Annotated in this window: 51 protein-coding genes; 5 read left to right on the forward strand and 46 right to left on the reverse strand. The window is 37.7% G+C overall.

From position 1 onward, the window contains the following. Window positions 1-452 precede the first annotated feature (452 nt). The 24 genes from recN to V179_RS27855 form a co-directional block, all read right to left on the reverse strand. Window positions 453-2,174: a DNA repair protein RecN gene (recN, locus tag V179_RS0112335; RefSeq protein WP_028391725.1), complete on the reverse strand. Its 1,722-nt coding sequence runs from the start codon at window positions 2,172-2,174 to the stop codon at window positions 453-455. A gap of 24 nt (window positions 2,175-2,198) precedes the next feature. Next, window positions 2,199-2,648 (reverse strand): transcriptional regulator AhrC/ArgR, encoded by a 450-nt coding sequence (gene ahrC, locus V179_RS0112340; protein WP_028391726.1) that lies wholly within the window; start codon window positions 2,646-2,648, stop codon window positions 2,199-2,201. A 693-nt stretch (window positions 2,649-3,341) separates the two neighbouring features. Then, entirely contained in the window at window positions 3,342-4,181 is an 840-nt protein-coding gene (locus tag V179_RS0112345) for a TlyA family RNA methyltransferase (RefSeq protein WP_028391727.1), read from the reverse strand. 4 nt (window positions 4,182-4,185) lie between these two features. After that, window positions 4,186-6,078, reverse strand: coding sequence for a 1-deoxy-D-xylulose-5-phosphate synthase (dxs, locus tag V179_RS0112350; protein ID WP_028391728.1), 1,893 nt, complete (start codon window positions 6,076-6,078; stop codon window positions 4,186-4,188). Between the two features lie 246 nt (window positions 6,079-6,324). Beyond that, window positions 6,325-7,218: a polyprenyl synthetase family protein gene (locus V179_RS0112355; protein WP_028391729.1), complete on the reverse strand. Its 894-nt coding sequence runs from the start codon at window positions 7,216-7,218 to the stop codon at window positions 6,325-6,327. A 2-nt stretch (window positions 7,219-7,220) separates the two neighbouring features. Beyond that, window positions 7,221-7,451: an exodeoxyribonuclease VII small subunit gene (locus tag V179_RS0112360; RefSeq protein ID WP_028391730.1), complete on the reverse strand. Its 231-nt coding sequence runs from the start codon at window positions 7,449-7,451 to the stop codon at window positions 7,221-7,223. Next, window positions 7,444-8,799 (reverse strand): exodeoxyribonuclease VII large subunit, encoded by a 1,356-nt coding sequence (xseA, locus tag V179_RS0112365; RefSeq protein ID WP_028391731.1) that lies wholly within the window; start codon window positions 8,797-8,799, stop codon window positions 7,444-7,446. The genes V179_RS0112360 and xseA overlap by 8 nt, the downstream gene beginning before the upstream one ends. Before the next feature lie 516 nt (window positions 8,800-9,315). Beyond that, window positions 9,316-10,179, reverse strand: coding sequence for a bifunctional methylenetetrahydrofolate dehydrogenase/methenyltetrahydrofolate cyclohydrolase FolD (gene folD / locus V179_RS0112370; RefSeq protein WP_028391732.1), 864 nt, complete (start codon window positions 10,177-10,179; stop codon window positions 9,316-9,318). A gap of 113 nt (window positions 10,180-10,292) precedes the next feature. Further along, window positions 10,293-10,685 carry a transcription antitermination factor NusB gene (nusB, locus tag V179_RS0112375; RefSeq protein WP_028391733.1) on the reverse strand — a complete coding sequence of 131 codons (393 nt, stop codon included), beginning with the start codon at window positions 10,683-10,685 and terminating at the stop codon, window positions 10,293-10,295. Window positions 10,686-12,186: 1,501 nt separating this feature from the next. Further along, entirely contained in the window at window positions 12,187-12,597 is a 411-nt protein-coding gene (locus tag V179_RS0112380) for an Asp23/Gls24 family envelope stress response protein (RefSeq protein WP_028391734.1), read from the reverse strand. Window positions 12,598-12,622: 25 nt separating this feature from the next. Continuing rightward, window positions 12,623-13,975: an acetyl-CoA carboxylase biotin carboxylase subunit gene (gene accC / locus V179_RS0112385; RefSeq protein ID WP_028391735.1), complete on the reverse strand. Its 1,353-nt coding sequence runs from the start codon at window positions 13,973-13,975 to the stop codon at window positions 12,623-12,625. A gap of 13 nt (window positions 13,976-13,988) precedes the next feature. Continuing rightward, window positions 13,989-14,480, reverse strand: a complete 492-nt coding sequence (gene accB, locus V179_RS0112390; RefSeq protein WP_028391736.1) for an acetyl-CoA carboxylase biotin carboxyl carrier protein — start codon at window positions 14,478-14,480, stop codon at window positions 13,989-13,991. A gap of 369 nt (window positions 14,481-14,849) precedes the next feature. Further along, complete coding sequence (locus V179_RS0112395; RefSeq protein WP_028391737.1) at window positions 14,850-15,425, reverse strand: SpoIIIAH-like family protein; 576 nt, start codon at window positions 15,423-15,425, stop codon at window positions 14,850-14,852. A gap of 14 nt (window positions 15,426-15,439) precedes the next feature. Further along, window positions 15,440-16,099, reverse strand: coding sequence for a stage III sporulation protein AG (gene spoIIIAG / locus V179_RS0112400; RefSeq protein WP_028391738.1), 660 nt, complete (start codon window positions 16,097-16,099; stop codon window positions 15,440-15,442). A gap of 4 nt (window positions 16,100-16,103) precedes the next feature. After that, window positions 16,104-16,715, reverse strand: a complete 612-nt coding sequence (gene spoIIIAF / locus V179_RS0112405) for a stage III sporulation protein AF (protein ID WP_028391739.1) — start codon at window positions 16,713-16,715, stop codon at window positions 16,104-16,106. Window positions 16,716-16,727: 12 nt separating this feature from the next. Then, entirely contained in the window at window positions 16,728-17,921 is a 1,194-nt protein-coding gene (spoIIIAE, locus tag V179_RS0112410) for a stage III sporulation protein AE (protein ID WP_028391740.1), read from the reverse strand. A 35-nt stretch (window positions 17,922-17,956) separates the two neighbouring features. Beyond that, complete coding sequence (spoIIIAD, locus tag V179_RS0112415) at window positions 17,957-18,346, reverse strand: stage III sporulation protein AD (RefSeq protein ID WP_152534727.1); 390 nt, start codon at window positions 18,344-18,346, stop codon at window positions 17,957-17,959. A 12-nt stretch (window positions 18,347-18,358) separates the two neighbouring features. Then, a complete protein-coding gene (spoIIIAC, locus tag V179_RS0112420; protein ID WP_028391742.1) occupies window positions 18,359-18,562 on the reverse strand; it encodes a stage III sporulation protein AC in 204 nt (67 codons plus the stop codon). 19 nt (window positions 18,563-18,581) lie between these two features. Then, window positions 18,582-19,097, reverse strand: coding sequence for a stage III sporulation protein SpoIIIAB (gene spoIIIAB, locus V179_RS0112425; RefSeq protein ID WP_028391743.1), 516 nt, complete (start codon window positions 19,095-19,097; stop codon window positions 18,582-18,584). Beyond that, window positions 19,090-20,019, reverse strand: coding sequence for a stage III sporulation protein AA (spoIIIAA, locus tag V179_RS0112430; RefSeq protein WP_028391744.1), 930 nt, complete (start codon window positions 20,017-20,019; stop codon window positions 19,090-19,092). Before spoIIIAA ends, spoIIIAB begins: the two co-directional genes overlap by 8 nt. 295 nt (window positions 20,020-20,314) lie before the next feature. Continuing rightward, window positions 20,315-20,872, reverse strand: a complete 558-nt coding sequence (gene efp, locus V179_RS0112435) for an elongation factor P (RefSeq protein ID WP_028391745.1) — start codon at window positions 20,870-20,872, stop codon at window positions 20,315-20,317. An 18-nt stretch (window positions 20,873-20,890) separates the two neighbouring features. Then, entirely contained in the window at window positions 20,891-21,952 is a 1,062-nt protein-coding gene (locus tag V179_RS0112440) for a M24 family metallopeptidase (protein WP_028391746.1), read from the reverse strand. A gap of 149 nt (window positions 21,953-22,101) precedes the next feature. Next, window positions 22,102-22,539, reverse strand: coding sequence for a type II 3-dehydroquinate dehydratase (aroQ, locus tag V179_RS0112445; protein ID WP_028391747.1), 438 nt, complete (start codon window positions 22,537-22,539; stop codon window positions 22,102-22,104). Between the two features lie 109 nt (window positions 22,540-22,648). Then, a complete protein-coding gene (locus V179_RS27855) occupies window positions 22,649-23,164 on the reverse strand; it encodes a YqhR family membrane protein (RefSeq protein WP_034301105.1) in 516 nt (171 codons plus the stop codon). Window positions 23,165-23,600: 436 nt separating this feature from the next. On the opposite strand from V179_RS27855, the gene V179_RS0112455 reads away from it, so the two are divergent. Continuing rightward, window positions 23,601-24,551 carry a DUF1385 domain-containing protein gene (locus V179_RS0112455; RefSeq protein ID WP_028391748.1) on the forward strand — a complete coding sequence of 317 codons (951 nt, stop codon included), beginning with the start codon at window positions 23,601-23,603 and terminating at the stop codon, window positions 24,549-24,551. A 97-nt stretch (window positions 24,552-24,648) separates the two neighbouring features. Further along, window positions 24,649-25,014, forward strand: coding sequence for an SA1362 family protein (locus V179_RS0112460; protein ID WP_051404942.1), 366 nt, complete (start codon window positions 24,649-24,651; stop codon window positions 25,012-25,014). 194 nt (window positions 25,015-25,208) lie between these two features. Here the strand turns inward: V179_RS0112460 and V179_RS0112465 are convergent, their stop codons facing one another. Next, on the reverse strand, window positions 25,209-26,090 hold the full coding sequence (locus V179_RS0112465) for a patatin-like phospholipase family protein (RefSeq protein ID WP_028391750.1): 882 nt from the start codon (window positions 26,088-26,090) through the stop codon (window positions 25,209-25,211). A 157-nt stretch (window positions 26,091-26,247) separates the two neighbouring features. Further along, on the reverse strand, window positions 26,248-27,474 hold the full coding sequence (locus tag V179_RS0112470; RefSeq protein WP_028391751.1) for an MFS transporter: 1,227 nt from the start codon (window positions 27,472-27,474) through the stop codon (window positions 26,248-26,250). A gap of 265 nt (window positions 27,475-27,739) precedes the next feature. Between V179_RS0112470 and V179_RS0112475 the strand changes: the two genes are divergently transcribed. Further along, window positions 27,740-29,428, forward strand: a complete 1,689-nt coding sequence (locus V179_RS0112475) for a glycosyltransferase family 2 protein (RefSeq protein ID WP_051404943.1) — start codon at window positions 27,740-27,742, stop codon at window positions 29,426-29,428. A 331-nt stretch (window positions 29,429-29,759) separates the two neighbouring features. Here V179_RS0112475 and V179_RS0112480 read toward each other — a convergent pair whose 3' ends face one another. The 13 genes from V179_RS0112480 to V179_RS0112540 all read right to left on the reverse strand — a co-directional run bounded on the left by V179_RS0112480 (window position 29,760) and on the right by V179_RS0112540 (window position 45,343). After that, window positions 29,760-31,013: an enolase C-terminal domain-like protein gene (locus V179_RS0112480; RefSeq protein ID WP_028391753.1), complete on the reverse strand. Its 1,254-nt coding sequence runs from the start codon at window positions 31,011-31,013 to the stop codon at window positions 29,760-29,762. A gap of 140 nt (window positions 31,014-31,153) precedes the next feature. Next, the gene (locus tag V179_RS0112485) at window positions 31,154-31,858 is read right to left on the reverse strand and encodes a FadR/GntR family transcriptional regulator (protein WP_028391754.1); all 705 of its coding nucleotides are present in this window, start codon (window positions 31,856-31,858) and stop codon (window positions 31,154-31,156) included. Between the two features lie 366 nt (window positions 31,859-32,224). Beyond that, window positions 32,225-33,220 carry a C-terminal binding protein gene (locus tag V179_RS0112490; protein WP_028391755.1) on the reverse strand — a complete coding sequence of 332 codons (996 nt, stop codon included), beginning with the start codon at window positions 33,218-33,220 and terminating at the stop codon, window positions 32,225-32,227. An 82-nt stretch (window positions 33,221-33,302) separates the two neighbouring features. Then, window positions 33,303-34,805, reverse strand: coding sequence for a UxaA family hydrolase (locus tag V179_RS0112495; protein WP_028391756.1), 1,503 nt, complete (start codon window positions 34,803-34,805; stop codon window positions 33,303-33,305). 271 nt (window positions 34,806-35,076) lie between these two features. Beyond that, on the reverse strand, window positions 35,077-36,324 hold the full coding sequence (locus V179_RS0112500) for a nickel pincer cofactor-dependent isomerase, group 22 (protein ID WP_028391757.1): 1,248 nt from the start codon (window positions 36,322-36,324) through the stop codon (window positions 35,077-35,079). A 209-nt stretch (window positions 36,325-36,533) separates the two neighbouring features. After that, window positions 36,534-37,229, reverse strand: a complete 696-nt coding sequence (locus tag V179_RS0112505; RefSeq protein ID WP_028391758.1) for a bifunctional 4-hydroxy-2-oxoglutarate aldolase/2-dehydro-3-deoxy-phosphogluconate aldolase — start codon at window positions 37,227-37,229, stop codon at window positions 36,534-36,536. Between the two features lie 16 nt (window positions 37,230-37,245). Next, window positions 37,246-38,208 carry a sugar kinase gene (locus V179_RS0112510; RefSeq protein WP_028391759.1) on the reverse strand — a complete coding sequence of 321 codons (963 nt, stop codon included), beginning with the start codon at window positions 38,206-38,208 and terminating at the stop codon, window positions 37,246-37,248. Window positions 38,209-38,263: 55 nt separating this feature from the next. Further along, complete coding sequence (locus V179_RS0112515; protein ID WP_028391760.1) at window positions 38,264-39,544, reverse strand: TRAP transporter large permease; 1,281 nt, start codon at window positions 39,542-39,544, stop codon at window positions 38,264-38,266. A gap of 4 nt (window positions 39,545-39,548) precedes the next feature. Further along, on the reverse strand, window positions 39,549-40,064 hold the full coding sequence (locus tag V179_RS0112520) for a TRAP transporter small permease (protein WP_028391761.1): 516 nt from the start codon (window positions 40,062-40,064) through the stop codon (window positions 39,549-39,551). A 107-nt stretch (window positions 40,065-40,171) separates the two neighbouring features. After that, window positions 40,172-41,215 (reverse strand): TRAP transporter substrate-binding protein, encoded by a 1,044-nt coding sequence (locus V179_RS0112525; RefSeq protein WP_028391762.1) that lies wholly within the window; start codon window positions 41,213-41,215, stop codon window positions 40,172-40,174. A 123-nt stretch (window positions 41,216-41,338) separates the two neighbouring features. Beyond that, window positions 41,339-42,349: a LacI family DNA-binding transcriptional regulator gene (locus V179_RS0112530; RefSeq protein WP_028391763.1), complete on the reverse strand. Its 1,011-nt coding sequence runs from the start codon at window positions 42,347-42,349 to the stop codon at window positions 41,339-41,341. Window positions 42,350-42,623: 274 nt separating this feature from the next. Continuing rightward, entirely contained in the window at window positions 42,624-43,634 is a 1,011-nt protein-coding gene (locus V179_RS0112535; protein ID WP_028391764.1) for a zinc-binding alcohol dehydrogenase family protein, read from the reverse strand. A 668-nt stretch (window positions 43,635-44,302) separates the two neighbouring features. Continuing rightward, window positions 44,303-45,343, reverse strand: a complete 1,041-nt coding sequence (locus tag V179_RS0112540; RefSeq protein ID WP_028391765.1) for a TRAP transporter substrate-binding protein — start codon at window positions 45,341-45,343, stop codon at window positions 44,303-44,305. Between the two features lie 323 nt (window positions 45,344-45,666). Here V179_RS0112540 and V179_RS0112545 point away from each other — a divergent pair, with 323 nt between their 5' ends. Then, window positions 45,667-46,542, forward strand: a complete 876-nt coding sequence (locus V179_RS0112545; protein ID WP_028391766.1) for a helix-turn-helix domain-containing protein — start codon at window positions 45,667-45,669, stop codon at window positions 46,540-46,542. Between the two features lie 133 nt (window positions 46,543-46,675). Here the strand turns inward: V179_RS0112545 and V179_RS0112550 are convergent, their stop codons facing one another. Beyond that, window positions 46,676-47,512, reverse strand: coding sequence for a lipoate--protein ligase family protein (locus V179_RS0112550; RefSeq protein ID WP_028391767.1), 837 nt, complete (start codon window positions 47,510-47,512; stop codon window positions 46,676-46,678). Window positions 47,513-47,697: 185 nt separating this feature from the next. Between V179_RS0112550 and V179_RS0112555 the strand changes: the two genes are divergently transcribed. Further along, entirely contained in the window at window positions 47,698-48,108 is a 411-nt protein-coding gene (locus V179_RS0112555; protein ID WP_051405024.1) for a rhodanese-like domain-containing protein, read from the forward strand. A gap of 338 nt (window positions 48,109-48,446) precedes the next feature. Here the strand turns inward: V179_RS0112555 and V179_RS0112560 are convergent, their stop codons facing one another. The 6 genes from V179_RS0112560 to V179_RS0112585 all read right to left on the reverse strand — a co-directional run bounded on the left by V179_RS0112560 (window position 48,447) and on the right by V179_RS0112585 (window position 56,743). Next, entirely contained in the window at window positions 48,447-49,196 is a 750-nt protein-coding gene (locus V179_RS0112560; protein WP_028391769.1) for an SDR family oxidoreductase, read from the reverse strand. 18 nt (window positions 49,197-49,214) lie between these two features. Continuing rightward, window positions 49,215-50,231 (reverse strand): zinc-dependent alcohol dehydrogenase, encoded by a 1,017-nt coding sequence (locus tag V179_RS0112565; protein WP_028391770.1) that lies wholly within the window; start codon window positions 50,229-50,231, stop codon window positions 49,215-49,217. A 35-nt stretch (window positions 50,232-50,266) separates the two neighbouring features. Continuing rightward, window positions 50,267-50,956 (reverse strand): GntR family transcriptional regulator, encoded by a 690-nt coding sequence (locus V179_RS0112570; protein WP_028391771.1) that lies wholly within the window; start codon window positions 50,954-50,956, stop codon window positions 50,267-50,269. A gap of 634 nt (window positions 50,957-51,590) precedes the next feature. Beyond that, window positions 51,591-52,940 (reverse strand): gluconate:H+ symporter, encoded by a 1,350-nt coding sequence (locus V179_RS0112575; RefSeq protein ID WP_028391772.1) that lies wholly within the window; start codon window positions 52,938-52,940, stop codon window positions 51,591-51,593. Between the two features lie 262 nt (window positions 52,941-53,202). Continuing rightward, window positions 53,203-54,738, reverse strand: a complete 1,536-nt coding sequence (gene gntK, locus V179_RS0112580) for a gluconokinase (protein ID WP_028391773.1) — start codon at window positions 54,736-54,738, stop codon at window positions 53,203-53,205. Between the two features lie 985 nt (window positions 54,739-55,723). Then, window positions 55,724-56,743 (reverse strand): zinc-binding alcohol dehydrogenase family protein, encoded by a 1,020-nt coding sequence (locus V179_RS0112585; protein WP_028391774.1) that lies wholly within the window; start codon window positions 56,741-56,743, stop codon window positions 55,724-55,726. Between the last annotated feature and the right edge of the window lie 928 nt (window positions 56,744-57,671).

Below are 57,671 nucleotides of genomic sequence, written 5' to 3' on the forward strand. Positions count from 1 at the left end.
CAGCCTGTTAAACCGGGATAAAGTGAAACTTCCTTTAGCGGTGACCTTCCGCTAATGGTTAGTTGAACCAATCGGGGTTTTACAGGCTGTTTATTTTTAACTCGATATTTTTAATCTTTAACAAAATATGTATGATGATGTTACAGCCTGTTAAACCGGGATAAAGTGAAACTTCCTTTAGCGGTGACCTTCCGCTAATGGTTAGTTGAACCAATCGGGGTTTTACAGGCTGTTTATTTTTAACTCGATATTTTTAATCTTTAACAAAATATGTATGATGATGTTACAGCCTGTTAAACCGGGATAAAGTGAAACTTCCTTTAGCGGTGACCTTCCGCTAATGGTTAGTTGAACCAATCGGGGCTTTACAGGCTGTTTATTTTTAACTCGATATTTTTAATCTTTAACAAAATATGTGTGATGATGTTACAGCCTGTTAAACCGGATAAGGACTATACTCCAACAGTTTGTTTAATTTTATCAGATTGTTGCAAAAGTTCCTCAGCATGCTGTTTCGTTAAATCAGTAATCTCGACTCCAGAAATCATTCGACCGATTTCTTTTACCTTGTCTGTATACTGTAATGGAAAAACGGATGTATTCGTCCGACCTGCCTTAATATTTTTTGCTATATATAGGTGGGTATCTGCCATAGCAGCGACCTGTGGTAAGTGAGAAATACAAAGAACTTGTGAACCGATCGCCACTTTGTAAATCTTTTCAGCAATGGATTGTGCCACTCTACCACTGACCCCTGTGTCCACTTCATCAAATATAATCGATGTAATCCCTTGATGTTTAGAAAAAATACTTTTTAATGCAAGCATGATCCGTGACAATTCTCCGCCTGAAGCTATTTTTGACAATGGCTTCAGCGGTTCTCCCGGATTCGTGCTAATATAAAATTCCATCACATCCAATCCGTTACGTCCGATGGCATTAGAGTCCTCTTCATTAAACGAATACGCCGTTTGATGAAAGCGAGCTTCAAATACCGTTTTTTGCATATGAAGTTCTTTTAATTCTTGTTGTATTTTCTTGGTCAGTTGCTTGGCATATTTTTCACGTAATTCAGTTACATTTTTAGCCTCTACTAATAAATCAGCTTTTACTGATTTTAATTGTGTCTCGAGTTTAGTGATATGTGTTTCACGATTCAGCAATGTTTCAATTTCCTCTTCAATCGCTGCACCATATACAACAATCTCTTCAATCGTTTTCCCATATTTCCGTTTCAGCTGATTAATTTCATTCAAGCGGCTTTCAATAAATTCTAGACGTTCTGGGTCATATTCAAGAGCATCAAGCTGGTCTCGAATTGCAGAAATTGCATCTTCTAAAACATAATAACTATTTGAAACTGGCTCAGTTATTGTTTTTACCGATTCATCAAGACCTGCTGCTTCTTCGAGGTTGTTCATTGCAACAGATAGCCATTCAAGCCCTCTTTGCTCTCCTGATAATGCTAAATAACTTGTTTGTAGAGCTTCATGGATTTTTTCAAAATTATTGATTTTCTTTTTTTCTTCAGACAGCTCTTCGTCTTCATTTAACTTTAAGTTGGCGCGCTGAATTTCTTCATATTGAAATTGAATTAAATCTAACCGATGTACCATTTGTTGTTCGTTTTGACTGAATTTTTGGAGTTGTTTCATCGCATGATCATATTCTTTATATAGCTTTTGGTATTCTGCTAGTGCTTTGGCGATTTTTTCTTCACCAAATTGATCAAGTAGCTGCAGATGAAGCCGTTCATCCATCAGTTCTTGATGTTCATGTTGGCCATGAATATCGATTAGCGTTCTACCAATTTCGCGTAATAAAGCAATCGTCACAAGTTTACCGTTTACTCTACAGACACTTTTGCCACTTATCGACATATCTCGACGTAGCACAATCATTCCATCGCTTATCTCGATCCCTAATTCCGAAGCTTTTTGATATACTGGATGAAGTTCGTCGTCAATTTGAAATAGCCCTTCAATTTCCGCTTTTGTTTCCCCATGTCTAATAAACTCTGCAGATCCTCTACCGCCGACCAAAAGATGAATCGCATCAATAATGATTGATTTACCGGCACCCGTTTCTCCTGATAAAACAGTCAAACCCTTTTCTAAGGATACCGAAAGGGCTTCTATGATCGCAAAGTTTCTAATAGAAAGTTCTGTTAACAAACTCTTATCACCTCTCTGTCTTCATTAGAGCATATCTAAAAATCGATTAGAAATTTCCTCAGTATCTTCAGGAGTACGGCAAATAATTAAGCACGTATCATCACCGCAAATCGTCCCTAGTATTTCTTCCCAATCTAAATGATCAATTAAGGCACCAATTGCCTGTGCATTACCTGGCAACGTTTTTAGTACGAGAAAATGGCTCGCTGAATCAATCCGAACAAATGCATCTATCAACATCCGTTTTAATTTCTGAAGCGGATTAAAGCGCTGATCTGCAGGTAAACTGTATTTATACCTACCGTCCATTAGTGGTACTTTCACGAGATGCAATTCTTTAATGTCTCTTGATACCGTCGCTTGAGTAATAGAAAAGCCAGCATTTTTCAATGCATCCACTAAATCATCTTGTGTTTCTATCTCATTATTCGTAATAATATCTCGAATCCTTATATGTCGTTGACCTTTGTTCATCTATTTAAAGCACCTCTAAGTTAGCGGTCCAATTAACTTGTACCACAAATATTTAATATATAAATAATGTTAGCGGATTTCGCTGAAATTGTACAATTTTTTCTTGTAACTGTCAGCATTTATTTGAAAGGGGGATGGAAACCCCGATATCAAAGATGTCAAATGATTGATTTAATATCGTCGTTTTATGTATGTTAAATGAAGGTCACTCGTATCCTGCTCGTTTCTGATACCTTTAATTGTGTGTAGTTTTTAGGTTCTTATTTGATATAGATGCTCTTTCTCACTCGCAAGTCTTGATTCCAGTTTATAAAAGTACAAATTTAGACGCGCAAACCTTTCATATAGCTCGCTTCCTGAATCTTAGTTACCAGACTCACCCGCTTCTCACATAGTGATTTGCCAACTTCATAAAATAACACCTCAGAACTTACCCTCCGTAAAAAAAGCTCCTTCAACAGGTAGTTCTGCATCAGGAGCTCTAAGGTTATGGGGACGGGGCTTCGCGACTCATTAATATAGCCATTCTACTTTACGATTTACTTATTATACTTAAGAAAGTACCTAAAATTTAGGCCCCCACCGCCACCATTATGATTAGGTAAGTGAAGCGTACTACTTGATAGATCCTTCATAGCCATGGGTCATATTTTAACACCATTTGGTTTTGTATCAAGGATACGAGGACACTACTTATTCTTCATTTTTTGTTTGTTTTAATTCTTGATGAGCATTCTGAACAATTTCTTCAACCGATTGCTTCAAGAAATTCTCACCTTGGTCTTTTGCACCTTGCCACTTTAGGTGCAAGAGGAATTCAATATTTCCTTCGCCGCCTTTAATTGGGGAGAAAGAAGCGTCATAAATATCATAGCCCTCACCTTTTGCGAAGTGGATTATTTTATCTATAACCTCTCTGTGAATTTTCACATCACGAACAATTCCTTTTTTTCCTACTTGATCCTTGCCTGCCTCAAATTGAGGCTTCACAAGTGCGACAACATCGCTATTAGCCACCAGCAATGTTTTCAAAACAGGTAAAATTAATGTAAGCGAGATAAATGAAACATCAATACTCGCAAAATTAGGCATTTCCCCATCAAGATCAGCAGGTGTGACATAACGGAAATTCGTTCTTTCCATTACCTTCACTCGCTCATCCTGTCTTAGCTTCCAGGCAAGCTGATTGTAACCTACATCAAGAGCATATGACATCCGTGCGCCATTTTGCAGAGCACAGTCGGTAAATCCTCCAGTTGAAGCACCGATGTCAAGCAGTACTTTCCCTTCAACCGATAAATCAAACTGTTTCAATGCTTTCTCTAGCTTTAGCCCACCTCTTGAAACATATGGCATGACCTTCCCTTTAATTGTAAGTACTAAGTCAGTTGAAACCTTTTCGCCCGGCTTCTCTAATCTTTCTTCGTTTCCATAAACAAGGCCCGCCATTATCATTCGTTTAGCTTTTTCACGCGTTTCTGCCAACCCAGATTCGACGAGTAAAATATCAAGTCTTTCTTTTTTCGCTTTCATTCATTCAAGCCCTTTTTTGCTTTTTCGGTGTAATTCGTTTGATGTTCCGCACCGTGTCCTCTACTGTCATGCCAATTTCTGCAAGTAATTGATCGACACTTCCATGTTCAATGAAACGATCAGGTATACCCATTCGGTCAATAATCGCACCATGATAGCCATGCTCGTGCGCAAATTCAATCACCGCACTGCCAAAACCACCTTGAAGAACAGCTTCTTCAATCGTTAAAATTGGCATTTTCTGCTCAAGTAATTGGTGCATCATATCATTGTCCAGAGGTTTAATAAAGCGTGCATTCACGACCTTAATGGAATACCCTTGCTTGTCTAAATATTCTGCTGCTTCCATCGCCATTGGAATCGTAGTACCAAAAGTTAAAATACAAGCATCTCTGCCCTCTTTCAACACATCCCATGTGCCAATCGGAATTTCTTGTAAGCGATCATCCATTGGAATACCATACCCATTTCCGCGTGGAAATCTCATCGCAATCGGGCCGTCATCATATTTTAACGCTGTATTAACCATATGTTGGCCTTCATTTTCATCCTTCGGCATCATCAAAACCATGTTCGGGATATGACGCATAAAGGCGATGTCAAACACACCTTGATGTGTTTCCCCGTCAGCCCCCACTAAACCTGCTCGATCGATACCAAAAAAGACATTCAGGTTTTGGCGGCAAATATCATGAACCACTTGATCATAGGCACGCTGTAGAAAAGTAGAATAAATCGCAAGAAACGGTTTCATTTTTTGCGTGGCAAGTCCTGCTGCAAACGTTGCTGCATGTTGTTCAGCGATTCCTACATCATACATTCGTTCCGGAAATTCACTTGCAAAACCTTCTAATTTAGAACCTACTGGCATAGCCGGTGTAATCGCTACAATTCGTTCATCTGTACGAGCGAGTTTCCTTACCGTTTCGCTGACAAGTGAACTCCATGCAGGAGCCGTTGTTACTGTTTTAACAAAATCGCCCGTTTCAATTTTATAAGGTCCCGTTCCATGCCAGTTTCCAATTGTATCAGATTCAGCAGGGGAATATCCTTTTCCTTTTTTCGTAATCACGTGTAAAAGGACAGGACCTTTTGTTTTTTTAGCATAACGAAAGTTCTCAAATAATTCATCGAAGTTATGCCCATCAACCGGTCCTAAGTAAGTAAATCCTAACTCCTCAAAAAATACTCCAGAAACTAACAAATACTTTAAGCTATCTTTAACACGCTCAGCTGTTGCAGCCACTTTGCCGCCGACTGCTGGAATTTTCTTAAGTAATAATTCGAGTTCATCCTTCACCCAATTATATTTTCCAGCCGTACGAAGTCTTCCAAGTACAGAATGCAAGGCCCCAACGTTTGGCGCAATCGACATTTCATTATCGTTTAAGATGACAATCATATCTTTCTTTTCATGACCGATATGGTTAAGTGCTTCGAGTGCCATTCCCCCCGTTAAAGCACCATCACCGATAATTGGCAGAACAAAGTTTTTTTCTTTTTTTAAATCCCGTGCTGCAGCCATTCCCATTGCTCCAGATAGAGAAGTTGAGCTATGGCCTGTTTCCCATACATCATGTTCACTTTCGTTCATTTTCGGGAAGCCGCAAAGACCTTTGTATTTTTTTAATGTATCGAACTGGCATGCGCGTCCAGTAAGGATTTTATGAACATAAGACTGATGGCCAACATCAAACAAAAATTTATCTTTTGGACTGTTGAACTCCTTATGTAACGCAATAGTCAATTCAACTACTCCAAGGTTCGGGCCTAGGTGCCCACCGGTAATCGACAACTTCTCTATTAAAAACTTTCTAATATCCGCACTTAATTCTTTTAAATCTTCATTATTCATTTCTTTTAAAAAAGAAGGGTCTTTTATAGACAGAAGATCCAAATTGGATCACTCACTTTCTGTTATTTCCAGGCCTTATTAATGACCTATCGATGGAAAATTCTAATTTAATACTATTCTGGATGTCATAATTCAACATTTTTCTGCAAAACACTTCAAAAATAGCCGCCGATACCCAATGATTTCGGCGGCTTTAGTTTCATCATATTATACCGATTTTCAAAAGGATAAGCTAGTTAAACAACAAAAGTATAACACATATAGGATGTGTTAACAATTGTTGTCGTTTCAAGATTTTCGACGAGCGATCATATCTGTTATTTCATTGAGAAGAGCCGTATTTAATTGAGTTTTTGCCAACTCTTCGTGAGCCATTTTAATATGTTCTGCTAGCCTTTCTTTAGCTCCTGACAAAGTAAGCAATGAAGGATACGTACTCTTATTATTCCCAGTATCACTACCAACAGGTTTACCAATTTCTCCTTCTGTGCCTTCAATATCTAGAATATCATCTCGAATTTGAAAAGCTAATCCGAGATGATAGGAAAATCGTTTAAGTGAAAGAAGCTGTTCGTTGTTAGCACCAGATAAAATGGCTCCCGCAAGGACAGACGCCATTAACAACTTGCCTGTTTTATGTTCATGAATATATTGGAGTTCTTCTAATGAAAGCTGTTTGTTTTCGCCATCCATATCAGCTATTTGTCCACCAACCATCCCTTCAGCACCCGCCGCTTTAGCGATTTCAAGGATTAAGTTGAGCTTCATGTCTGATGTCACGCAAGGATGTTCCGTATTTGCAATAAGTTGAAAGCTATATGTAAGTAATGCATCACCTGCAAGAATCGCCGTCGCTTCACCATACACCTTATGATTCGTCGGTTTACCGCGACGCAAATCATCGTCATCCATCGCTGGCAAGTCATCATGGACTAAAGAATAAGTATGGATCATCTCAATCGCAGCCGCAGTAGGGACTCCAGCGTTCAAGTCTTTTGCAAAGGCATCCAATACTGCCAAAACGAGTAAAGGACGAATTCTTTTACCGCCTGCTTTCAAGGAATATGCCATTGCTGATTTTAAGTTATCAGGCGCTTTTAATTCTTCTACATATTCAATCACCTTCGATTCGATGAGTTGTTTGTAGTTTTTTGAAAACGTATGAAATGACATTACACTCATGACTATTCCTCCTCAACCGCGAATTCTTCAAGTTCGCCATCTTCCCTAAGTATTTGCGTCAATTGTTCTTCAACAGATTTCAATTTTGTATGACAAAGTCTAGATAGGTCCATTCCTTTTTTATAGATGGAGATTGCTTCTTCAAGAGGTACGTCCCCTTCTTCTAATTTTTCAACAACTTGTTCAAGTTCTTCCATTGCCTGCTCAAAAGTCAATTCTTTTTCTTTACTCATTCCCTTTTCGCTCCTCTATTTTTTCTATTTTACAATGCAAAGTTCCGTCGGTTATGCTTACATCTATATAATCTCCGACTTCTACTTGTGATCTGCTTTTAACGAGTGTTTCTTCTTCAGTAAAAATAAGTCCATAGCCCCGTTCCATAATTTTAAGCGGGCTTAAGGCAGATAAAGTTTGGGTAACTGAGACGAATCTTTGTGTGTGCCCTTTTAAAGTTGTTTGCATACTCCGATTCAACATCTTTTCACTATTAGTTAAACGATCCTTAGCATTCGTTAGCTGTTGGTTTGGATGCTGTTTTATTAATTGAGCTAATGAATTTTTTAGCATTTCGTTTTTCTTTTGAAAATATTTAGTACTCTCGCGTTTTAATCGTTCCGTCACTCGGTCCAATTGTTCGGCCTTTTGCTCATACATTTTTTTAGGATAACGAAAAGCATAAGATTTTGCCAGTCGTGTCAGCTTTGTTTGCTCAACATTAACTTGCTCATGAATCGTCCTTGTCAACCTATTTTTTTGGTTCCATAACCGTTCGTAAATTTCTTGTAGATGCGGCACGGCTAGTTCAGCAGCTCCTGTTGGTGTTGGTGCACGTAAGTCTGCTACGAAATCTGCAATCGTGAAATCTGTTTCATGCCCAACAGCCGAGATAATTGGAATATCTGAATCATATATGGATTCTGCAACGATTTCTTCATTAAAAGCCCAAAGTTCTTCAATGGAGCCGCCACCCCTTCCAACAATAAGCACTTCAACTTCTTTACGTGCATTTGCTTCCGAAATCGCTTTGGCAACTGATTTAGGTGCATTTGTGCCTTGCACAAGCGCTGGGTAAATCATTATTTTAGCAATTGGATATCTTCTTTTAATCGTGGTCAAAATATCCCTTAATGCAGCTCCTGTGGGTGAAGTTATGACACCAACGGCATGGGGATATTTCGGAAGTGTTTTTTTATGCTGAGCCGAAAATAACCCCGCTGCTTTAAGCTTCTTCTTCAACTGTTCATAAGCTAAATATAAATCGCCAACCCCATCAGGCGACATACTCTTGACATACAACTGGTATTGTCCACTTTGCTCGAAGACAGAAATATCGCCTCGCACCAAAATCTTCATCCCATTTTCAGGAACGAACTTCAAACTCTTATTATGAGCTGAAAACATCACAGCTAAGACTCTTGCTTTCTCATCTTTGATCGTAAAGTACATATGGCCACTTGAATGCTGCTTAAAATTTGATATTTCTCCTTTTATGTATACATTTTGCAAATGAGGATCCGCATCAAATTTTCGTTTAATATATTTTGTCAACGCTGAAACAGTTAAGTATCTTTTTTCTTCCATTATTTTCTCCTTACCTAAAAAGTACAGCGCTATATATGGTTTTCGATCTTTTATTTTTAGCGCTATCCACAGAATTGATGACCTGATACTTTCATTATAAAACAAAAAAGCTATCACTTGCCATTATAGAACAAGTGATAGCTTTTTCATAAAGTGAAACTTGCATTAGCGACGTTCTTTCGCTGATGGTTAGTGGAACCAATCGGGCATTTACGGGCAGTCCGTCCACTACAAGATCTTCACTTTTCCTTACACTAAAGCCTAGTATAAGAAATTTTACTGTCCTTTAATGCGGGATAAAGTGAAATTTCCATTAGCGCCGCTCTGTGCGCTAATGGTTAGTCCCGTTCTACTGTCGCTAATATCTCCACTATCGTTCCGATAAAGCGACACTACGAACCCGATTGGTTCAACTAAACCTCCGCTTACGCGTTGGTAAGTTTCACTGTATCTCACCAATCGTGTTTTTTTTACAGACTGTTAATCCTAGCTAAGTTTTTTTAGGGTAATAGCTATTTATGCATCTTGTAGGGCAATCGATTTCTTGGCTGATTTAACGGTATTTTCCAGGAGCATGGCAATCGTCATTGGACCAACGCCTTTTGGAACCGGTGTAATATATGAGGCAACTTCTTTTACTTCGTTAAAAGAAACATCGCCGCATAGATTGCCTTCTTCATTTCGATTCATACCAACGTCAATGACAACTGCACCTTCCTTAACATGAGCAGCGGTGATTATATCTTTCTTGCCGACAGCGACAACCAGTATATCAGCTTGCTTTGTATGATAAGCAAGATCTTTCGTTTTAGAATGGCAATACGTAACAGTGGCACTTTTATTCAGAAACAATTGTCCTGAAGGCTTTCCGACAATATTACTTCTTCCAACAACAACAACATGGTTGCCAGCAATTTCACAGCCGATATGCTCAAGCATTACCATAATTCCATATGGGGTGCACGGTAAGAACGCATCCTGACCAGTCATCATTCTTCCAATATTAATTGGATGGAACCCATCGACATCCTTTTCGGGAGAAATAGCTTCAATAATAGCTTTTTCTTGGATATGGGCTGGAAGTGGGAGTTGTACCAAAATACCATGAATCGCATCATCTTGATTTAATTCATCAATTTTTGTAAGTAGTTCTTGTTGTGACAACGATGCTGGATAATCGAATAAAACAGAATAAATACCAATTTCTGCACAAGCTTTTTGCTTATTGGCTACATAAGTTTTCGAGGCTTGATCATCGCCAACAAGAATAACAGCAAGACCTGGCACTGTGCCATTACTTTCTAGCTTGCTTACTTCCTCACGAAGCGTATTTCTTACAGATTGAGCAATTTCTTTTCCATCAATAATTTTCCCTGACACATTCATCATCCTCCAAAGTTAGCTTAAGAAATCGATTGCCTCAAGGTGAGAATGATTTAAACCGCTTGACCCAAAATAAATATTCTTTTCTTAGCACTTATGCTATGCACTATTTATTTATTAAGCTGATCTTTCACTTTTGATAAAACTGCATTTACAAAGCGGCTTGATTGATCATCACCGAAGACTTTTGCGATTTCTATTGCTTCATCCATAGCAACATTGATAGGAACTTGTTCACAGTAGATCATTTCGTACACAGCGATGCGGAGCAAGTTCCGATCAATATTCGCCAATCGTTCAATCTTCCAATTATCGAGATTATCGCGAATTGTTCCATCAATCTCTTCTTTGTTTTCTTGTGTTCCTTTTACTAACAGTTCAAGATATTCATCACTCGGACGTCCGTCCAAAACACTGTTTAAAGCATCTTGAATTTCTCCCTTACCAATTTCAAGTTGGTACATGGCCTGCAAGGCTTTTTCACGGGCAGTTCTTCTTTTCATAAAATTGACTCCTTCTATATCGACTATTATATATGAAAATCACAGCATACACGAACATTATTTAATAAAAAATCATAAATATTAAGTTTTTATCCTAAAAAGAAGATATACTTACCTTTATTGTATCGCTTATGCTAATTAGTATCATAAAAAATCACATATGTAACACTCTAACAGAAAATAAGATTGAGTTAAAGTGAAACTTCCCTCAGTGCTGGTTTTCCACTGAGGGTTAGTCCCGTTCTAGTGTCGCTAATATCTCCGCTAACGCTTCGATAAAAGCGACACTACGAACCCGATTGGTTCAACTAAACCTCCGCTTACGCATCGGTAAGTTTCACTGTATCTCACCAATCGGGCATTTACGGACATATCCCTTTACTACAAACTCTTTTCTTTTCTTTCTATTAGGTCTAGTTTGGAGATCTTACTGTCCGTTAATGCGGGGTAAAGTGAAACTTCCCTCAGTGGTGGTTTTCCACTGAGGGTTAGCCCCGTTCTAGTGTCGCTAATATCTCCGCTAACGCTTCGATAAAAGCGACCCTACGAACCCGATTGGTTCAACTAACCCTCCGCTTAAGCATCGGTAAGTTTCACTGTATCTCACCAATCGGGCATTTACGGACGGATCCCTTACTACAAACTCTTTTCTTTTCTTTCCATTAGGTCTAGTTTGGAGATCTTACTGTCCGTTAATGCGGGGTAAAGTGAAACTTCCCTCAGTGGTGGTTTTCCACTGAGGGTTAGCCCCGTTCTAGTGTCGCTAATATCACTGCTAACGCTTCGATAAAAGCGACACTACGAACCCGATTGGTTCAACTAAACCTCCGCTTACGCATCGGTAAGTTTCACTGTATCTCACCAATCGGGCATTTACGGACGGATCCCTTACTACAAACTCTTTTCTTTCCATTAGGACTAGCATGGAGGTCTTACTGTCCGTTAATGCGGGGGAAAGTGAAACTTCCCTCAGTGGTGGTTTTCCACTGAGGGTTAGTCCCGTTCTAGTGTCGCTAATATCTCCGCTAACGCTTCGATAAAAGCGACACTACGAACCCGATTGGTTCAACTAAACCTCCGCTTACGCATCGGTAAGTTTCACTGTATCTCACCAATCGGGCATTTACGGACGGATCCCTTACTACAAACTCTTTTCTTTTCTTTCCATTAGGCCTAGCATGGAGATCTTACTGTCCGTTAATGCGGAGTAAAGTGATACTTCCTTTAGCACAGCTCTAGCGCTAAGGGAATCGGGGTTTTACAGGCTGTTTATTACCAGCTCGCTTATTTTTTCTCTCGCAAGAAACTATTTTCAGGTTTAAACACCATTTTTGTATTGTATGTCACATCTGTTCAGTATTTAAACGTTCTTTACGAAATTTCCCAAAATCAAAGGGTCAGACCGTACAACGAATCCCGTTTGAAAAAAGTGCATGTAAACACTTTAAACTTGGAATTTGTGTGCGGTCAGACCCTATTTTAGAGATTCTCTTCGATTTCCTTACATTTCTTGCTCAATTTCACTTTCTTGTTTTGCTGTTTCAAATTGGATTCCTACAACATGAATATTCACTTCGGAAGTGTCAAGGGCTGTCATGTTTAGTAGAGCTTGACGAATATTGTCTTGAACTTCCTGCGCAACCTTTGGAATCGATACGCCAAATTTCATGACACAATATAAGTCAACTTTAATACCATCGTCTGCAAGATCTACCTTGACACCTTTTCCATGGCTTTTCTTCCCAAGCATTTCAACAACACCAGTAGTGAAGTTTCCACGCATATGCGCAACTCCTTCTACTTCACTAGCAGCAATACCTGCGATGACTTCAATTACATCAGGGGAAATCTCCACTTTACCTAATCCATTATAGGTATTGTTCACTTCAAGCATTTGTTCCATTTCACTCATTCTTCAGCACCTCCTGTATTTTCCATTATGAATCCATAACCTCATATAATTCAAGAAATTTTGTGTTAAATTCTCCAGAGACAAATTGTTCGTGCTGCATCAATTTACTGTGGAATGGAATAGTAGTGTGGATTCCTTCAATTGCAAATTCCTCTAACGCTCGTCTCATCTTGTCAATCGCCTCACCGCGTGTTGGGGCATGAACAATTAACTTCGCGATCATTGAATCATAATACGGCGGAATCACATATCCTGGGTACGCAGCAGAATCAATGCGTACGCCATTTCCACCTGGTGGAAGATACATTTGAATTTTCCCAGCAGAAGGCATAAAATTCTTTTCAGGATTTTCAGCATTAATACGGCATTCAATTGCCCAGCCGTTATATTGTACTTCTTCTTGTGATAAAGACAATTTTTTACCTGCTGCTACGCGAATTTGTTCCTTGATTAAATCAACACCAGTTACCATTTCTGTTACCGGATGTTCTACCTGAATTCTTGTATTCATCTCCATGAAATAGAAGTTACGGTTTTTGTAATCATAAATGAACTCAACTGTACCTGCTCCGGAATAATTAACGGCAAGAGCCGCTTTAACTGCAGCCGAGCCCATTTCCTCACGCATCTCTGAGTCAACTGCAGGAGATGGCGTTTCTTCTACAAGCTTTTGAAGACGTCTTTGAATCGAGCAATCTCTCTCACCAAAGTGAATAGCATTTCCATGTGTATCTCCCATTACCTGGATTTCAACATGACGGAAATCTTCAATATATTTTTCAATATATACGCCGGAATTTCCAAATGCCGTCAATGCTTCTTGTTGAGTGATTCTGATCCCATTCAATAAATCTTCTTCTGTTCTAGCGACCCGAATCCCTTTTCCGCCTCCACCAGCTGTAGCTTTAATGATGACTGGATACCCAATTTTTTCAGAAAGAGCAATTGCTTCATCCGAGTCTTTAATAATTCCTGTAGATCCCGGCACGATCGGTACTCCTGCTTTACGCATCGTTTCCCTTGCCACATCTTTCGTCCCCATCTTTGAAATAGCTTCAGGAGATGGTCCGATGAAGATGACATTACATTCACGGCAAAGCTCTGCAAAATCAGCATTTTCAGCTAAAAATCCATACCCAGGGTGAATAGCGTCGCAGCCCGTTTTCTTTGCAATACTAATAATATTCGTAACGTTTAAATAGCTATCCTTTGAAGCCTTCGGGCCAATGCAGTACGATTCATCTGCAAGCTGGACATGAAGAGCTTCACGGTCAGCCTCTGAGAAAACTGAAACGGTTTCGATTCCCATTTCCTTACATGCCCGAATAATCCGAACAGCAATTTCTCCTCGATTTGCAATTAATACTTTTTCAATCATTGAAAACAGCTCCTTATTCCGGCTTTACTAAAAATAACGGTTGACCGTATTCCACTAATTGGCCGTCTTGGACAAGAATTTCGACGATCTCACCGCTTACTTCTGCTTCGATTTCATTAAAGAGCTTCATTGCTTCAACGATACATACAATCGAATCATTTCCTACTTTTGATCCAAGTTTCACATATGGCCCTGCTTCTGGTGACGCTGAAGCATAAAACGTTCCAACCATCGGTGATGTGATTTTATGTAAATTTTCTTGATTATTCGCTTCTGCATCGGTTACAAGTTCAACTTGTTTCGGTGTTTCTTGAGGAACATTTGTTGTTGGCATAGCTGCTACTGACTGGACAGCAGGTGTAGCTTGATAAACAACTTGTGGAGCTTGTTCTTGGACAGCTTTTTTCAATGTAATTTTTGTTCCTTCTTGTTCAAAAACAAATTCATTAATGCTAGATTGATCGACCAATTTAATAATCTCTTGTATTTCTTGTACCTTCAACATCTCGGCACCCCTTGTCTTATTTTATTGTTAAGTTAAGTTAAGTTAAATTTTTTTGACTGATTATAAAAGCCCTCTAACTATCCAACTACAAACTGGCTTAGCCTACGCTTTCCATTGCTGTACCAAAAAAATCATTAAGACCAACTACTAATATCATACGATAATACTTAGTATGAATTCAATAAATGTTTTAGCAATGCTTACGACTTTTCTTGAGCCGTTCCTCTATCTTACATCTTATCATAACAAATGTGCAATTCTTTACACATAAAAGAAAACGTTTTCCCGTTGATTACCATTGATTTTAGTAGTTAACACATTAGAAAAAGAGGGTGTCCCTTAAAGACTCCCTCTTCTCCATCATTGCTATTATTTTCCTTCATCTAATTTAAATTCAACTGCCACATCTTCTACATCGTCCATTTCTGTGTTTACGATATCCATGATGTCTGCCACTTCTAACGCTGTTAATTTTTCATCAGTTTTAACTGTGACATCCACTTTGTTGCCGTCAATGCGTACCAAAGCTGCTGGGTAATTCAGTTGCATAATTTCATATTCTAACACCTGCTCTGTAGTAGCTGTTTCACTAAGCTTGTTATTCGCTTCGACAGCCTGATTTTTTTCTTCCGCTGAAAGGCTTGTATCTCCCATTTTATTTGTCAGTTCTTCACTTAATTTACTGCGCTCGTCTTGAATATTAATACGTAATGCTTCAAACTCATCATCTGACGAAGAGATGGCGACCTTTGGTACTTCCTTGTCAGAAATTTTAGCCGTTTCCTCTTTTTGCTTTGTTGATTCAGTACTTTGTTTGTCCTTTTCTTCTTGATTAGATGCTACATTTGAACTATTTTGATCAGGACCCGTTAAATAATATACCGAAAGTACAACGACCAAACTTAACATTGTTAACAGCCAGACAGTTTGTTTTTTTAATAACATAATGATACTCCCCCTTATTTTTTAGGCATAACCGAGACCCGGTGACTCGGTACATCTAATGCTCTTGTTACAGCTTCAATGATCCACTTCTTAATTTGTATATTTTCAGCACCTTTGGCAACGACGAGTACTCCGCTTACTTTTGGTTTCTTTGTCTCGACAACGATTGGTCCCTCTTTATCCCCACTTTTGAGAATAACAAGCTGTTCTTCATCCGATATGTCTTCAACTTTTCGCTTGCCACCTTCTTGGTCGGTTTCCTCTGTCACTTGTTTTTGCGTTACTTTATTTTTTTCAAACACTTTTTTCTCAGAAGCTTCTACATAGATAATAACCTTGACATCTGAAACACCTGCCATCGTTTCAAGTGCTGATTTCATTTCATTTTGCAAGTATTTTTCATAATCGCCTGCTGGTGAAGACTGTTTTTCTGCCTTGCCAAACGTCTCTATTTCTTTGTTTTGCGAACTTGTTTGATTAAACGTTGTAATAGTTTCTTTTTTTGATTCTTTATTTGTTAACAAATTACTCACCATCATGATGCCGACACCCAATAGTAGAACAGTTAATACATAGGCATACTTGGAAGGTTTCTTCTCTTTATTTTCCTCTTCGCTATTCGTTTGCTTAAAAAGGTTTTTCAGCCACGATAATGGACCTTTGTCATTTTTCAACTTGTTAGCCCCCCCTTTCTCCGGCAAATTCGATGATTTTTTCGTCGACCGCCCACTTTGCAGCGAGGAACTCTCTTATATGATCCAAGTCACTGGACGATGTCTGCGATGATTGTTTCGTGTCAATCTCTACTTTTGCAACCACTTCAACCGATGCTGCTTCATCTGTTGTCTTGTGTAGGACGATTAAAATTTTTTGTAAATCTTCCGGAAGGTTAGGCTGATCTTTGTTTTTTACTTCGAGTTCCATTGACTGAATTGCCATTTTATATCGTTCTATCATCTCCTCTTCTACCCCTGTCCTCATATCGGCAGCCATTTGTTTTAAAATATATGCATCTTGTACTGCTTGTATTTCTTTTTTCTTCAAATCTGTTAAATTTTCTACCTGATGATTTGTTTTTTCATCAATTGAGCTTGTCGCAATATTTAATAACTCATCGAAGTCTGATTGAAACAACTTAAGAATCGGCGAGATAATCACGGCAATTAACAGTAAACCAATTACCATCTTCGCATACTTTTGCATGGACGAATTCGGAAGTAACATATCAATTACGGTCGCAAGGAGTACAAACACGATAATATTCGTTACCCAGCTCGTGATAAATTCCATAGTTTCCCCTCCCTACCGCACCATCAAAGTAATGTTACCAGCAGCGATGATAACGGTAACGCTAAGGAAGAACATCATCGATACGATGGCAAGTGCTGCAAAAATATAAATCATACTTTTACTAATAATATCCAAACATTTAATAACAGGTCCGCCGCCAAGCGGCTGTAATAATGCTGCTGCCAATTTATAAATAAAAGAAAGCATTAATATCTTCAAGGCTGGAAAGGTGATAATAAAGAGTAAAATAATAACTCCAGCCATACCAACTGTATTTTTTAGAAGGACGGAAGCGTTGATGACTGTGTCCGCTGCATCCGTGAACATCCTGCCGATTACAGGGATAAAATTTCCTGTCACGAATTTTGCTGTCCGAATGCTCACACCATCAGCAACAGCAGTTGTCACACCCTGTACAGAAATAACACCGAGAAAGATGGTCATAAAAGCACCAAGTAAGCCAATAGCCCAATTTCGTAATAGCTGCGCAAGCTGGGTGACTTTGTATTGTTCCGTCATTGTACTGACAACACTTAAGACTGCACTAAGAAAAAGGAACGGCAAGACAACATATTGAATTAATATGCCGCTAGAGTTCATTAAAAATATGAGAATAGGATGGAAAAAACCTGCTGATAACACCCCGCCAGAACTGGCAATTAACGCAAGTAGCATAGGCAATAGTGCCATCAGAAAGGAAATCATCGTATTAATCGTTTCTTGGGTATATTGTATGGCTACATGAAAACTATTTAGCGCAAGAATAATTAACACTAAATAGACGATGGAATATGCAACTTTACTGATTGTGCTTTGTTCAAATGCGTTTTGGAGTGATTGCAAAAACATACTAAAAACAGTTAATAATATGAGCGACCCAAGAAGCTTCCCATTCACAAGAAGCTCATGAAAAACGAATTTGCCAATCCCTTTCATCCATTCAGCAAAGGAAAATTTCTTCTCACCACTGACAAAGTCCATAAAACTTCCCTTTTGACTTTCCGGCAAGAATCCACCATATTCCGTGAGGATACTATCCCAAAAACTCTTCAATTCTTCAATGCCGAGCCTGTCCATCTGAGCTTGTACTAAATCGGATTGAAGAACATTAGTATTTTCATTTGTTTCTGAGGCTTGTGCTAGATCAATGTGCATAGAAAAAAGAGCGATGAACAAGAAGGAAAAGTAGAAAATTCGCTGCCTCATAGATTCACCTCATCATTGCCGCAGGTGTCTACCTGTCAGCTCGGTATCAATTGAATGATTGTTTCAATAATGACTGTCAAAATCGGGATCGCCATAGCTAGAATCAAAATTTTTCCGCTTAGCTCAATTTTTGAAGCGATTGATCCTTGACCTGCATCTTTGGTAATCTGAGCAGCAAATTCGGCGATATAGGCGATTCCGATAATTTTTAATATCGTTTCTAGATACACCATATTGACATTTGCATTTACGGCAAGCTTCTCGAGCATTGCGATTATTTCGTATATTTTGTCAACAAGAACGAGAAATATGGCACAACCAGTAAAGACAACGAGCAAAAAGGCAAAATTCGGTTTTTGCTCTTTTACAATTAGGGCTAAAAAAGTAGCGATAAGTGAGATACCGACAATTTTTAAGATTTCAATGGCCGATCCCTCCTACTGGAAAAGAAACACAGATTTAATTTTTTGAAATAAATTTTCAACGATGCTTGCCACCATAAATAAAATATAGATAAAACCAAATAGAGTCACCCATTGTGCATATTCCTTTTTTCCAACTTGATCTAAAATGGTATGGAGAAATGCGACAACTATACCAACACCTGCAATTTTAAATATGATATCAACATCTAAGCCCATCTAAGGTCCTCCAGTCCTGCTACAACAGCAAAATGATTATCAATACACCCGATAAAAATCCGAAGCTCTTCATCATCTTTTCATACTTATTTTGACGGTCGAGGGCATCATTTTCTTCTCTTTCCAAATGAATCATGGCCAACTGAATTTGTTTCTGTTGAGAAAGACGATCATGCTGACCAAGCGTTTCACCGAATTGTACAAGTATTTCGTATTCATTTTGCTTAAGAGCAAGTTGTTTCCATACAAGTTTTAAACTTGTTTCCCAAGCAGTCTTTACTGTTGTCTCACCGCCTGACAGCTTGACAGCGAAACTTTCAAAAAAATGAGATAGCGGTTTGGGCAACTGCTTAGCAAGTTTAAAAGCAGCTTCCGTTAACGGCGTTTGTCCATACATGATTTCTGCTTCTAGAGATTGTAACGCTGACTTAAGTTGTCGTAATTCTCTTGGTCGTTGTCTTAACACACGGGCTAATTCATACCCTACCCAAGTTGTAGCAAGGACGATAAGAGCTGCGCCAATGAATTTAATCATTCTTAGCCACTTCCAATTCTGTGACAGGATTTCCAGTCTCATCAAGGACCGTGTAGCCAAATCCAGATTTGTCATGTCTATTTAACTCAATAAAGCGTTCAAATATATGTTGATTGAGAATTTGTACCATATAAGGTCTTTTCGTTAAATCTGACAATGTACGTCCATGTGCAGTGATTACAAGCTTAATTCCCGCATTAGCTGCCTCTAACACCGCAGCCATATCCTCACGGCGACCAATTTCATCAACAATTAACACGTCGGGTGACATGGAACGAATAAGCATCATCATCCCTTCAACCTTTGGGCATCCGTCCAAAACGTCCACCCGAGGTCCAAAATCGAGCTGAGGTACCCCCCGAACTGATCCAGCGATTTCTGAACGCTCGTCCACGATACCGACTTTCTTAGGTAGAATATTTCGCTTTTCGCATCCAGTTGAGATAATTCGGGCAATGTCACGCAAAAGTGTCGTCTTTCCTGTTTGAGGAGCGCCGATGATAATCGTATGATGCCATTCACCTGTGTATAGACTTGGAATTAATTTTTCAGCCGTCCCAATTTTCTGTCTCGCAATTCGAATATTAAAGGACGACACATCTCTAATCGCTTTTACCTCGCCATTTTCAAGAACAACCTTACCTGCAAGGCCAATTCGATGACCACCACTTACTGTGATATACCCTCGCTTTAATTCCTCTTCTAAAGCATATAAAGAATATTTGCTAATGTGATGCAGCAGCTGCTTTGCGTCTTCATCATGAACCAAATATGGTAAAAAGGTTGGTCTACCTTCGATAATCACTTCAAGAGGTCGTCCAATTCGAACCCGTAGTTCCTCAACTTTATTTACCAGAGACAGTGGAATTTTCCTAAATTGCTCCTCCAATTTCTTCGGCAATAGGGTAAACACCGTTTCCATGCCCGAAACCTCCTATTTACAGCTAATCATTTGTTAAAATGTATGTTAGATTAGTGAGTTTATGACAAGAAAAGTAGTGGGATATTTCGATTACTAAACTACAGAAGTATTAAGTAGAGTTTTTCTGCCCGTTAGTGCGGGGTAAAGGAGATAGGCTGAGCCTTTAAAAAAGGTCTACATAACGAAAGGGTCAGACCCGCAAACACAATATCCAGTTCAATGTAAGCGAAAATCGCCTCGATGAACTGCGTATTATGTGCGTGATCTGACCCTTTAAGGATACCCAGATTAAGCCTTATGCACGAGATACATAAGAACCTTCAGATGTGTTAATGATTAGTTTATCGCCTTGGTTAATGAAGAATGGCACTTGTACTGTTATGCCCGTTTCAAGTGTAGCTGATTTCGTTCCACCAGAAGATGTGTCACCTTTAATTCCTGGTTCCGTTTCTGTCACTTCAAGCGTTACGTTTTTCGGAAGTTCAACTCCAAGAGTTTCTGTTCCGAATGTCATAACATGTACTTCCATGTTTTCTGTTAGGTATTTTAGCTCATATTCGATATTTGCTTCTGGAAGCTCAATTTGTTCATATGATTCGTTATCCATGAACACATGAGAATCACCGCTTGCATATAGATATTGCATTTTACGGTTTTCAATATGTGCTTTTGCAACTTTTTCGCCGGCACGGAATGTTTTTTCTTGAACAGCGCCATTACGAAGATTACGTAGCTTAGAACGAACGAATGCAGCACCTTTACCTGGTTTTACGTGCTGGAATTCCATCACTTGCCAAATTCCGTTATCTACTTCAATCGTTAAGCCTGTTTTAAAATCATTAACTGAAATCATCTTTTTCCTCCTGCATGCTTATAAAATAATTAATTCTTTTGTTGAATGTGTTAATGCTTCATTGCCTTCCACTGTAATGATCGTATCATCTTCAATACGAACACCGCCTAAACCAGGCACATATATTCCCGGCTCACAAGTTACAACCATTCCTGGTTCAAGAATTGTTTCGGATTTGAGAGAAAGGGCAGGACCTTCATGAACTTCCAGCCCAATACCATGACCCGTTGAATGCCCAAAATACTCACCATAGCCTTTTTCAGCAATGAAGTTTCGAGTAAGAGCATCCGCTTCTTTTCCAGACATGCCTGGTTTAATACCAGCCATACCTCGTAGTTGCGCTTCTAAAACAATATCATAGATTTTTTTTAGTTGTGCATCTGGTTCTCCTACTGCAAGTGTTCGCGTAATATCTGATACATACCCGTTAAAATAAGCACCGTAATCAAGCGTAACAAAATCACCGCTATCAATGATTTTATTGGTTGCAACACCGTGCGGAAGAGCCGATCTTTTCCCAGAAGCCACGATGATATCAAAGGATGAAGAAGTAGCACCTTGTTTTCTCATAAAGAATTCAAGTTCATTTGAAACGTCCAGCTCAGAAATCCCTGGACGAATAAATTCAACAATATGTGTAAATGCAGCATCTGCAATTGCAGCAGCATCCTTTAATATATTAATCTCTGAAGAAGTCTTAATCAAGCGTAAATTCTCGATCATCCCTGATACAGGTACAAGTTCTGCACTTACCAAAGTTTCATACGCTTTAAATGTAGCAAATGTCATATGATCTTGTTCGAAACCAAGCTGCTTGATTCCCATCTTCTTTGCTTGAGTAGCCACTTCTTCCATGATTGTCCCTTTGTGTTGAACAATCTCATACCCTAAAGCTTGGTTACCTGCTTGTTCCACATATCGGAAGTCTGTAATAAATTTCGCTTCATCTCCTGATATCAAGGCAAGGCCAGCCGTACCTGTAAAGTTGGTCATATGGCGCAGATTATATGTACTCGTAATTAAAAATCCGTCCAAACCTTTTTTAGCCAACTGTGAGCGAAATTTCTCAAGTTTCTCCATTCCCTATCTCTCCTTTATCTCGCTTTAACGGGCAGTAAGACCCCCACCTCTAGTTTATAAGAAACAAAGAAGGTAGTCGGGGGACAAACTCCCATTAAAGCCCGATTGGTTCAACTAACCATCAGTGGAGCACCCCAATGATGGAAGTTTCACTTTATTATCGTTTCAATGGCTCTTAAGGCAAGTAGATAGCCTGAGACGCCTAAACCGACAATTTGTCCAGCTGTGACTGGAGCTGTTACAGAAACATGACGGAAACTTTCCCGTGCATGAATATTAGATATATGTACTTCGATAACAGGAACATCAATTCCTGCAATTGCATCACGTATGGCGTAACTATAATGTGTAAATGCTCCAGGATTCATAATAATCCCATTAAAGCCCTCATCTTCTGCCCAATGTAGCTTATCAATAATTTCCCCTTCATGATTAGACTGATAACAGCTTAGTTCAAGTTTCATCTCATCAGCCAATTCACGGACACTCATTTCCACATCATTTAGCGTTACATTTCCGTAATGCTTAGGTTCCCGTTTTCCCAGCCTATTTAAATTAGGTCCATTTATTAACAATATTTTTTCCATGCCCCACTCCCACCTTACTTCCAAGTACAATCGAATGCTCTCCCAAAAAAATGTTTTACCATCAACATTCTACCATAATTGCGAATTGTCTTACTACTTTTTACAAATTTCAGTGCGTCTCCACCTCAGATTTATCTCTATTTAACGCCCTTTGTAGTTCGCCATATTCATAAGAAATCGAATATCCTACAAAAACACCATATAAGATAAATAAACATATACTAGTAATCCCAGTATCTGCTGTCATTTTTGAAAAAGAAGGCAGATCGGGAAATATAGGTTGGAGAACAAGGATAAATACAAGCCATAATAAGGCTCCATATACGATCCCTGCGGAAATATGATTTACTTTTCGAAAAAGAGCATAATAAAGGTACGCAAAAACTATTGATACAATACTATAAATAATGAGCGTCACCACTGCCCCAAGCCAAGTATGAATCCAAGCAGCATTTGACCAAGATGTAAAAATAAACTTTGGACTAACATCCATGAAATGAAAAAAGGCAGCAACGAGTCCTACCGCACACCAAAGGAAACCTCCATATATCCCAATAACAAATACATCCATTAAGATTGATTCATGGTACACGACACCGTTAACTTGTTTCGGTTCATTTGACATACTCATAACACCTCCGCTACTAGTATGTCCCATTAGCGCTGGAATCATTTCTCCATTTTTATGAGGTTGTTTAATATATAAAGTGAAACTTCTGTTCGTGAATGTTTCCTAATTGGATTCTTACATGAATTGATCAATTTTAGCAAAGGTTCATTGTTGACAACCATTCTATTCCACCGTTATTTTCAATGTATTTTCCAAAGTCTTTTTATTTCATGATAAGCACGTCGTTATTGCAAAAAACTGGTTAGTTTTGTATGATTAAGAGAACATCAAAATGCGTGGAGTTTCTTCTTAGATGGATGTTTGATCTTATCAACCAATCGCAGGTTTATTTACAATATTGCTTCATAAATAGAGCGACCTGTTCATACATGAATAAGAGAGTAACACTAGATGAAAAACCAGTAAATTTAAGGATAAGTTGGTGTCTACAATGTCTGATACAAAGAAACCCGCATATGGCGGGCAGGCCGTTGTTGAAGGTGTTATGTTTGGCGGCAAACATCATACCGTAACAGCTGTACGCCGGAAAGATTCAACCATTGACTACTATCACTTGCCGCGACAAAGCAAGCCCCTCCTGCAAAGTTTGAAAAAAATTCCGTTTCTACGCGGTATTGTAGCGATTATTGACTCAAGTGCTACTGGATCTAAGCACTTAAATTTTTCAACCGAGCAATTTGAGGAAGATGCACCAGAAGAACCTGGAAAAGTGAAGGAGTCAAAAAAAGAATCCAAGCTTGCAATGTGGCTAGGTGTCGCTGCCATTGGAATTATCTCCTTTCTGTTCGGTAAGTTTATTTTCACGCTAGTTCCTATGTTTTTAGCTGAGCTTACTCGACCGATTTTCCAAAGTCATATTTCCCAAATTTTAATAGAAGGAGCTTTTAAACTGCTTCTATTGCTTGTTTATATCTATTTTGTATCCTTAACCCCGATAATCAAAAGAGTATTTCAGTATCACGGTGCAGAGCATAAAGTGATCAACTGCTTCGAAAGTGGCAAGCCTTTAACTGTTGAAAACGTTCAATCTTCTTCACGTCTTCATTATCGTTGTGGTAGCAGCTTTATTCTTTTCACTGTCGTAGTTGGCATCTTCGTTTACATGTTTGTACCGACTGAGCCGCTTTGGTCAAGAGTCATCAGTCGAATTGTCTTAATTCCAGTTGTTCTCGGAATATCTTTCGAAGTTCTTCAGCTCACAAATAAATTAAGAGATGTTCCTGTATTACGCTATTTAGGGTATCCTGGTTTATGGTTGCAATTGCTGACAACGAAAGAACCAGATGACACACAAGTGGAAGTAGCACTTGCTTCTTTTAACGAGTTGATGAAATTGGAAAGTCGTACTGAACAAAGTTTAAAAAACGAAGATATAGTGTAAAGTTTAAGAGATTATCCCATCTTAGGAAAATTAATTTTCCTTCGGGCGTTTAAAATGACTCAGATTTGCTCATGATGCTCTTAAGGAGGTGTCTTTGTTGAATCGTTCATTGTCTTATATAATTTACGGAATCATCGCCTTGGGAATTTTCGGGTTATTTGCAAAAGTCGTAAATGATCCAGTTGGTTTTTTTCGAAATATCATCGTTATGATCGTTATTGCTGGAGCTATCTTTTTCATATACCGCATGATTACTAAAGACAAACCTAGTAATGCTGGGCAAAGAGCTTTTAAGAAAGCTGCCAGAAAGTCAAAGAAGAGAACAAAGAGCAAAAGCAATATCGCTAATTTTTCAAAAGCTGCAAACTCAACAAAGAAAAATCGTATCAGAAAGAAATCTGATATCCATTTGACTGTCATTGAAGGAAAAAAAAATAAAAAGAAAAATCGGGCGCTTTTTTAAGCATCCGGTTTTTCTTTTTATATGAAGGAAATGGGGATGGGGCTTCGCGACATACGTATATAGAAAATTTACATTTACTACAAAATCCTGCTCTCCTCCGCACCTCCACCTTCAAAAGGTAATGTATTTTTGAGAATCCGAGCCTTTTCATCGCTTTATTTGGGATCTGATACTCACAGATGATTTATAAGGACTTAATACGTCCAGTTTTTCAAAAAAGTCTCTGCATACATTCTCCCTCGTCCAACTAACATCTCTTTATTGGCTTCGGTTAAATGAAAATCAGTAGCTGACATCCCTGTCATCGGAATAAACAATATATTTTTGGCTACTCTTTTTGAAATATAACGAGAATCATGCGCATCTCTCATCGTTTTAAAAAGTGCTGCAAACATATCCACTGCGTCATCAATTTCATTTTCTTTGTTGCCAAGCCCATCCCCTCTTAGATTCATACCAATGACTGGGCGAATTTTCTTACCTCCCTCTGTTTCAAATAGCCACATCGGAAAATTACTTAATATCCCGCCATCGACAAACAAACTGCTCGACTGTCGCCATTTTAATTTAACTGGCTCAAAGAAATAAGGAATACTACAACTCATCCGCACAGCTTTTGCAACAGGAAATTCAAGCGGATTCATGCCATACTTATCAAGATCATCTGGAAAAACAGCTAGCTGACCATTCGTAATATCACTTACGATAATCCGTAATGATTGATAAGGAATATCTCCAAACGTAACAATGCCTCGCTTAGCAAGTTTAGTTGCAATCCATTTTTCAAGTGCGTCCCCTTTAAATAACCCCATTTTCCGATACAGCATCAGCCATTTCACAAATGGAATAGGTAAGATTCGCCTTGAATCCAATAGCTCTTTAATATTCGTTTCATTCAGAATTTCTTCCATGTCTGCGCCGCTATATCCAGCAGTCAGCAAAGCCGCAATGATTGATCCTGCACTAGTTCCTGCACATTGCTTAAAGATAAATCCATGTTCTTCCATCACCTGAACAGCACCGACTAAAGCGAAACCCTTAATTCCACCACCGGAAAATACCCCATCAATAATCATTGAAGTCCTCCCCCATAATCCGGTCTTGTTACATTTTTAATCCGGTAGAGAGGGATTTATTACTGTTTCTTTTGAATAATGATAAGTGTACATCCCTTAGTATAATACAATGGCATAATTAAACCGCCTGAAAGTAATCAGACGGCTTTTTTAAAACTCATGCATTCTCTGGTTCACTCTTAATAAACTTAAGAACTAGAAAAAGAATGATCATACTTACTATTCCTGTAACTATAAACGTACTGTTTAAATAATCCTTCATTAAAAGCGACATTGCCGGTGGACCAGCTGCCACCCCGATAAAGCGAGCGGAGCTATATAAAGAAGAAATTGTTCCCCGCTCATCTTTCTCGATATTCTCAGTAATCATCGCATCAAGTGCTGGAAGAATCGCTCCGATTGCTATTCCTAATATACTTGTAACGAGAAGAAGCAAAAATAGTTTTTCACGTGAAAAGCCTACAAAAACGACGCTAATAGCTAAGAGAAACAGACTAACCAGTACAATTTTCCGCATTAAAGCGATATGTCCTTTAATTGTCCTTCCTGTCAAAAAGGAGGAAATACAAAGTAAAAAAAGCGGAATCGCTAACACAAAGCCTTTTCTCACACCTTTTATGACATGGATTCTTTCCAGATTTTCCGAAAGAAAGAATAAGACCCCGAATAAAACGAGCATTACAAACGCTCCAATGATAAAAATGGTACATAGCCATGGCCCTTCATTTTTAAAGGTTTGCTTTGTCTTTTTCATAAACTCTTTAAATTTTCTTGACTCTTTTTTCTCTTTAGGATCTTTTATAAAGAAAAAGACGAGAACAATCGAAATGAAACTAAAAAAAGATATTGAGAAAAAAGGGAGGAACCATAGATAAGCCGCAAAAAGAGAGCCTAATATCGGACTGAGCACTTTTCCGAAAGTATTTGAGGTTTCGATGATTCCTAAACAGGAGCTAGTCTTTTCATCGTCCGCTTGATATAAATCTCCTACTAGTGGTAGAACAATCGGCATGGCTCCTGATGCACCGATCCCTTGAAGGATTCGGCCGATAATAATTACCGTATATGGTTGCTCCAATTTCCATGAAGCAAAGCCGGCAATTAGCCCGCCAATCAACGCTAAAATCAAACTTGGCAATATTACTTTTTTTCTGCCGATTTTATCAGACAAATAACCGGCAACTGGAATGAGAAAAATCGATGCAATTGAATAACTTGTAATAATCATGCTTGATTGAAACGAGCTGATTCCTACCTGTTCCTCAAAAATGGGCAGCACCGGAATAAGCATTGAGTTTCCTAATGTCATTACAAGCGGAATTGATGCCATACTGACAACACACCAAGTGCTAACTTTATTATCACTGAACTCCTGATTATCCATCAATTAAAGACACCTCATCTAAGCAAACAATATTTCTATTTTATCCGAAAACACAAAAGACTTTCATGGGAAAAAGAAACAAAAATACAAAATCCGCTTAAGAAATTCCAATATAGTTCATAAATCGTCTATCATAATCGATTTTTACAAAGACTCGATTACTGTAGTCAAAGTTTGCAAAACTGATGAATTGGTCCAATATCAAAATAAGGAATGAATCATACTCTATAGTACTATTCAGTTGATGTGGAGGGAAAAAGTAAAAATGGGGATTGCCTCTAATAATACAAATAAAAATATATTCATCCAAAAGGAAAAAGGAAAAAAGACACCGGTTGGAAACATTAAGCTAATAAAAGAACAACAAGTTGCATATAAGCCGTTAGGAAATAGACAATACATTCGTAAAAAGCAATTAGGAAAAAGACAACTAGATGCATATAAGCCGTTAGGAAATAGACAATACATTCATAAAAAGCAATTAGGAAAAAAACAACTAGATGCATATAAGCCGTTAGGAAATAGACAATACATTCATAAAAAGCAATTAGGAAAAAGACAACTGGTTCCATATAAGCCGCTAGGAAATAGACAGCAAGTTGAGAACGAACCCTTAGAAAATAGACAACTGGTTGAGAACGAATCCTTAAGAAATAGACAACAAGTTGAGAACGAATCCTTAAGATATGGACAGGAAAATGAGAAGCTAGAAAAAAAACAGCAGCTTGAAAACTACGAATTAATTGTCAAGAATAAAGAAATGAATAACATAAAAGTAAGCATTATTATGCCTTCGTTTAATAAATATGAATATGTTTCATTGTCGCTTTATTGCTTGTTAAAACAAACTTTTGCTTTCTCTGAGTTTGAGGTAATCTTAATAGATGATTGTTCCCATGACCAGACGCCTAGAATTCCTCAAGAATTCGACCCTCCCTTTAAATTTAAATATGTCAGACCTTCCATAAATCAAGGTCGATCTCGTGCACGCAACTTAGGTATCAAACTTTCTGAAGGTGAAGTAATTATCTTCCTCGACGGAGAAATGCTAACAGAACCTGATTTCATTGAAAATCATTATAAACACCACGCACATGATAAAAAACTAGTAGTAACAGGCGCAATGCATTATCGGGGGATTTATACTTTTTTAACATCTAACCTCAATAGACAGCAATGGGAACATATTGATGACTTTGTTCCACGTGATCCTTATTTTATTTTTCCTTATAAGGAATATAAACAAAATTATCAAACTTCCAACACTTCATTTCCACTTATCACGAAAAAAGACATTGATGAAAATCGCTATAAAGATTTGTCTTTTCCGAACTGGTATTTTACTCAGGTGTTAACTAGTGGGTTAAATGATTTTGGAATGGATTTAAGCAGTTACAAACTACCATATATCGCCTTTTTAACTGGTGATGTATCAGTTAGCAAAGAACAGCTTGATCGAGTTGGATATTTCGATGAATCATTTCTTGGATATGGGGCAGAAGATTGGGAGCTTGGCTATCGTTTTTACAAAGATGGTGCTCGCTTCATTATGGATCCTTCAACCTTTTGCTATCATCAAGAGCACCCGACATCTTCAAATAATTTTCCTGAGGCAATGGATAATTTATATAAATTCATGGAAAAATTCCCTAACTTCGATGTACTAGCATTAGCATTAGAACATAAGCCCCTTAATTTCGTCCAAATTCATTATGTAGTCTCGCAATACCATGAACTATGTGAAAAATATCCACAAAAATATAGAGAATTTAAAGAAACGTACCAAAGGATACTATTTAAAATAGTGGAAAACTTAAAAAATAGTAAACCAATAACAAAATACTATGAGAGCGACAGTTTTTTGGCAAAAGTCGTTACAGAACAAGTAAACGAAATCAAAGCACATAATTGGTACGCTCTTGCCAATTCTTTTGAAGAACTTTATAGCTACTGATGAGATTCAAAAAATTCAAATCCTTAGATATAGAACGGATTTTGGATCAATAAAGTAATTCGGTTTTGCTGTTCGTATTTTATCTAAATAAATCTTTATATTTACTTGAATTCTTTGAAGAGAAGAATTAATTTATCATCAAAATACAAAATGGGTGTCTCATACGGGACACCCATTTGTTTTTTTGTGACAGTCTAATATAGCTTAACCAATGAATTTAAATTGAGACATATCGTCCTAGCTAGCCACCATCAACCGCAAGCAAATGGCCATTGACATAATTCGGTGCTTCAGAAGAAAGGAAGGTGTATACCTACCGAATTTTATTGATTTATGGTCTAACAGCTGTTCCATCTGGTGTACGAGCTAAAGTCCAAGAGGGAATCCCACCTCTTGCGGGGAATTTTTTTGCTTTTTCCTCATCTATTTCCACCCCTAAACCAGGTCGATTATTCACATATGCAAAACCATCTTCAACGATTGGGCAACCAGGGAATACTTCCTGCAATGCATCATTAAATGGCGTCCATTCTTGAATTCCAAAGTTTGGGGAACTTATATCTAAATGAAGATTAGCTAAAACCCCTACAGGGGAAATATCACCAGGCCCATGCCAAGCTGTTCTAACCCCAAATAATTCGCTAAATGTTGCTAATTTTTTTGCTGGTGTGATGCCCCCTATAGAACTTACATGACATCGAATAAAGTCGATTTGTTGATTAACAATTAAACTTTTCCATTCATTCACATTTGTAAAAAGCTCTCCCATTCCAATTGGCGTTGACGTTTGCTGTCTAATCATTTGTAACCATTCTATATTTTCCGGTGCGACAGGATCTTCTAGGAAAAAAAGGTGATAAGGCTCTAAATTTTTCGCTAATCTTACGGCTTCAATAGGTGGAACTCTTTCGTGAATATCGTGGATAAACTCCATATTAAATCCTATTTTCGAGCGGAGGTGATCAAATAATTTATCAATACTTTTGGCATAGGCTTCAGGATCAAAATAGCATCCTGGCGCTGAGTTTCTTGGCGAGAGCTTAGGTACAATTTTAGTAGACTTCTCATACATAGTAGCAATTAAGCTTCTATCAGTCGTTCCACTCCCACCATACATTCCCGTTTGGCATCGTACATATTGATAGCCTTCTTCCATAAGTGCTCGTATATTTTCTTCGACAGCCATTTCATCCGCCCCATCCGCATGCCGATATAGCGGAATACCATCCCTGCATTTCCCACCCAATAATTCGTAGACTGGTAAGTTAGCAATTTTGCCCTTTATATCCCAAAGTGCCATATCAATTCCAGATAGTGCATTATTCACAATCGGACCATTTCTCCAGTATCCGCTTACATTTGCTGACTGCCAAATATCTTCGATTCTACTAGGATTTTTACCAATAAGAAACGGTTTTAGATAATCCTCAATCGCCGATTTCACTGCAAAAATACGTTGTGTAAAGGTAGCACATCCTAATCCATATAACCCAGGCTCATTTGTTTCGACTTTAACTACTACTAAATCGACTCCTCCTGGTGCAGTTAATATTACTTTTACATCGCGGATTTCTAAATCGTACATCTTAATAAGTCCCTCCATTTAAACTTGTTAGTTGTCCTACATGTTTAATGAAAATACATTTGCTGTCTCATAATATAAGGAGCACCCCCATGGTAAACAGTGCATAAAGTGTTGGTTAGACCCTTTTTGAGACATCCTCATTATTTATTTTGGATTTTTAGTTTTTTAATACTGTCAATATTATTTTCCATGGTGTTAGTAAGAAGCTCTTTTGCTGTTTCTGCATCTCTATTTTGAATCGCTCTGAATAGTTGTAAATGAACTTCGATACTTTCCAACGTTACCCCTATGAATCTATTTAATTCTTCTAAATAGTAATAGTAAATGTCACGAATCGAATGAATCACTTGTAAAAAAACTTGGTTTTTCGAAGCCATAACAATTGCTAAATGAAAATTATAGTCTGCTTCTGAATATTTCTTATAATCATCTCTATAACGAATCATTTGATTAAGCGCTTCTTCAATGTTCATTATGTCCTCATTTGTTGCTTTTTCCACAGCTAATTCTAAACATTTGTATTCAATCGTCTTCCTGAATACCATCATGTCTAAAAATTCTTCCTCGCTAAGATGCAAGATTGGTTTAAAATCATTGATACCGATCTTACCAATATGCTCAGTAACAAATGTTCCTTTCCCTTGATACGTGACAACAATCCCTAAATCCCTAAGTCGTTGTATCGCACTTCTTATGCTCACTCTGCTCACATTAAACATTTTTGTCAACTGGGATTCAGATGGAATCTTACTTCCAGGAGCCCAATTGCCACTAGCGATGTTTTCTTTTAACTTCTCGTAAACAATATTGACAATATTTTGTTTATCAATGGCGTTTAAATTCAATTTTCTACCTCTTTTTACAACATGTCATACAAGCTATAAGTGAATAGTATTACAGCCGATTTATTTAGTAAGCGTTTTCATTTACAAATCTTTTTGATTTTCAAGAGGAATAATAAATATTTTATCTATTATGTTCCAACCCAATAAGCCAGTGCTGAGTTTCTTTCTTCAATATGATCTAACTGTAGTTGTCTCCCCTTTTCGTATTAGTTACGGCTGTTTATCCCCCACCTATTTGTTGCGGAGGATTACAGCCTGTAAAACCGGGTTAAAAGTAGTCTTTATAACATCTAATTCTGCCATAACTTTAACAGCTATAGACTCTCCTACTTACCAACGTTCTTCTTTGAACTCTAGTAGTCCTGCTTATTCCTTTTCTTTTAAGCTCACCATGTCCTTCACATCACGGTTGACAAGATATGTAGGAATATATCCAGTTAAAACATCTACAACATTTTGAGCTGATTTTCGCTTTAATTCAACCTCAGATTCCTCAGAATACCAAGCGATATGAGGAGTAATCACTACATTTTCCATGGATAGGAGCGGATTATCATGCTGGATCGGCTCGAACTCAGTAACATCAAGGCCAGCTCCAGCAATTTTTCCATCCTGCAACGCACGGATAAGAGCTTTTTCATCAATAACCGGTCCTCTAGCCGTATTAATAATGAATGCTTCTTTCTTCATCGCATTGAATTGCTCATCACTTATCATACCTAGAGTACTATCCAACAATGGCGAATGAACAGAAACAAAATCTGCTTGACTGCAAAGGTCATTTAATTCTAACAACTCAACATCTAAAGAGCTCGCCTTCTGCTTAGACATAAATGGATCAAAAGCAACAACTCTTATTCCAAAAGCTTGTGCTTTTTTTGCCAATGCCTGAGGAATTCTCCCAAATCCCACTAATCCTAAAGTCCTTCCGCGCAAACGGAACACAGGTTTCCCTAAATTAAAATCCCATACTCCGTCCTTAACTTCTTTATTTAACTTCACAACTTTACGGGCCATTGCCATCATTAAGGCAAAAGCATGGTCGGATACTTCGTCTATTGAATAATCCGTTACATTGCTAACAACAATTCCATTTTCCGTTGCCGCATCGATATCTATCGTATTGTATCCGACACCATAACGAGCGATAACCTTACAATTTTCTAATTGCTCTATTACTTTTCGTGTTATCGGCGCATATTGGTTAAGAATTCCATCAGCATCCTTACAAGCTTCAATGACTTCCTCTTCCGTTTTACATTGCGCTGGAACGAATTCTATATCCAACTTTGAAAAAACATCCACCTCTGGTTGAAGTGTGATATATTCATAATCTGTAACAACAACTTTAAACTTTTTCATTTATTTTCACTCCAAATATTTATGTTGAAATTTTTTTGTAAAGTAAACTAAGATATTTAAATTCGAAGTTAGTTAATTTTTCTTATAAGAAAACGCCATCTTTAAAAATAGAGATCTCTTTATAACCATTTTTTTCATTATGTGTAACTGTCTCTCCTGAAGCTACACTGATGATATATTGGAACAGCTCCGATCTTAGTTCATCCATGGATGAATCTCCGACTAAACGGCCGGCATCAAAATCGATCCAGTTTTTCTTTCTAGTACTCAACGCCGTATTGCTGGAAATTTTCACGGTCGGCACAGGTCCACCAAAAGGGGTCCCTCTACCAGTTGTAAATAAAACCAATTGTGCGCCAGAAGCAGCTAATGAAGTGACCGATACAAGATCATTCCCAGGCCCTTGTAATAGATTGAGTCCTTGTTTCGTTACAATTCCACCATAGTCAAGTACATCATTAATGATGGAGCTGCCGCCTTTTTGTACACATCCTAACGATTTTTCTTCAAGCGTCGTTATCCCACCTTTTTTATTGCCTGGTGAGGGATTTTCATAAACGGGTTGATCGTGTTTAATAAAGTAATCTTTAAAATCATTCACTAAATCTACGATATTTCTAAATGTTGCTTCATCCTTCGCTCGCTCCATTAGCATCATTTCTGCACCAAACATTTCTGGTACTTCTGTTAAAACAGTTGTTCCTCCTGCTGCGATTAAATCATCTGAAAACGCTCCAACTAAAGGGTTTGCAGTGATTCCAGATAAACCATCTGACCCGCCGCACTTTAAGCCTACTTTTAATTTTGAAACAGGAACTGGCTGTCGTTCAAAAGTTGATGCATACTGAACTAGTTCTTCCAAAAGTTCGATTCCTTCATCTATCTCATCATCAACGGATTGGACGCCAAGAAACTTAACACGTTCTTCATCAAATTGTCCCAACACATCCTTAAAAAAAGGAATATTGTTATTTTCACATCCCAGTCCTAATACGAGAACACCACCAGCATTTGGATGCTGAACTAAATTTCTTAATAATAGTTGGGTATTTTTTAAATCATCCCCTAATTGGGAACAGCCGAACGGATGTGGAAAATGAAACACTCCATCAATCTTTCCGTTGCCAAATCGCTCATTTCCTAATTTTGCAAGAATCTCTGCTGTTTTATTAATACAGCCCACTGTGTTAATAATCCAGATTTCATTTCTAATACCAACGTCACCATTTTTTCTAACATAACCTTGGAATGTTCGATTACCTGGTAAATCACCATGTTTTCCAGTGGATTGTTTAAACTTATAGCTATACTCCAACTTTCCTTCTAAATTCGTTTTGACATTATGTGTATGTACCCATTCTCCTGGTTGAATGGCCTTTATTGCATGACCAATAGGGAAGCCATATTTAATGATATCCTCATTTTCAGCCATATCTTTGATTGCAAACTTGTGACCATAGTCAATATCCTCTTGAATTTGAACTGTTAAACCATCAACTTCTACGAAATCTCCCTTTTTTAAATCTTTTAATGCAACCATAACGGAATCATTGGGATGTATTTTTAAAAAGAATTTTTTTGTCATCACTTTTCCCCATTTATATTTTTTTCTTACAAAGCCTGTATGGCGTTAAAAAGCAACCATTTAACATGAAAGATAATCACGTAGCGGCTACACTCACCTATTCACAATGGTAGCGGTGCGAAGCTGGATTTCGGGGTAAAAATACATATACTTGCTAAGTAAATTGGCTACATTAGTAAGTCGCAAAGCCCAGTCCCCATGTTCTTTATTCTAAAATAAATATCTCACATGACTTCTATCATTCGTATTAGCAAATAGGCTTTCTATTAATTTAGTAATTTATCTTCATTGGATCGCTAAGAATCTTAAAGTTTTCTTTAGCACTCACTTCTTCTAGCATACCTTCGGAGACCCAAATTTCTTTTATGTCAAGAGTATCTTTAATCCTAACAATTCTAATATCTTTCATATCATTGATATTGGAAGTTTTTACAGCTGCTTTAACCGCTAACTCATTCGTCTCTAAGAACATCGGCATCTTCACTACACTGACTACTGTACTCGTTAAAGCATTAGCAAAACCTTGTTTCCAATCAATTGAATCAAATACTTTTTTTGTAGTGAAATCCGCATGTCCGATGCCATTTGCATTGCCATGAGTTTTTTTAGTTAAATCTAGGACAACGATTCGATTTACATCTGGCCCTCCAGTTGCATATGGCGTTGCATATCTGCCTGTAATATTAGGATCCATCCCATCACCGGAAATATCTTTACCAATTTCATCGATGACAAGCACGTCAATTTGTTCGAACATCAGCTTGGCCATCAGATTTTTTGCTTCTAGTAAAAGTTTTGGTTCCTCCGTTTCAAACTGTTCGGTAGGTATGGCAACTATTTTCGCTGGCCGATCATAGGCGTTTTCAATCGTACCTAATCCAAAAATAATCGGCACCTTTTCGATTACAATTTTCGCCATTTCCGGAACATGCTTAGCCATATGTTTAAATCCATATATATGGGCTGCTTCTGCACCTTTTTGCTTGCCTAGTCCAATCGTGATCATTTTCATTAGACCACTTTCTACAGGACCACGAAATGCAGTATGGGCTTTGATCCGATTAATCACAATTACTTTGTCTGCCTCATAGGCGTTTTTATCGACATAAATCGGTAAACCATTAGGCAACTTTCCAACTTGAACAACTTCCATGCTTGATTTTATGGGAGCACCTATAAAGTCCTCTGTTACCCCTAATCCTTCTAACACTTCTTTTTGTCCTTCACCCGTTGCCCCACCGTGACTTCCCATCGCTGGTACAATGAAAGGATCACCCCCAACAGATCTTACTGCATGGACCACTTCTCTTGTTAAGATATGAATATCTGCTACGCCACGACTTCCCACAGCAATAGCAACACGATCACCTTGATTAATTCGAGTAAGAACATTCGCTTTTTCAATCGACGTATGAACCTCTTTAGCCACATCTTTTAATTCTGGTGCAGTAAATTTCTGCTCCACTTTCACCATTTTCGGAAGTGGGATATCTTGCAGTAGCTCCGCGATTATTTCCATACTACATATTACCTCCTTTAATCAGAAAAAATCCTATTACTCGTTACCTTGAAATATATAAGCAAAACGAGACAAATTGGTTTGAATGTATGTATCAATTTGCCAATTTGAACCATTGAAATTTTAATAACTTCCTAACAAGTTAGATCAATAACTATATGATTCTAGCTACAACTAATACGTACAAGTTCTCCCCAATATGACGCGTTCTAAATGGGATAAGAAAGGTTTCTACTTTCATTTCCTTTACTTTTTTCTCCCTCTTTACGGGCTTTCTTGATCAAAGCTGTAAATTGGCTAGCAATATCTGTTAATACTTCATATCTACCTTCTTCAATCGCCTGCTTGTTGAGTAATGTACCGCCTACGCCAACAGCTACTACGCCATATTGAAAAAATTGTTCAACATTATCTAGTGAAACGCCACCCGTTGGCATCATCGGAATCTGGCCAAGTGGACCCTTTAATTCCCTAAAGTAGTTTGGTCCAACCACACTTCCTGGGAAAACTTTAATAATATCGGCACCGGATTGGTAAGCTTTTACGATTTCAGTTGGTGTCATGGCTCCTGGAATTGAAATCTTTCCGTATCGATTCGAGATTTCAATTGTCTTTTCATCGACGATTGGCGAAAAAATAAAATCGGATCCTGCTTCAATCGCTCTTTTTGCTGTTTCTGCATCAAGGACCGTTCCTGCACCAACTAGTACCCGCTGACCGAATTCTTGTTTAATCTGTTCAATCATCTTGAAAACGCCAGGTGTATCGGCAGTGATTTCAAGTGCTCCAACTCCGCCAGTTACTAACGCATCCGCAATGGAGGAAATTTGTTCAACTTTCGGTCTTCTGATTACTGCCACCAAGCCAGAATCTATTAATCTTTGAATATTCGCTAATTTTTCCATGAATAAAACCCCTCTCCTATCTTTTTACATCTCGGGCATCTGATTCGCCCTTTAGCATTCGCTCTACCTCTTCCTTACTCGGAAGACCTTCCACATCGCCATTCGTGCCAACTACAATCGCTCCAACCGCATTTCCTCGCCTTACAGCCTCTGCTATCGGTTCGTTGCACAATAGCCCACTGATTACTCCTGCGGCAAAGCCATCACCAGCTCCTACCGGGTCGACAACTTGCGCTGGGAAGCCAATGACATATCCTTGCTCAGTACCGTTTTGATAGTAAGCTCCCTCTGCTCCAAGCTTGACGACAACTATTTTGTCTTTGTTCGGTGATAAACATTCTGCAATTTCTTCTGGTGTTGATTTACCTGTAATAAATTCACCTTCATCAAAACCCGGAAGGATGATATCTGCTTCTTTCGCCATTTGAGATAATACGTCTCTGGCTTCATCTTGTTCCCACAATGTATAGCGGATATTTGGGTCAAAAACGATTTTAACTTGATGTTTTTTCGCGATTTCAATAGCTTTGAAAACAGCTTGACGGCTGGATTCACTTATTGCGGGTGTAATACCCGTTAGATGAAGCATTTTCGCATTCGCGATATACGCTTCATCTAGATCGTCTGCTGATAGTAAGCTGGCAGCTGAATTTTTGCGATAATAATAGACTTGCATATTTGTTGGCGATTTTTTCTCTTTAAAAAAGAGACCAGTCGGTGCTTCGTCTGTGTATAGACAGCGTGAAGTATCTACGCCTTCACCTCGAATAAATTTGTGAATATATCTCCCAAATGGATCGTCACCAAGTTTACTGAACCAACCTGTTTGATGACCTAATCTTTGGAGGCCAATGACCGCATTTGATTCTGCTCCACCAATTTGCTTTGTAAATTTATGGTTATATTCAAGTGGTAGCATTTGTTCAGGATTAAATAAAACCATTGTTTCACCGAACGTTACTACATCTAACTGTTTCAATTTATATACCTCCAAAGTCTAGTCAACGTAGTCATTTTTAAAAGGGTATATCTATTCAACCGAATAGATTTGGAATTACTAGCGAAATCCAAGGTATAAATAACATAATAATCAAACCAAGTATTAGGATTCCGACGAATGGCAGTATAGCTTTTGCTACTTTTTCTATCGATAGTCCGGTAATGCCTGATGCAACAAAGAGGTTAACACCAAGCGGTGGTGTCATCATGCCAATTTCCGCTCCTACAATTAAAAGAATACCGAAATGCACAGGATTCACACCTAATTGCTGAAGCACAGGTAAGAATAATGGTGCGAGAATGATAATAATTGATAAAGTCTCCATAAACGTTCCTACAAATAAAACGAGTGCTACAATCAATAACAGAACAATATATTTATTGTCGGAAATTCCTAAAATTAAATCGGCCAATTGATTTGGAACCTGATACATCGAAATAAGCTTTCCAAATGCAGTCGCTGTTCCGAGAATAATCATTACTGTACCAGTCATCATCGCTGAAGAGATTAAAATCTTTGGTACGTCTTTCCATTTCAATTCTTTATAAACAAACAAACCAATGATTAATCCATAAACAACAGCAATAACCGCTGATTCAGTCGGAGTAAATGCCCCAGAGTAGATTCCGCCGAGTATAATGACCGGTGCCATTAAAGCCCAGAAAGCATTCTTTGTCGTTCTAGCAAATCGGCCAAAATTGAACTTTTGTCCAGTCCCAACATAGCCTCTCCTTTTAGAAATAAGATAGACTACTAGAATCATTAAAAGCGCTAAGAAAATACCAGGAACGAATCCTGCTAAAAACATATCGCCAATCGAAACACCTGTCACAACACCATAAATAATCATTGGAATCGATGGTGGGATAACAATCCCTAAACCACCTCCTGAACCAGCAACTGCCGAAGCAAAATCTTTACTATATCCTCTAGCAACCATCGCCGGAATCATGATCGATCCAATTGCAGCAACTGTAGCTGGACTAGAACCAGAAATCGCCGCAAAGATGGAACAGGCAATAATGGTTACAATCCCAAACCCACCAGTAATATTACCCATCATTTCTTGGGCGACGTTAATAATTCTTTTTGACAGACCACCAGTTTCCATTAAGGCTCCTGCTAAAATAAAGAACGGTACAGCCATAAGCGGGAAGGAATCAACGGCTGTAAAAGCTTGCTGAGCCATAAATGAAGCTGGTATGCCTCCTACTAGTAAAGCTGAAACTGTTGCAATCCCCATCGAGAAAGCGATTGGCACGCCAATAAGTAGACAGATAATTAATACTAATCCTAATACCAATGGTACTGACATCAAATCACCCCTCTATTGCTCTCTTTAATTTTTCTTCTTCCGATAATTCGTCATCCCCTCGGAATCGACCAATGATTCCTTGTAATACCCGTAAAGCAATCAAAGCATAGCCGATAGGAATAATTGAATACACAAGCCACATTGGCAATTGGACTGCTGGTGAAAGTTGTCCATGCCCCATCATCATCATGACCATTTCATAGCCGTAAAATGCAACGAAAATCGTAAAGGCGACCCATAATATATCCGATAAGAGCCCAAACCATTTTGAAATAGATCGCGGAAAGAATGTATCAATAATTTCAACTCGAATATGACGGCCATGCTTGGCAGCCATAGCAGCAGATAGGTAGATTAACCAAACAAAGAAATAACGCGAGATTTCCTCTGTCCATCCAATTGAAATGTTAAATACAAATCGTGATAATACTTGCGCAAACGTTAAAATGACCATTCCTGAAAAAATAACCGCAATAATGGACTCTTCAAAGTAACGATCGAACTTCTTTAATAGAGACATCCGTTTCCCCCCTTAAAAGTAGATTATTCAGGTTTTGTTTTATTAACTTGTGCCAAAATAAAGGGAGTAAGTAAAGATCTCTCCTCCCTTTATTTTTAGCGGTTTTTTTACTTGCCTGCCTCTTCGACGGCTTTCCTCATTCTGTCAATCGTGTCTTTCCCAATTTTGTCGGAGAATTTTTCCACAACTGGATCCGTAATCGCTTTCATTTCTTCACGTGCTTCAGGAGTAATCTCTGTAACTGTCATTCCTTCTTGTTCTAATTCAGCAATATATGTACTGTTTGCTTCACGGTTTAGCTTACGTGAGTAATCGCCAGCTTCTTTTGCTGCTTTAACCAAAATGTCTTGCTCTTCTTTTGAAGATTCATCCCAGAATATTTTGCTTAATAACACAACAAATGGACTGTAGACATGATGAGTGAGAGAAACATGCTTCTGTACTTCGTTATACTTTTGAAGATAGATCGTTGCTATCGGATTTTCTTGGCCATCAATTGTGCCTTGCTGCATAGCAGTGAATAATTCAGCAAACGCCATTGGAGTCGGGTTGGCACCTAGTGCTTTGAACGCTTCTAGATGAAGTTGGTTTTCCATTGTACGAATTTTCAAGTTTTTGAAATCCCCAACATTTGATACAGCGACTTTGTTGTTTGTTAAATCACGAAATCCATTTTCCCAGTATGCGAGGCCTACCATTCCTTGATCTGGTAATTTTTCTAATAGCTCTTTTGCAATATCACTTTCTAACAATACTTTGTCAGCCACTTCTTCACTTGGGAACATAAATGGGATATCATATACTGAGTACTCAGGTATAAAGTTCGCAATTGGAGCTGTTGATGGAATCGTCATTTGCTGAGTCCCTAATTGAAGCGCTTCCATCATTGCGCGATCGTCACCTAATTGACTGCTGTGATACGTTTCTACTTTGATTGCGCCGTTTGTTTCTTTTTCAACGATTTCTTTAAACTTCAGAAGCCCTAGATATTGTGGATGCTTGTCATTTAGACCGATCCCCGCTCGGATGATCCTTGCATCACCTGATGATTTTCCTCCACCACTTGCCTTCTCCCCACTCGTTCCACATGCAGCAAGTATTGATGTGATTAACGTTAGAATCATAAATAGTGATAAAAACTTCTTAGACATTGTGTTTCCCCCTTTTAATAATCGATCTCAATATAGAATGCGCTTACAAAACGCATCTTCCCACCCCCTATGGGAAGTGGATCTATCTAATCTAGTTTTTTCTAACTAGAAAAATAGCCAATGCTAATTCTTAGGTAATTGCCCCTGAAAAAGAGTCGGTTGAAAACGATGGATCTCGGACTCGAATAGAACATCTCTCTTTTCAATCTTTTCTAAAAGTCGTTCTGCTGCTTTATTCCCCATTTCGAAAGCTGGTTGAGATAAGAAGGAGAGTGAAGGCTCCAACACCGTCGCAAAAGGAATATCATCAAATCCCACAACTTCTATTTCTTCCGGAATGTTTAACCCATTTTCTTTTACAAATTTAAGAACTTCAAAAAGTGTGAGATCATTTGACGCAACTAAGGCTGTAGGCTTTTCACATAATGAAAACATCTCCTTCAGTCCCGATTGAAGCTTGTCCACACCCATGCTTTTGATATATTCATTGGTGACTGGCAGCCCGTGTACTTTCAAAGCCTTTTTAAAACCCTCAAGTCTTTCTACCCTAGGTGTAACCATTCTTTCAATAGAAGGTGTCACCACTCCTATACGAGTATGGCCCCGATCAACTAGATGTTTTACAGCTAAATTCGAAGCGTTTTCATTATCTAATAAAAATGCATCGATATTAACACCTTCAATCATCCGATCTAAGAAGACTACTGGATAATTCATTTTCACCATAGAGTCGTAAAGTGCCAAATTGCCACCTGTAGGAAAAATAGCCATACCATCAATTTGCTTTGCAAGCAACATTTGAATATACTTCTCTTCCTTGACAGGATCATCATCAGCATTACAAACGATAACATGAAAATCATTTTCATTGCATGTATCCTCAATAGCTCGAATGACTTTTGTAGAAAATGAGTGGAGTATATTGGCAACAATGACACCAATTGTTGAAGATCGCTTTTGCTTTAAACTCCTGGCTACGATATTCGGTTGATATCCAAGCTGACTAATGGCATTTTCAATCCGTAACTTTGTTGTTTCCCCCATATAGTCATACCGCTTATTTAAATATTGTGAGACAGTACTCTTAGACACGCAAGCAAGCTTCGCTACATCTGTTATTGTTATCCGTTTCATCCTTTAGCTCCTTTTACCTAAACCGATTTCTTTTTTTATAAATCGATTTACTAAATCGGTTTATGAATTGAGTATAAGTGAAAATAAAAACCATTACAATATGTTTTTTGTTTTTTTTGAAAAATTATTTTATTAACAACTAAGGAATTATTCCATAATAAACAACAATAGGTGATAGAGGTTATATCTCCTATTGTTGATTAATTTACCGATACACCCTAGCTTTATTAAACGGAAGGAAACATTCCCTTCTCAAGATTTTTTCTTTATTTTATTACATCTCTATTACTGCTTTAATAACTTTATTAGCTGGATTAATATATGATTCAAAATCATAAATGATCATGGAAAAGTTTGTACGATTTGTAATTAAGCCATCAATTTGAATTAAGCCTTCCTCTATACAATCAATGACATGTAAAAAGTCTTTTAAAGTTGCATTTCTGCTCGCTAGTAAACTCATTTCTCGTTTATGAAATTCAGGATGATTAAATATAAGATCATCCTTCACTAAACCAACATAAACTAACATCCCGCCATGACTTACAAAATTGAAAGCACTCATCATCGACGACTTATTCCCAGTCGCATCAAAAACAACTGTTGGAAACTCACCGTTAGTAAAGTCCTTCACGCGATCTATGGGATTTTTTTGTGCATGAACGATATGATCGACTCCAGCCCATTGTTTACAAAATGTCAGTCGATCTTCGTTTACATCCATTGCTATTACTGTAGCTCCTGTTAACTTAGCAAGCCGCATTACTCCCAAGCCAATCGGACCTGCTCCAATTACTAATGCGATCTGACCTGCTTTTAAATTAGAACGGCGAACTGCATGTGCACCAATACTTAATGGTTCTACCATTGATGCTTCATCTAAACTTAAATTATTCACTTTTAATACATGATCAACAGGCACACGGATATATTCTTTCATACCTCCATCCATGTGTACACCGAAAACTTTCATGTCTGTGCAGCAATTTGTTTTACCATTTCTACAGGCTACACACTTTCCACATTCCATATATGGAATAATCGTTACAAGATCACCTACTTGGATCTTGTCATCTCCAACAACATCCACTATTTCTCCCGATAATTCATGTCCTAATACTCTTGGATATGTAAAATAAGGTTGGTTCCCATTGTATGCGTGTACATCCGTTCCACAAATACCAATTCTTTTTACTTTTATGATTACTTCTCCCTGTCTAGCAGTTGGTATATCTTCAATTATCTCTTGCAAATGTTTCGGCTCCTTACAACTTATCACTCTCATTATTACCACTCCTTTCTAAAATAAATGATGGTGTCTCATAAGGGTTTGACATCGCACCCTAAATCAGTCTGTAGTGTTTCATACACGTATCTCATACTGTCTATAGTTTTTCGGATATCTGATCCTTTGCATTTGGGACAGCCCTTTCTAAATTACCAGAAAAGTAGATTTCATCTAGTCTAGCTTCCATATTCATATTATCATCAATATTCCGAACTTATATTGCGTAAAACTACAATAATATAGCTTATTTTGATATTTGAGTACAGTTTTAATCTTCCTTTATTCATTAGGCTCTTTTCGTAAAGATTGTTGTTTTTAGCAAGAAACCAATTCGAACAGATGTTGATCTTCGTTAAAGGTGCGAGACTCCTCCGGGAAAAGCGTGTTGAGGGAGACCCCGCAAGTGCAAAGCACTGAGGAGGCTTCTGAGACCGCCCGCGGAAAGCGAGTACTGCAACGGAAATCAACCCGAGTTATTAGTGTAAAAATGATTGAAAAGCAACAAAGTATGTGAAAACAGCCATTCATTATTAAAAATAATGGATCCAAAAAAAGGGGCTGACTCCAACACTCCTACACAGTATTACACTGTATGTAGGATGTGTAGGTCTCCCCCCTATCTATGAGCATCCTTATCTACTTCACTCATAAGCTAAAATCTCGTATTATTTTGCAATTTCCTTCATGTATTCATCAACAATTCCCGCACCAATTTTATCTTTATATTTTTCAATTGTTGGTTGTGCTAATTGTTTAAAACGCTCTAATTCTTCAGGAGAGATTTCTGAAAATGTAAGTGTTTCTTTTAATTTCTCTAAACTTTCAGCATTATCTTCCCGATTGACTTGACGGTTATATTTCCCTGCTTCTACTCCAGCCTCTTTTAGAATCACTTGTTGTTCTGGTGTTAATTCATCCCAAACTTTCTTACTTAATAAGAGTAAAAACGGAGTGTAGACATGGTTCGTGTCAGATACATATTTTTGTACTTCATAAAATTTACTTTGATAGATCGAAGCATATGGATTTTCTTGTCCATCGATTACCCCTTGTTGTAAACTGACAAACAATTCTCCAAACGCCATTGGTGTAGGATTAGCCCCTAGTGATTTCCATAAATCTAAATGAATCTCATTTTCCATCGTACGGATCTTTAATCCTTTTAAGTCTTCGACTGTTTCGACAGGATGTTTACTGTTGGTTAGATTACGAAATCCATTTTCCCACCAAGCTAAGCCAACTAAATCTTGAGCTGCTAGTAACCCAAGCATCTTGTCTCCAAATGGTCCATCTAATACTTTATCTGCAGTCTCTTCATTCGTTATTGTAAAAGGTAAATCGAATACTCCAAACTCTGGAATGAAGTTTACGACTGGTGAGGTAGATGGGATAACCATTTCTAATGTTCCTAATTGTAACATTTCAATGGCTCCACGGTCATCCGCAAGTTGGCTTGAATGATAAATTTCAATATTAAAATCATCCGTTTTACTTTCAACGATCTCCTTAAATTTCACAGCTCCGGCATATGATGGACTTTCTTCGTTTACCCCCATACTAATTCGCAATGTGCGTTTGCCTTTTCCAGAACTTTCATTTCCACTTCCAGTTTTTGTTGAAGTACCTCCACTGCTACAAGCCGTTAAAAATAGAGCTGCTACTAAGACTACAGTTAATAAAAGTCCAGTTATTTTGTTCTTTCGCATACAGATTGTCCCCCTCTTCATTATGTTTAATCACATATTATTGAATATACATATCTAACTAAATACTGAAAATCCCCTCCCATTAGTGATTTACAATACGAATTGCCATTGTCCTTTCCTATACAAATGAAAATATAGAGTGTTAATGATTCCAACCGTTTGATAACGCTTCCATTATTAGTGATCAATAGAAACATTACCTTCTTTCTATCTGTTATACTATCACGAATTTTCAAAAAATTTAAATTGTCTAATCTTGCTTTCATGTACCTTTTTTTGCTATATTAAGCATGGAATATAGAGAAAGGTGGATTGTTTAATCGATGCAGCCGATTCAAAAACTATTTAACCCCGATAACTTTTTCCCCTTTCAAATCGTATATAAAGATACAAAAAGTGTAGAAGTTGAACTCCCCTATCATTTTCATGACTGGTATGAAATTGTTTATGTTTATGATGGGAATGGCACTTTTTTTATAGACCACTCGATACTAAGTATGGAAAAAGGGAGTATTTTTATTATTCCAGGTAATACTTTACACCGAGCCATTCCAGATTATGAAAACCCAGTAACTTCAACTGCTATTTTTTTTAATCCAATTCTTATCCAAAATCGTATTTTAGGAGACTCTTTTAGTTATTTTCATATATTTGAAGAAAGTCTTCGGTTAAATAACTTTAAATATAAATTAGATGGAATCGATGAGCAGATCGTATTTGCAAACTTTCTTGAAACGATTCAGCTCGAAGTTTGTCAGGAAACTTTAGGCTATAGACATGCCACTCTTTTGGAACTTCAAGCACTCCTATTATATTTGGGGAGAATCATGACTAGTTGTAGTAGCACAGCTAAAGCAGCTGAATTTTCTGGTCCGATTTGGATGATAGACATATTAGGATATATTGAGGAAAATTATACTTTGGGGATATCTCTTGATCAGCTCTCGCAATTTGGAAATGTAAGTACAGCACACCTTAGTCGAGTATTCAAACAAATGACAGGCTTTAATGTTTCAGATTATATTACGACTAAAAAAATCATAAAAGCAAAAGATTTATTACTAAGCACCGATGAAAAAATTAATACGATAGCTTTAGAGTGTGGCTTTGAAAGTTTACCTCATTTTCATCGAACGTTTAAAAAATTAATTGGGTCAACCCCTTCTACTTTCCGAAAAAAGAAAATTGAAGAGATGTAGCCGCTAAATTAAGATACATAAGTTTATTAAAGTGCAACTTCAATCCGTGGGGGATTCTTCATCCCCCACGGATTGCTAGTCCTGTTCTAATATCACTAAATCTCAAGCAATGAACTTATTCCAATGATTCATCTTATCTCATAAAATTCCATTCATCTGATTCATATTTATTTTTCACTAAGTTGTATACTTCATTTTCTTGGTCTTTTGTCAGAATGAGAGGCTCGAGATTACAATTCAATCCTGAAGCAAATCCTTTGTGAAATGCAATCTTTGCCTCATCTAAACTAATTTTTCGTGTGTGTATATCATTGATGGCAACAGCTTTATTTTTAAAGCTTTTCATCATTCGTTCCTTCACTCGTTCATTTGGAAAATTAAACAAATTAAACAGTTTCTCATCATCCATATCGAGTAATATCGATCCGTGCTGCAATATGACTCCCTTTTGTCTCGTCTGAGCACTTCCTGCTACTTTCCTACCTTCAACGACAAGCTCATACCAACTTGGCGCATCAAAACAAACCGAAGATCTCGGTTCTTTCAATGCTGCTTTTTCTTTCTCAGTAGAAGGAACGGCAAAATAAGCATCTAGTCCAAGATTTCTAAACCCCATTAGAATGCCCTCTGAAATCACCCGATACGCCTCAGTCACATTTTTAGGCATATCTGGATACTCTTCGTTCACAATCACGCTATATGTAAGTTCATGTTCATGTAAAACAGCCCTGCCCCCAGTAGGTCTGCGGATAAAGCCTAATCCTTGTCTCTTTACCTCTTCTAAGTTTATTTCCTTTTCTGCTCTTTGGAAATATCCTATCGATAAAGTTGCCGGATTCCAGCCGTAAAACCTAACAACCGGAGGAATCTCTCCATTACTATGCCAATTCAACAGGGCTTCATCTAATGCCATATTAAACGCTGGCGTGCAGTTCCCTGAATCAATAAATGCCCACGTTTGTTTTTCCATAAAATCCTCCCATAACCTACTTGTCTTTTTCTCATAAAATAAAGTAAATTACTATCCTTTTCGTTAGTAGTGTATCAAAAACTACCAAAAATCAAAAGAATTTTAACTTTAACAAACATTCCTGCCATTTAAGGAAAAATCTTTTGATTATGTCACGTTACAATTATATAATAAGTAATGTCTATATGTTGCTTAGTTTAGAAAGGAGTTTTACCGTGAGTTGGATTATATCACTCGTTATCCTTATTGCACTTCTTGCTTACGCACTTTTCAATTTTTTCAGTCAGCGTCGTGCGGTTAAACCGCTTAGTCAGGAAGAATTTATTGAAGGATATCGTAAAGCACAGCTTTTTGACGTTCGCGAACCGAATGAATACGAGGGCGGTCATATATTAGGTGCAAGAAATATCCCGTTAACACAAATTAAGACACGCCTTACAGAATTACGTAAGGACAAGCCCATTTATTTATACTGCCAAAACAGTATGCGCAGTGGCAAAGCCGCTCAAATCTTACGCAAAAAAGGGTACACAGATATCTACCAATTAAAAGGTGGATTCAAACAGTGGACTGGAAAAATAAGAACTGGTAAATAAAGAAAGTCCTAAAAGGGTTGGGTCCTACACTTAAGACATCGTTTATCGTGCCAAGTACACGTCAAATAAACGATGGAGTAGATGTGGGCTCCGACCCTTTCTTTGTTTTATTTCGAGTGTTGATGAAAAATGGTTATGAAGAAAGTATCAGCACAGAAAAAGAGGACGTCACAAAAGTAAAGGGCCAGACCTCGCAACAATAAAATTCAGTATAAAATAAGTGTATCAAACACTACATACTGATTTAGAGAGCAAGGTAAGACCCTTTATACTTATTTAGATAGGTCAATATGTTTCAGTTGAAACAAGGTTGCCCATTCCATTCGACTCAACTTATTTTATCTTCCCATCCAACCGCCATCTACTACTAATAAATGACCGTGAACGTAATTCGATGCATCAGATGCCAAGAAGACTACAGATCCCATAAAATCCTCTGCCTGTCCCCATCGACCTGCTGGGATTCGCTCAAGAATTTGGCGATTTCTTGTTTCATCTTGTAATAATGCTTCATTCATATCTGTCGCAATATAGCCAGGAACAATGGCATTGACATTCACATTTTCTTTCGCCCATTCATTAGCTAATGCTTTCGTTAATTGCGCTACTCCGCCTTTCGCTGCCGCATAAGCAGGGACCGTTAAACCTCCTTGAAAGGATAATAAAGAAGCCATATTAATAATCTTCCCTTTACCTTGAGGTACCATGAATTTACCGGCTTCCTGACATAAAAGCCAGACACATTTTAAATTCACATTAATTACATCCTCCCAATCTGTTTCAGAGAATGAAACAGAAGGAGATCTTCGTTGAATGCCTGCATTATTGACTAGAATATCAATCTGACCAAGTTCTTTCACAACCGTCGGGATCGCAGCTTTCACTTGTGCCTGATTTTCCAGATCACATGGTATGATTACACTTTTTTGTCCCAGTGCTTCAATCTCTTTTTGGACAGAATCATCACTTGTATTCCTTTGAAGTAAGGCCACAGTAGCGCCTGCTTCCGCTAAAGCTAAAGCCATTTTTCTACCTATCCCTCTCGTTGCACCTGTAATCGCGGCAACTTTACCATCTAATCGAAACATGTTCTAATCCCTCCATAATTATACGTGTGGTCTAAATAATACTTTTAATGAATCTTCTGGATTGGTCATTAATTCAAACCCTTTTTCAATTTCCTCCAATGGTAGTTCATGTGAAATCAGCGGCGTTACATCAATTTGGCCACTTGCCATCATACTAACTGCCATGGCAAAATCTGCTGAACTGTAACATCTAGTCGTTGTCAAAGATAATTCACGGAAATGCATGGCTGCAAGGTCAATTGTTGGCGGTTGTTTAAAGACACTTACAACAACGATTTGACCTTGTGTCCGACAGACATGGATCATTTGTTCAACCGTTACGCTTGAACCAGCTACTTCAAAAACAACATCTGCCCCTACGCCATTCGTAGCCTCTTTCACATACTCGACTACATCGACTTGTTTACCATCTAGAGCGATAAATCCCATTTCTTCCGCCTTACCTAATCGATATGGACTAATATCGGAAATAAATATTTTACCTGCTCCAGCCAATTTTGCCGTTAAGGCAATTAATAAACCAATCGGGCCTGCCCCTAGTACAACGACAGTATCCCCTACTTTTACGTTAGAACGTCGAACAGTATGGATGCCTACAGCAACTGGTTCTGCTAATGCTGCATGTAAATCGGATAATGAACTCGGTACTTTATGCAAACGGTGTAGCGGTACAGCCACGTATTCAGCAAATCCCCCATGTGAATCAATCCCGATTAATTGTAACGTTTTACAAACATGTGAATTCCCTAATAAGCAAGCGTCACATTTTCCACAGCTGATTGTTGGTTCAATCACAACCCGATCGCCGATATTAAACGACGATTCACCATTTATCTCTTCGATCATTCCACTAAACTCATGCCCCATTGCAAGTGGCGCTTTTGCCCGTGGATGTTTACCTGAGTAGATCATCATATCGGTTCCACAAATACCAGCATAAGCTACTTTAATAAGAGCTTCATTTTCCTTAATGACAGGTTTCTGTAATTCTCCAACACTTACGTTTTTTTCAGATAGATACAAACCAGCTTTCATACTAATCGACTCTCCCCTTTAAGCGTTTTCATTTTCTATTCTTGTATGTCCTCTTTCCATAAAGAATCATAGACCGTTGTCCTCGTGTCTTGGAAATGATTGAGTAATGTTTGTTCGATTAAATCATCATCCTGTGAAAGAAGCGCATCAATGATCAATGTATGTTTGTCTATTAATTGTTGGATCTCATCATAATCCTCTTCAAATCTCTTTGTTGTAGCGACGAGAAGCGCAGTCAAAACGACCGGCTTTAAACTATACCATACCCTTAATAATCGTTCATGTTTCGATTCAATTACGATTAGCTCGTGAAAAATTAAGTCCTGATAAGAAAAATCAATCGGATTTCGGTGTTCCATTGCTAAAGTCATCTTATCTATCACTTTTTTAAGTTCAAGACTTAGACGCGTCTGATCTGTTTTACTAATCGTTTTTAGCAAATATGTTTCAATTAATATCCGTACATCATATAATTCTTCCATATCCTTTTTACTTAAGCCTAGTACGACTGCACCCATTCGCTCAAGCCGGATCAATCCTTCATTTGCGAGAACACGTAATGCGTCTCTCACCGGTGATCGACTTGCACCAAATTCTTGTGCCAAGTGATTTTCGGATAAAACAGATCCTATTGAAATATCACCCCTAATTATTTTTAACCGTACTTCACAAGCAATTTTCTCCCCAATTGACATGCTGGTTAGCCAAGATGTAGGATAATTCATTATCGATCACACTCCTACAAAAATAAGTTGTGTACTTGTATACAAGTACATTTTATTACAAATATATCTAATTGTAAACAGTTTCATTTTTGTTTTTTTAATATTTTCTGAATACTATTTCCGTTTTACAAAGGCGACTTGGCACTAGAAGTCAGCCAAACTTATCTAATTCCAGCGAGAGAATTAAAACATTTTATAGAAAAGGGTCAGACCTCACATTCTATATTCCGTTTATAGTGTTAAATACACGTCATATAAACAATAATATAGTAGATGTGTGGTTTGACCCTTTCATACTCGGACAGCTTTTTTTCATTAATAAAATTTATGAACCTATTAGTTTCTCACTATTAAAGCCAATGGTACTACATATTTAATCCCTTTACTTATCTCGAAGGAATTCCCCATCCCACTATTATTTTCTTTACACGTAAACAACCTTCTCTGTTTACTCTTTCATTTGTATGTACTCCCCACTGTACCTTAATGAAACTGTACGTAAACAGTAATACATTATTCTATTTTCCAACGATGACAAACTGAGTGTCGTCACTACTCTTACTATTCACTAATTTAAGCGCTATTCTTTTAGCTCTTTAAACCGATTACATTTTCAATCAAAGAGCATTTTCTTTTAAACAAATAAGCTAAGAACTAGTACAAAAGCAAGACCGCAAACAGAAATCAATGTTTCAAGCACTGTCCAAGTAGCGAATGTCTCTTTCATTGTTAAACCAAAGGACTCTTTAACAATCCAGAAACCAGTATCATTTACGTGTGAAGCAATGATACTACCTGCTCCTGTTGCTAATACCATTAATTCTAAATTCACATCATGGCCGCCCATCATTGGAATAACTAGTCCAACAGTTGTTAAGGCAGCTACTGTCGCAGATCCTTGGGCAAGTCGAATTACTGCAGCAATTAACCAAGTCAAGATAAGTGGTGAGATTGTACTTCCTTCAAAAAGGACAGCTACATAATTACCAACACCGCCATCAATTAATACTTGCTTTAGGGAACCACCAGCACCAAGAATGAGTAACATCATACCGATTGATGCAATTGAACTTTCAGCAGATTGCATTAATTGTTTGATTGAAATTTTTCGTGCTACACCCATTGTATACATAGCGAGTAATACAGAAAGCAACATAACCGTAGTTGGTGCACCGATCATTTTGATAATATCAATAAACAATTGTGGTAAATGTAATGCATCATGCAATAAAGTGAATATTGTTGAAAGTGCCATTAAGATAACCGGGAATAATGCTGTAAACGCACTGATTCCAAACCCAGGTGTATCTTCTAATTTAAATTGTTTTGCATTACCAATTGAAGCCATGCTACCCATTGGTTCTTTTTCAAAAGCTGATGGTACAAATTTTCTTGCGAATTTTGTAAATAATGGACCAGCAATAATAACAGTTGGTATTGCGATAATGAAACCGTACACTAACACTAGACCTACGTTTGCTCCGAATTCTTGAGCAATAACAGTCGGACCAGGATGTGGTGGTAAGAATGCATGCGTTACTGATAATGCAGTCGCCATTGGCATACCTAGCCATAAAAACGATATTTTTAAATGTTTGGAAATTTGATAAACAATTGGAATTAATAAGACTAGACCTACTTCAAAGAATAAAGCAATTCCTAAGATGAATCCAGCTGCTACTACAGCCCATTGAATTTTCTTCTCACCAAACTTATCAATTAACGTCATTGCAATACGTTGGGCTCCCCCAGCATCTGCAATGAATTTACCAAGGATCGCTCCTAGACCAAAGACTAAAGCAATACCGCCTAACGTATTCCCCAGCCCAGTTTGAACGGATCCAACGATTTCACTGATTGGCATACCTAAAGCTAAAGCAATTAAGAATGAAACGACTACTAATGCAATAAATGTATTCATATTGAATTTCATGATTAACACTAGTAAAACAATAATCCCCAATGCGACAATTAATAACGGCATATCTCTTTCTCCCCACTAAATATGTTTTTTACTAAGGCTGTTTTCACATACATTGTTGCTTTTCAATCATTTTTACACTAATAACCCGGGTTGATTTCCGTTGTAGAGGCGGTCTCAGAAGCCTCCTCAGTGCTTTGCACTTGCGGGGTCTCCCTCAACACGCTTTTCCCGCAGGAGTCTCGCACCTTTAACGAAGATCAACATCTGTTCGAATTGGTTTCTTGCTAAAAACAACAATCTTTACGAAAAGAGCCTTTACTAATTAAATCTCTTCATCAATATTTCTTTGATACTTTGCAATTTGCTCATATTCTTTTTCTAATGTACGAGCAACATTGATAAAAATCGGCATTAAATCCCGGTATTCCTTCACATGATCAGGATTTGGTTTATGTTCATGTGTTTGACCTATTAATTGTTCTACGACATTGAAATCTTCAATCTTACCAAGTCCGTATAAACCTAAGATACAAGCACCTAAGCAAGAAGACTCATAACTTTCTGGAATAATTACTTTTTGATCAAAAATATCAGCCATCATTTGGCGCCATACTTCTGATCTAGCAAATCCGCCTGTGGCTTTAATACTAGTGACAGGCTCATCCATGGCCTCAACCAAAGCTAAAAATACAGAATAAAGATTGAAAATAACACCTTCTAAAGCTGCTCTAATCATATGTTCCTTTTTATGACTTAAAGTCAATCCGAAGAATGATCCACGAACATCTGAGTTCCATAATGGTGCACGTTCACCTGATAAAAACGGATGGAATAGCAAACCGTTTGCTCCAGGTCTCACTCGACTCGCAATGCGTGTAAGCACTTCATATGGGTCAATCCCGAGTCGTTTTGCCGTTTCAACTTCACTTGCGGCAAACTCATCTCGGATCCAACGTAAAATCATTCCACCATTATTGACTGGACCACCAATTACCCAATGATTTTCAGTTAATGCGTAGCAAAAAATTCTCCCTTTTGGATCGGTCTGTGGTTTAGGAATGACCGTACGAATTGCTCCACTCGTACCGATCGTAATTGCTACTTCACCTCCTTTAATAGCGTTTACACCGATATTCGATAAAACACCATCACTTGCGCCTAGAATAAAAGGAGTTGTTTCTAAAATGCCTAGCTCTTGAGCTAAATTTCGATTACAACCAGTCATAACCTTGGTAGTAGAAACAAGTGTTGATAATTTATCAGCTGTAATCCCTGCAACCGCTAATGCTTCTTCATCCCAGTCTAGGTCTTTAAGATTTAATAATCCCATTGATGAAGCAAGCGAATGATCGACTACATATTCGCCAAAAAATTTGTGGAATAAGTATTCTTTAATCCCGATATATTTTTTTGTTTTACTTGCAATTTCTGGGCGATCATGGGTTAACCAGGCAATTTTACTAAAAGGAGACATTGGATGAATAGGTGTCCCTGTTCGTAAATAAATTTCATGACCATTCAGTTCACGTTTTATTTTCTTTGCCCACTCTTCACTTTGATTATCTGCCCATGTCAAGCAACGTGTTAAAGGTTTATCGAATTCATCCATCGCGATAAGTCCATGCATAGCAGTACTAAAAGAAAGAAATGATAAATCTTTTGGATCAATATGTGATTTCTTCATCACATTTCGAATAGATAGAACGACAGCATCAAAAATCTCCTCTGGATCTTGTTCTGCTGTTGAAACATTAGGTGTATATAATTGATAACCATTATTTTCTTGAGCGATAATTTCTCCTGTTTCACGAAACAGCACTGCTTTTGTACTCGTCGTTCCTACATCTACACCAAGCATATACTTGTTAGTATCCATTTTTATTCTCACCTTTCCTAACAATCCTTTTGATTTACTTTTTTTGATTTTCTTGAATATCTAACGCTATTTTTGGATAATACTTCCTAATTAAAGTCTTCTTAGTTCATCAGTAAACCGTCGTTTCATTTAATAGATTTATGCAAGCCAGCAGCGGCTGCCATTTTGACCCAGATGATTAGTAATCTATTATGTTTGATTATATGGTGGTTTAATAATTGAAAATATTATTCATAATTTTTATTATTCTAAAATATGGTAACGCTAACAACCTAGCCAGAAATAATTTATGCCAACCTTACCACTTCGGAAGTTAACGCTTTTATAATATTATCTAGATAAAGTTAAACTTCAATCAGTGGGGCTTCTTCATCCCCCACTGATTGTTAGTTTAACCAATCTGGCTTTTACGGGATAAAACGATTTCATTTTCAAAATTAACTTGTATACAAGTATACTATAATACAATTTTGTAAATGTAAACCCTTTATTTCATAATTTTTTTACTAATTGATTAAATATAAAAGTCAAGCAATATTTCATAGAGTTGATCCTTTTACAAAGATAGCTATGCTATGGATAGCCACTTTTAAGGTAAATCCTAAACACAAGTTTTTGTTCACCCACAACTTCTTCCCCGGTTTAGGTAATAAAGTGAAACTTCAATCAGTGGGGTTTTCTTCATCCCCATTGATTGTTAGTTTAACCAATCTGGCTTTTACGGGCAGTTATCCCCCACCTACGCTTCCTCGATTCCTATAGGGGGTACTGCCAGTTAAAGCGGGATAAATTAAAGCCTTCTGTTCTTTCAAATTTATTAAGCTTTGCTCAACTTAATCTTAGTTAAGCTAAACTACTTTAACTTGTGCATATCTTCACATTTGTACAGTGTAAACCTAAAGGTAATAAAAAAAAGAAGCTGTCGAGGGATTCTCGACAGCTAGAGTAGTTTTAGCTTCCTTATTTCTTAGTCAAAAATAATGACAGCTTTCCTAACTTTCTCAGGATTTTTTTCGACGAATTCAAACGCTTCTTTTGCTTCACTTATATGAAATTTATGAGTGATTAAACCAGCATGGGTTAATTTCTTTTCATTAATCAATTGTACAACTTTACCAAATTGATTTGTTTGTAGTCTAGAACCCGTAATCGTTAATTCTTTTTTCGTAATTGGCAATAGAGCAATTGAAGATGGTTTTTCATTGAAACCTAATGTAACCACATTACCAGCAGCTGAGGCTACTTTAACACTTAATTCAAACGTTTGTGGTGTACCGACTGCATCAATAACAATATTTGCCCCTTCGTTGTTAGTAATTTCATAGATTTTACTTTCTAAATCAACTTCAGTAGGATTTATCGTGTAGTCGGCGCCATTTTCTTTAGCAAATTCCAATCGATTATTCGTAATATCTGAAATAATAACCGTTGCTCCATTTAGTTTAGCCATTTTCAAAACACAAATACCGATTGGTCCTGCACCTTGAATAAATACAGTATTTCCTTCTTTCACATTCCCTCTCCATACTGCTTGAGCACCAATTGTATACGGTTCAGCCATTACTGCTTCATCCCAGCTAATTTCTGGATCCACTTTATGTAGTTGTTTTTCTGGTAAAACTACAATTTCTCTCATACCGCCATCTTCATGGACACCGAAAACCGAAACCTCTTTACATACATTGGATCTGCCACTTTTACATGCATAACATGTACCACAATAGCTAATTGGTTCAATGACCACATGATCACCTACTGTTAAACTACTAACATTGGAACCGATTTCGATAACTTCACCAGTCACTTCATGTCCAACAATCCTTGGGTATGTAGCAAGTGGATTCGTTCCGTGGTAAATATGCATATCTGAACCACAGATTCCAACCCGTTTAATTTTCACTAATACCTCATTGTCTTGTTTAATTTCTGGTTGAGGTACGTCCAATACTTCAATTTTATGTGCTTCGGGAATCATTACAGCTTTCATTATCTTCTCTCCTACTATAAATTTTTTATACACATGTATCTTACATAACTAATCAGAAAATGGAAAGAACTCTTCAGTCACTTCTTTTTCAAGATGGTAACCCTTTCAAAGGACATTCCATTTAATTTGTTTAATAAACAAATTATTCATTTACACAATACCATTTAAGTTTTTTCTCGTCAATTGATAATTATCACGTGAAGGACGCCCCATTTATAAAAAAATGTTGGGTAAATTATAAAGATAATGCATAGGTGATATGCTTAGAGTATTCAATGATGATTAGAATTGGAATAAGAACAACTTTTCTATTTTTCTTCGCTTTTATATACAGAAAAACATTTCAAAGTCAAAAAGTTCCGTTTTTTCTGATGCTCTTCTCGTAAAGATTGTTGTTATTAGCAAAAAAAATTTGAGCAGATGTTGATTGTAGTGGAAGGTGCGAGACTCCTGCTTAGAAAAGCGTATTGAGGGAGACCCCGCAAGTGCAAAGCACTGAGGAGGCTTCTGAGACCGCCCGCGGAAAGCGAGTACCTGCAACGGAAATCAAACCAGGTTGTTAGTTTAAATATTATTGAAAAGTAACAAAGTATGTGAAAACAGCCTTGCCTTAAATAAATATGTAGAATTTTTAAAGCAGTATGACAATCATTGTGATTTTGTTAAACTACCTCTTTATCATGAGACAGTACTACAAGAAATAGAGGCTACTTACAAATAAACATTAACACAATTACACTAATACCTTTGGTTAATTTTATGAAAATCCGAACTTTATACACTATACAGTCAGGGTTTAACACCAAAAGCTACGAGTATGGCACCCAAATCTGCCTCTAGAAACATAAAAGGGTCAGTACCCCCACATCTACTATCTATCGTTTATAACGTGAACATGACACGATAAACGGTGTATAGAGTGTGAGGT

Origin of the sequence: Bacillus cihuensis (assembly GCF_000504145.1) — a bacterium.
Classification (GTDB): domain Bacteria; phylum Bacillota; class Bacilli; order Bacillales; family DSM-1321; genus Peribacillus; species Peribacillus huizhouensis.

Coding starts and splice junctions, on each gene's coding strand:
- V179_RS0112480 (WP_028391753.1), bottom strand. CDS start 31,013: ATGTACGATTTAGAAATCCGCGATGTAAAAGTAATATTAACTGCACCA.
- V179_RS0112545 (WP_028391766.1), top strand. CDS start 45,667: ATGCAGCCGATTCAAAAACTATTTAACCCCGATAACTTTTTCCCCTTT.
- accC (WP_028391735.1), bottom strand. CDS start 13,975: ATGATTGAAAAAGTATTAATTGCAAATCGAGGAGAAATTGCTGTTCGG.
- V179_RS0112380 (WP_028391734.1), bottom strand. CDS start 12,597: ATGAGTGAAATGGAACAAATGCTTGAAGTGAACAATACCTATAATGGA.
- V179_RS0112515 (WP_028391760.1), bottom strand. CDS start 39,544: ATGTCAGTACCATTGGTATTAGGATTAGTATTAATTATCTGTCTACTT.
- V179_RS0112520 (WP_028391761.1), bottom strand. CDS start 40,064: ATGTCTCTATTAAAGAAGTTCGATCGTTACTTTGAAGAGTCCATTATT.
- V179_RS0112345 (WP_028391727.1), bottom strand. CDS start 4,181: ATGAAAGCGAAAAAAGAAAGACTTGATATTTTACTCGTCGAATCTGGG.
- V179_RS0112525 (WP_028391762.1), bottom strand. CDS start 41,215: ATGTCTAAGAAGTTTTTATCACTATTTATGATTCTAACGTTAATCACA.
- aroQ (WP_028391747.1), bottom strand. CDS start 22,539: ATGGAAAAAATATTGTTAATAAATGGACCTAATTTAAATAGGCTGGGA.
- V179_RS0112575 (WP_028391772.1), bottom strand. CDS start 52,940: ATGCCGTTATTAATTGTCGCATTGGGGATTATTGTTTTACTAGTGTTA.
- V179_RS27855 (WP_034301105.1), bottom strand. CDS start 23,164: ATGTCAAATGAACCGAAACAAGTTAACGGTGTCGTGTACCATGAATCA.
- xseA (WP_028391731.1), bottom strand. CDS start 8,799: ATGGAAGAAAAAAGATACTTAACTGTTTCAGCGTTGACAAAATATATT.
- spoIIIAE (WP_028391740.1), bottom strand. CDS start 17,921: ATGAGGCAGCGAATTTTCTACTTTTCCTTCTTGTTCATCGCTCTTTTT.
- V179_RS0112360 (WP_028391730.1), bottom strand. CDS start 7,451: ATGAGTAAAGAAAAAGAATTGACTTTTGAGCAGGCAATGGAAGAACTT.
- V179_RS0112540 (WP_028391765.1), bottom strand. CDS start 45,343: ATGCGAAAGAACAAAATAACTGGACTTTTATTAACTGTAGTCTTAGTA.
- spoIIIAC (WP_028391742.1), bottom strand. CDS start 18,562: ATGGGCTTAGATGTTGATATCATATTTAAAATTGCAGGTGTTGGTATA.
- gntK (WP_028391773.1), bottom strand. CDS start 54,738: ATGCTTGGTGTAGATGTAGGAACGACGAGTACAAAAGCAGTGCTGTTT.
- V179_RS0112530 (WP_028391763.1), bottom strand. CDS start 42,349: ATGAAACGGATAACAATAACAGATGTAGCGAAGCTTGCTTGCGTGTCT.
- efp (WP_028391745.1), bottom strand. CDS start 20,872: ATGATTTCAGTTAATGATTTTAAAACAGGCTTAACGATTGAAGTAGAT.
- spoIIIAA (WP_028391744.1), bottom strand. CDS start 20,019: ATGGAAACGGTGTTTACCCTATTGCCGAAGAAATTGGAGGAGCAATTT.
- V179_RS0112535 (WP_028391764.1), bottom strand. CDS start 43,634: ATGAGAGTGATAAGTTGTAAGGAGCCGAAACATTTGCAAGAGATAATT.
- V179_RS0112585 (WP_028391774.1), bottom strand. CDS start 56,743: ATGAAAGCTGTAATGATTCCCGAAGCACATAAAATTGAAGTATTGGAC.
- V179_RS0112550 (WP_028391767.1), bottom strand. CDS start 47,512: ATGGAAAAACAAACGTGGGCATTTATTGATTCAGGGAACTGCACGCCA.
- V179_RS0112555 (WP_051405024.1), top strand. CDS start 47,698: ATGTTGCTTAGTTTAGAAAGGAGTTTTACCGTGAGTTGGATTATATCA.
- accB (WP_028391736.1), bottom strand. CDS start 14,480: ATGTTGAAGGTACAAGAAATACAAGAGATTATTAAATTGGTCGATCAA.
- V179_RS0112475 (WP_051404943.1), top strand. CDS start 27,740: ATGGGGATTGCCTCTAATAATACAAATAAAAATATATTCATCCAAAAG.
- V179_RS0112455 (WP_028391748.1), top strand. CDS start 23,601: ATGTCTGATACAAAGAAACCCGCATATGGCGGGCAGGCCGTTGTTGAA.
- spoIIIAF (WP_028391739.1), bottom strand. CDS start 16,715: ATGGAATTTATCACGAGCTGGGTAACGAATATTATCGTGTTTGTACTC.
- V179_RS0112560 (WP_028391769.1), bottom strand. CDS start 49,196: ATGTTTCGATTAGATGGTAAAGTTGCCGCGATTACAGGTGCAACGAGA.
- V179_RS0112505 (WP_028391758.1), bottom strand. CDS start 37,229: ATGGAAAAATTAGCGAATATTCAAAGATTAATAGATTCTGGCTTGGTG.
- spoIIIAB (WP_028391743.1), bottom strand. CDS start 19,097: ATGATTAAATTCATTGGCGCAGCTCTTATCGTCCTTGCTACAACTTGG.
- ahrC (WP_028391726.1), bottom strand. CDS start 2,648: ATGAACAAAGGTCAACGACATATAAGGATTCGAGATATTATTACGAAT.
- V179_RS0112470 (WP_028391751.1), bottom strand. CDS start 27,474: ATGGATAATCAGGAGTTCAGTGATAATAAAGTTAGCACTTGGTGTGTT.
- V179_RS0112500 (WP_028391757.1), bottom strand. CDS start 36,324: ATGGAAATAATCGCGGAGCTACTGCAAGATATCCCACTTCCGAAAATG.
- V179_RS0112395 (WP_028391737.1), bottom strand. CDS start 15,425: ATGTTATTAAAAAAACAAACTGTCTGGCTGTTAACAATGTTAAGTTTG.
- V179_RS0112355 (WP_028391729.1), bottom strand. CDS start 7,218: ATGAGTGTAATGTCATTTCATACGTTTTCAAAAAACTACAAACAACTC.
- V179_RS0112570 (WP_028391771.1), bottom strand. CDS start 50,956: ATGAATTATCCTACATCTTGGCTAACCAGCATGTCAATTGGGGAGAAA.
- V179_RS0112465 (WP_028391750.1), bottom strand. CDS start 26,090: ATGATTATTGATGGGGTATTTTCCGGTGGTGGAATTAAGGGTTTCGCT.
- nusB (WP_028391733.1), bottom strand. CDS start 10,685: ATGAAAAGAAGAACTGCCCGTGAAAAAGCCTTGCAGGCCATGTACCAA.
- V179_RS0112490 (WP_028391755.1), bottom strand. CDS start 33,220: ATGAAAAAGTTTAAAGTTGTTGTTACAGATTATGAATATATCACACTT.
- V179_RS0112495 (WP_028391756.1), bottom strand. CDS start 34,805: ATGACAAAAAAATTCTTTTTAAAAATACATCCCAATGATTCCGTTATG.
- V179_RS0112440 (WP_028391746.1), bottom strand. CDS start 21,952: ATGGAGAAACTTGAGAAATTTCGCTCACAGTTGGCTAAAAAAGGTTTG.
- V179_RS0112565 (WP_028391770.1), bottom strand. CDS start 50,231: ATGAAAGCTGGTTTGTATCTATCTGAAAAAAACGTAAGTGTTGGAGAA.